At 61.0% G+C, this 45,010-nt stretch carries 29 protein-coding genes and 1 tRNA gene; 7 read left to right on the top strand and 23 right to left on the bottom strand.

Annotated elements, in window-relative coordinates; translation table 11 throughout:
* Window positions 1-407: 407 nt before the first annotated feature.
* Both AC559A_RS16330 and AC559A_RS16325 read right to left on the bottom strand, forming a co-directional pair.
* Complete coding sequence (locus tag AC559A_RS16330; protein ID WP_498818779.1) at window positions 408-1,595, bottom strand: tyrosine-type recombinase/integrase; 1,188 nt, start codon at window positions 1,593-1,595, stop codon at window positions 408-410.
* A gap of 285 nt (window positions 1,596-1,880) precedes the next feature.
* Window positions 1,881-1,970: transfer RNA gene (locus tag AC559A_RS16325), tRNA-Ser, on the bottom strand.
* Between the two features lie 335 nt (window positions 1,971-2,305).
* On the opposite strand from AC559A_RS16325, the gene AC559A_RS16320 reads away from it, so the two are divergent.
* The 5 genes from AC559A_RS16320 to AC559A_RS16300 are packed head-to-tail and all read left to right on the top strand — an operon-like array spanning window position 2,306 to window position 11,737.
* Window positions 2,306-3,799 carry an MFS transporter gene (locus AC559A_RS16320; protein WP_498818778.1) on the top strand — a complete coding sequence of 498 codons (1,494 nt, stop codon included), beginning with the start codon at window positions 2,306-2,308 and terminating at the stop codon, window positions 3,797-3,799.
* Complete coding sequence (locus AC559A_RS16315) at window positions 3,792-4,613, top strand: DUF362 domain-containing protein (RefSeq protein ID WP_498818777.1); 822 nt, start codon at window positions 3,792-3,794, stop codon at window positions 4,611-4,613. Before AC559A_RS16320 ends, AC559A_RS16315 begins: the two co-directional genes overlap by 8 nt.
* 19 nt (window positions 4,614-4,632) lie before the next feature.
* Entirely contained in the window at window positions 4,633-5,340 is a 708-nt protein-coding gene (locus tag AC559A_RS16310; RefSeq protein ID WP_498818775.1) for a hypothetical protein, read from the top strand.
* Window positions 5,341-5,369: 29 nt separating this feature from the next.
* Window positions 5,370-8,030 carry a UvrD-helicase domain-containing protein gene (locus AC559A_RS16305; RefSeq protein ID WP_498818774.1) on the top strand — a complete coding sequence of 887 codons (2,661 nt, stop codon included), beginning with the start codon at window positions 5,370-5,372 and terminating at the stop codon, window positions 8,028-8,030.
* Window positions 8,030-11,737 carry a PD-(D/E)XK nuclease family protein gene (locus AC559A_RS16300; RefSeq protein ID WP_498818773.1) on the top strand — a complete coding sequence of 1,236 codons (3,708 nt, stop codon included), beginning with the start codon at window positions 8,030-8,032 and terminating at the stop codon, window positions 11,735-11,737. Before AC559A_RS16305 ends, AC559A_RS16300 begins: the two co-directional genes overlap by 1 nt.
* A 236-nt stretch (window positions 11,738-11,973) precedes the next feature.
* On the opposite strand, the gene tsaA is transcribed toward AC559A_RS16300, so the two are convergent.
* The 4 genes from tsaA to AC559A_RS16280 all read right to left on the bottom strand — a co-directional run bounded on the left by tsaA (window position 11,974) and on the right by AC559A_RS16280 (window position 14,730).
* Window positions 11,974-12,450: a tRNA (N6-threonylcarbamoyladenosine(37)-N6)-methyltransferase TrmO gene (gene tsaA / locus AC559A_RS16295; RefSeq protein WP_028572029.1), complete on the bottom strand. Its 477-nt coding sequence runs from the start codon at window positions 12,448-12,450 to the stop codon at window positions 11,974-11,976.
* A gap of 41 nt (window positions 12,451-12,491) precedes the next feature.
* Window positions 12,492-12,998 carry a hypothetical protein gene (locus tag AC559A_RS16290; RefSeq protein WP_498818772.1) on the bottom strand — a complete coding sequence of 169 codons (507 nt, stop codon included), beginning with the start codon at window positions 12,996-12,998 and terminating at the stop codon, window positions 12,492-12,494.
* Window positions 12,999-13,129: 131 nt separating this feature from the next.
* Complete coding sequence (locus tag AC559A_RS16285) at window positions 13,130-14,269, bottom strand: SO_0444 family Cu/Zn efflux transporter (protein ID WP_498818771.1); 1,140 nt, start codon at window positions 14,267-14,269, stop codon at window positions 13,130-13,132.
* Window positions 14,270-14,370: 101 nt separating this feature from the next.
* Window positions 14,371-14,730, bottom strand: coding sequence for an ArsR/SmtB family transcription factor (locus AC559A_RS16280; protein ID WP_498818769.1), 360 nt, complete (start codon window positions 14,728-14,730; stop codon window positions 14,371-14,373).
* A 156-nt stretch (window positions 14,731-14,886) separates the two neighbouring features.
* Between AC559A_RS16280 and AC559A_RS16275 the strand changes: the two genes are divergently transcribed.
* Entirely contained in the window at window positions 14,887-15,129 is a 243-nt protein-coding gene (locus AC559A_RS16275) for an antitoxin (RefSeq protein WP_498818768.1), read from the top strand.
* Window positions 15,126-15,521, top strand: a complete 396-nt coding sequence (locus AC559A_RS16270; RefSeq protein ID WP_498818766.1) for a type II toxin-antitoxin system VapC family toxin — start codon at window positions 15,126-15,128, stop codon at window positions 15,519-15,521. The genes AC559A_RS16275 and AC559A_RS16270 overlap by 4 nt, the downstream gene beginning before the upstream one ends.
* A 57-nt stretch (window positions 15,522-15,578) precedes the next feature.
* Here AC559A_RS16270 and pabB read toward each other — a convergent pair whose 3' ends face one another.
* From pabB to AC559A_RS16185, 17 genes are all read right to left on the bottom strand, one after another.
* A complete protein-coding gene (gene pabB / locus AC559A_RS16265; protein ID WP_498818765.1) occupies window positions 15,579-17,384 on the bottom strand; it encodes an aminodeoxychorismate synthase component I in 1,806 nt (601 codons plus the stop codon).
* Between the two features lie 96 nt (window positions 17,385-17,480).
* Complete coding sequence (locus AC559A_RS16260) at window positions 17,481-18,731, bottom strand: hybrid sensor histidine kinase/response regulator (RefSeq protein ID WP_498818763.1); 1,251 nt, start codon at window positions 18,729-18,731, stop codon at window positions 17,481-17,483.
* Entirely contained in the window at window positions 18,731-20,005 is a 1,275-nt protein-coding gene (locus AC559A_RS16255) for a sensor histidine kinase (RefSeq protein WP_498818761.1), read from the bottom strand. Before AC559A_RS16255 ends, AC559A_RS16260 begins: the two co-directional genes overlap by 1 nt.
* Complete coding sequence (locus AC559A_RS16250; protein ID WP_498818760.1) at window positions 20,002-22,740, bottom strand: hybrid sensor histidine kinase/response regulator; 2,739 nt, start codon at window positions 22,738-22,740, stop codon at window positions 20,002-20,004. The genes AC559A_RS16255 and AC559A_RS16250 overlap by 4 nt, the downstream gene beginning before the upstream one ends.
* 19 nt (window positions 22,741-22,759) lie before the next feature.
* Window positions 22,760-25,207: a response regulator gene (locus tag AC559A_RS16245; protein WP_498818758.1), complete on the bottom strand. Its 2,448-nt coding sequence runs from the start codon at window positions 25,205-25,207 to the stop codon at window positions 22,760-22,762.
* A gap of 7 nt (window positions 25,208-25,214) precedes the next feature.
* Window positions 25,215-26,321: an ABC transporter substrate-binding protein gene (locus AC559A_RS16240; protein WP_498818756.1), complete on the bottom strand. Its 1,107-nt coding sequence runs from the start codon at window positions 26,319-26,321 to the stop codon at window positions 25,215-25,217.
* A gap of 240 nt (window positions 26,322-26,561) precedes the next feature.
* Complete coding sequence (locus AC559A_RS16235; protein ID WP_028572034.1) at window positions 26,562-26,957, bottom strand: response regulator; 396 nt, start codon at window positions 26,955-26,957, stop codon at window positions 26,562-26,564.
* Window positions 26,954-30,445, bottom strand: a complete 3,492-nt coding sequence (locus AC559A_RS16230) for a hybrid sensor histidine kinase/response regulator (protein ID WP_498818754.1) — start codon at window positions 30,443-30,445, stop codon at window positions 26,954-26,956. Before AC559A_RS16230 ends, AC559A_RS16235 begins: the two co-directional genes overlap by 4 nt.
* 8 nt (window positions 30,446-30,453) lie before the next feature.
* The gene (locus AC559A_RS16225; protein ID WP_498818752.1) at window positions 30,454-31,644 is read right to left on the bottom strand and encodes a response regulator; all 1,191 of its coding nucleotides are present in this window, start codon (window positions 31,642-31,644) and stop codon (window positions 30,454-30,456) included.
* Entirely contained in the window at window positions 31,641-33,794 is a 2,154-nt protein-coding gene (locus AC559A_RS16220; RefSeq protein WP_028572036.1) for a chemotaxis protein CheA, read from the bottom strand. Before AC559A_RS16220 ends, AC559A_RS16225 begins: the two co-directional genes overlap by 4 nt.
* A gap of 232 nt (window positions 33,795-34,026) precedes the next feature.
* The gene (locus AC559A_RS16215; RefSeq protein WP_028572037.1) at window positions 34,027-34,389 is read right to left on the bottom strand and encodes a response regulator; all 363 of its coding nucleotides are present in this window, start codon (window positions 34,387-34,389) and stop codon (window positions 34,027-34,029) included.
* Window positions 34,390-34,394: 5 nt separating this feature from the next.
* Window positions 34,395-34,724, bottom strand: a complete 330-nt coding sequence (locus AC559A_RS16210; protein WP_498818749.1) for an STAS domain-containing protein — start codon at window positions 34,722-34,724, stop codon at window positions 34,395-34,397.
* Window positions 34,725-34,929: 205 nt separating this feature from the next.
* Complete coding sequence (locus AC559A_RS16205; protein WP_498818747.1) at window positions 34,930-36,900, bottom strand: methyl-accepting chemotaxis protein; 1,971 nt, start codon at window positions 36,898-36,900, stop codon at window positions 34,930-34,932.
* Window positions 36,901-36,905: 5 nt separating this feature from the next.
* Complete coding sequence (locus tag AC559A_RS16200; protein WP_498818745.1) at window positions 36,906-39,011, bottom strand: methyl-accepting chemotaxis protein; 2,106 nt, start codon at window positions 39,009-39,011, stop codon at window positions 36,906-36,908.
* A 307-nt stretch (window positions 39,012-39,318) separates the two neighbouring features.
* Window positions 39,319-39,687: a PAS domain-containing protein gene (locus tag AC559A_RS16195; RefSeq protein ID WP_498818743.1), complete on the bottom strand. Its 369-nt coding sequence runs from the start codon at window positions 39,685-39,687 to the stop codon at window positions 39,319-39,321.
* Window positions 39,688-39,721: 34 nt separating this feature from the next.
* Window positions 39,722-42,256: a response regulator gene (locus AC559A_RS16190; RefSeq protein WP_498818741.1), complete on the bottom strand. Its 2,535-nt coding sequence runs from the start codon at window positions 42,254-42,256 to the stop codon at window positions 39,722-39,724.
* 18 nt (window positions 42,257-42,274) lie between these two features.
* Window positions 42,275-44,902 carry an ATP-binding protein gene (locus AC559A_RS16185; RefSeq protein WP_498818739.1) on the bottom strand — a complete coding sequence of 876 codons (2,628 nt, stop codon included), beginning with the start codon at window positions 44,900-44,902 and terminating at the stop codon, window positions 42,275-42,277.
* Window positions 44,903-45,010: the final 108 nt, after the last annotated feature.

The following is a 45,010-nucleotide window of genomic DNA, read 5'->3' as shown; positions in this document are numbered from 1 at the left end:
TGACTGTTTACCTGGAAGCCAAAATGTATCGTCCATAAGGCTTAGCCTATTTCTATTCTTATATCGCAACATAGCAGTGACCTCGTTTTTTAAATCTTAATATCACTACTATAGCATACAATGCAAGCAAAATATTTAGTTAAATCGAATGCCTGCCCGGACTTTTTGCAGGGAGATCTCACCTTTGAGCTTTGAGAAAAGTTGCAGTAAGTTTTCCACGCGAGACCTCCTGAGTGGTTTTGTTTGCTTGTGGAAAAACAAACATAGCACGAAGGGGTCTCGCTTTCAACTGCAAGCAACTGTTTTTTAATATTATTTTTGAAATCCTAGAGAAAATCGCTCAAAAAATGTCTAATCATTTCAGTATGTTATGCGAGCAAGGCTTACCCCCTAGACATCTGATATTGTTAGCTTTTTTCAAGACGCCGCACGAAGGCATGTTGGCGGACAGCCGCGCAGAATAAAAAACCACCCGTAGTGCTACTGTCAGTAGTCGTGAAAAAACCGTGAAACTTCAGTTGGTTCTTTTCGATGTGCGCAAGTTGTCGCTCAATGATGTCGCTGGAGTATCCTTTTTCGTGGAGCATGGTGGAAGCGCTTGCCCGGAAGCCATGACAGGTCATCATGTCCCCGGTGTAGCCCATGCGCCGCAAGGCCGCGGTGATCGCGTTTTCACTCATGGGGCGTTGCCGTGAGCGAGCAGATGGAAAAACATACTTGCTGGTTCCAGTCAGTTCCTGTGTCGCCTTCAGGATCTCCACGGCCTGTTTGGGCAGGGGCACGAAATGCGGACGCTTCATCTTCATCTTTTCCGCCGGGATGTTCCAGACGGCCTTTTCCAGATCCAGTTCCGTCCACTCCATGGTGCGCAACTCCCCAGGTCGGACGAACAGCAGAGGGGCCAGCCTGAGGGCCTGCTTGGTCACGAAATGGCCGTCGTAGTCTTCGATGGCCCGCAACAGCCCGCCGAAGGCGTTCGGGTCTGTAATGGCCGCGAAGTTGCCTCGCTTGACCGGGGCCAGTGCGCGGCGCAGACCGGCGGTCACGTCATACTCGGCCAGGCCGGAAGCGATGGCGAAACGGAGAACCTGGCCGCAGATCAGCCGGACGCGTTTTGCGGTTTCGCCGTGGCCCTGAAGTTCGATTTTGCGCAGCACGGACAAGACGTCCGGAGCACGGACCGAGCCCACGGGCATGTGGCCGATGTCGGGGAGGACGTACTTGTCCAGCCGGGCACGGATCGTCTCGGAATGGGTATCCGCCCAGACGGTTGAAAACTTCTCGAACCACTCTTCCGCGACTGCGGAAAAGGTGTTGCGCCGGGCTTCGGTTTCGTCCTTCTTGGCCTTTACGGGGTCGATTTTGTGCGCAACCTGCTTGCGAAGCTCTTCGCGCTTTTCTCGGGCCTCTGCCAGGGTGATTTCAGGATAACTGCCCAGGGAAACCCTGTTCTCCTTCTTGTCGAGCCAATACCGGAACCGCCAAAGCTTGCTTCCCTGAGGTGTGACTTGCAGATACAGCCCCCGGTCGTCTTTCAACCCATAGGGTTTTTCCCGAGGCTTCGCCGCTTCGATTTGCTTGACCGTCAGCGCCATGTTGGACCTCCGTTGGGCTGAAAAAAGGTGACTGGGGGTTCGATGGAAAAAAGTTCCATCACATCAACCGGATACGAAAAATCCGAAAATCCTTTTTCATTCCCGAGCATTAAACAAAAAACCGGATACGCGGCCTCCATCACGAGCCGCATATCCGGTTTGGTAGCCCTGTCGGGGGGCTGTTATCAACTAAGTTCAAAGAGGTTTAATCTAGTCTTTCCTTCCGTAATTTTAAGCTTTTTTTGACCATTTTTGAACCTCTTTGAACCTTAAAAAATGCACTTCTGGCGGAGGGAGAGGGATTTGAACCCCCGGACGAGTTTCCCCGTCAGCGGTTTTCAAGACCGCCGCCTTCAACCACTCGGCCATCCCTCCGTAAGGGGTTACGATGTAAACCGAGACATGGATTCTGTCCAGTATCAGGACAGCTTCGAAGGCAGGTTCGAAGACAGCTTTGAAGACAGCTTTAGGCAGGCAGATTTGTTCTCGATCCTCACGCGCTATCCAGGTCGGTATCGAAATCGAAATCGAAATCGTGATCGAAATCGAACAGGCCATATCCAAGAAGTTATTATAATAACGAGATGATATAAAGTATTTTTCGATTTCGATTTCGATCGCGATCAGATTTTTGATGAGAACAGATTCGCCCTGCCAGGGGGATAGACTCGCTGGAGGTTGCGCGGCATCTCTGGTAGAGACGCTCCTTTATGTCCAGCCCCCCAAAAACCACCATGGGCCAAGCCGCTCCCTTCGCCCCTTCCTTCCACGAACCGCCGAAGTATACGTTTTTGAGCATGATCGGGGTGAACATGATGGTGTTCATGGCCACCCTGGACATGAGCATCGTCAACGTGGCCCTGCCCAGTCTCGCCAAGCAGTTGGACACGGACTTCGCCACGGTGCAATGGGTCATCCTGAGCTACGTGCTGGTGGTGGCCTCCTTGCTGCTGCTGGTTTCCCGGCTGGGGGACATGCGCGGCAAAAAGGGTATTTTCAGCCTGGGGTTGGGGCTGTTCACCCTGGCCTCTTTGCTTTGCGGGCTGGCGCCCAGCGTGGGCTGGCTGATCTTTTTCCGGGCCCTGCAAGGCGTGGGTGCGGCCATGAGCCAGGCTCTGGGCATCGCCATCGTCACGGAACTCGCGCCACCCGCACGACGGGGCCGGGCCATCGGCCTGATCGGGGCCACGGTGGCCATGGGGTTGGCCCTGGGGCCGTCCCTGGGCGGACTGATCATCGAATTCATCGGCTGGCGCTGGATTTTTCTGATCAACGTGCCCCTGGGTATCGCGGCCCAGTGGATCATCGCCAAGTACATGCCCGCCCTCCCCCCCAGGCAAGGCGGACAGCGCTTCGACATCCCCGGCGCAATCATCGCGGCCCTCACCCTGGCCGCCTATTCCATGGGCATGACCCTGGGCCAGAAGACCGGCTTCTCCGCTCCGATGAGCATATCGCTGCTCGCCGTGGCGACCATTGGGCTGATGGCCTTCATCCTGGTGGAACGCCGCGTCCAGCAGCCCATGATCGACATGAAGCTGTTCCGCAACCCGTTGTTCAGCATAAACCTGGTCATGTCCCTGCTGGTCTTCATTTCCCTGTCCGCCGGGTTCATCATGCCGTTTTTCCTCCAGTACGCCCAAGGCCGTCCGCCCAGCGAGGTGGGCTTGTTGATGATGGCCATTCCCTTGAGCATGGGCCTGGTGGCCCCTTTCGCCGGTGCCCTTTCCGACCACTTCGGGCCACGGGGGTTGAGCCTCCTGGGCCTGCTGATCCTGATCAGCGGCTGCCTGGCCGTAAGCACACTCAGCCTGGATACGCCGTGGTGGGGCTTCGTGTTGCGGGTGCTGCCCGTGGGCCTGGGGGTCGGGCTGTTCCAGGCCCCGAACAACAGCGCGATCATGGGCGCGGTGCCCCTGGAACGGTTGGGCGTGGCCTCCGGGCTGCTGAACTATTCCCGGGTCTTTGGTCAGACCACCGGCCTACCGATGATCGGCTCCATCTTTACCCTCTCCGTGGTCTCCGCTACCCTGGAACCCGTGCGCACGGACTTCGCCGCGGTCCCGCCCGAAGCCTTGTCCGCGGGCATCGCCGGGGCCTACCAATTCCTGGCCCTGCTGCTCCTGGTGGCCGTGGGCCTGGGCATCGCGGCCTGGATCATCGACCATCGTCGAACCCGCAACAAAACGTCGCGCTATGCCTGAACCTCGCCACCTCCCCTGCCTCGTTCTCAAATTCCAGGACTACTCCACCACCCTGGCCACCCTGCTGGACAACCTGGGTGCACCCGACGTGCTCAAGCGTCGCAGGCGGGTGATCATCAAGCCCAATCTGGTCAACGCCTCGCCCTTTCCCGTGACCACCCATCCGGAGATGGTCCGAGCTTTGGTGGAGTATGTCCGCCGACACTCCAAGGCCAGAATCGTCCTGGCCGAGGGCTGCGGAGACGCCTGTCTGAATACCGGCCAAATCTTCGCCGACCTGGGCTATGCCGCCTTGGCCGAGGAACTGGACCTGGAGATGGTGGATCTGAACCAGGCCCGTCTGACCCGTCGATCCGACCCGGAATGCCGTTTTTTTCCGCAAATTTATCTGCCAAAGACGACGTTCAGCGGACTGCTGATCTCCGTGGCCGTACTTAAGCGGCACAGTCTGGCCCAGGTCACCCTGGCCATGAAAAACATGCTCGGCCTGCTCCCGCCCAGCCACTACCAGCGCGGCGGCTCCTGGAAAAAGTCGGCCCTGCACGCGGACATGCAGCGCTCCATTTACGAGTTGAACCGCTACCGCGCCCCGGACCTGGCGATCATCGACGCCAGCGTCGGCCTGGCCGAATATCACCTGGGCGGGGCCACCTGCTCCCCGCCCGTGAACAAGCTGGTGGCCGGGTTCGACCCCGTGGCCGTGGACGCTGTCGGAGCGGGCCTGTTGGGCCTGGATTGGCGCTCCATCGGGCATATCAGGATGGCCCACGGCCGGCTTGGCTCGGCCGAAGCTCCGGCTTCGTATTCACCATAACCGCGCCGAGAAAAAAAACGTGTCCCGCCCTTCACTACGCTTTGCCGCCCAGAGCCTTCTCCAGGCCGCTTTTCTCCTTGCCTTGCTGTTCTCGCCCCTTATTTCTCACGCAAGCATTGATAATCCAAGCCTGTTTGCGGACGAAAACGGCATCGAAGCCGAACCCACGCCACCCTCCCCTGCCTGGTATTCCTTCCCCGCCACGCCGGACTTCACGCATCGCATCAGCCTGTATGCCGGGAAATACACCACGCAAAGCATGGGGGATACGGCCACCTTTTGGTCCGTGGATTTTGAGGAAAACCATCTCGTGGCCCTGGCCTACGCCCGGGACATGCTCGACCTGGCCTACGACCTGCGCCTGGGTCCGGAGGTCGGGGTTGCCGCGCGGTTTGGGTGTCGCTGGTCCGCGGAAATCTGGGCCGGGGCGGCTCTGCGACACCGGGGCATCGTGCTGTTCAATCGCCTGCGCCTCGAACCGGCCTTCACCCTCGGCCTGAGCTGGATTCACAACTCCATCGGCATCGAACGGAACCGGGAAGAAACCCAAAACGGCGACGCGACCTGGCTGGTCTACCTCGGCCCGGAACTGGCATTCTCCCTGCCCCAGTACCCCCAGTGGGCGATCTTCTACCGGCTGCACCACCGCTCCGGGGCCTTCCGCACCTTCGGCAACCTCAAGGGCGGCCACAACGCCAACACCATCGGCCTGCGCTACAGCTTCTAAGCCGTCGTCGCCGCAAATCCAAACCAGCCATGACCGGAGACTCCGACATTCCCCTTCCCGAGACGTTTCCCCATGTCCTTGTGGTCCAGGCTTCGGCTGGGGCCGGGAAGACCTACAGCCTGGGGCTGCGGTTCCTGCAACTCCTGGCCAGGGCCGGCAAACCGTCCGTCGCGGGACTGGGGCACATCCTGGCCCTGACCTTCACCGTGGCCGCGGCCCAGGAAATGAAATCCCGGATCGTGGCCTTTCTCAAGGAAATCGCCCTCCAGACCCCGTCCGGCCAACTGCTCCGCGCCCAGAGCGGACTCGACCCGGAAGCCGCCGGGGCCTGGCTGGAACGAATCCTGGATCAATACCAGCGCTTTCAGGTCAAGACCATCGACAGCCTGAACTTTCAACTGGTCCAGACCCTGGCCCGGCGCATGGACCTCTGGCCGGAACTGGAAGCCGGGTTCAATTCCGAGGCCTGGGCCAAGGTGGTCCTGGAAGGCCTGCTGGCTCGAACGGACTGGGACCAAGCCGCGGTCCAACCCTCGGGCTCCACCGAAAATCCGGCCGAGGCGGCTGGTCACGACCCGGAAGCCGCTCAATCCCTCTCCGCGCTCTGGGAAGGCATCTTCCAGGTCTACCTGCGCCAGGAGATGCGCACGGGGCTGCGCTTCCTGCCCTGGCTGGAAGAGCAGGTCACCGGGGTGGTTCGTGACCTCAACCAGATATTTGAACCCTTGGCCGTCACCTCCCTGGACGATCTGCGCCTGGCCCGGGCCAACTTTCTGCAAGCCTGCCGGGAACTGGCCACCACCTTGGAGCGCGTCGGTTTGTCGAATCACGTCTCCCGGTTCAAAGCCCCAAAACTCGCGGAACTTTTGGACAATCCGTGCAGCAACCTGGAATGCGCCTTTTTCGAGAAGATCGCGCCCGAGGAGCTGTTCAACAAGCCCGCCTGGGCCAACCCGGACCTGTCCCAGGCCTGGGATGCCTACCAGGCGCTCCGCCGGACCAGGAACGCCTTTCTCCTGACCCGGGCCAGGCTGTCGGTCGCTCCCCTGGCCCGGCTGCACCACGTGGTCAACCTGGAACTGGACCGGCTGGGCCGTACCCAGGGGCTGTTGCCCGGAGGCTGGTGGACCCGATTGATCCGCCTGCATCTCGCCCAGGGCGACCTGCTCCAGGAGGCGGCCTTGATCCTCGGCCTGCGCTGGAATCATCTGCTCATCGACGAATTCCAGGACACCAGCCGGGAGCAATGGGACGTGCTCCGGGAACTGGCCCTGGAAGCCCTGGCCGAAGGCGGAAGCCTGTTCTGCGTCGGCGACGTGAAGCAGGCCATCTACCGCTGGCGCGGCGGGGACTGGCGGCTGTTCTTCGAGCCGCTGGATCCGGCGGTGCTGCCCAACGTGGCCCCGGAAAACCGCCTGCGCACGGTCCTGCCCTTTAATCGCCGCTCCTGCCCGGAGGTCGTGAACTGGATCAATGCCCGATTCGCGCCCCTGGAACAGCCGGAACCCAGCGCGAATCTGGCCCAGGCCATGATCCCGGCCACGGACAAGGACGAGTCCCGGGCCCTGCTGGCCGCCACGGCGGCGGCCCTTTACGCCGAAGCGGCCCAGACCCCCTGGAAGGACTGCGTCGGCGCGGTCCGGATCACCGACATCCCCACGGACGACCTGGAGGGCGGAACCGAGGCGTACACGGCCCTGGCCCTGGAAACCCTGACCGCCCAGGTCCTGGCTCTACGCGAGGACTCCACCGATCTGGGCGGGATCGCGGTTCTGGTCCGGACCAACAAGGAAGCCAAGTCTTGCGCCGCCGCCCTGCTGGCCGCGGATATCCCGACCATCACCGAGCAAAGCCTGGTCATCTCCGCGCATCCCGCGGTGCGCGGCCTGCTGGCCCTGCTGACCTGGCTGGACCACCCCGGCGACGACGCCGCGTTGTACGCCCTGTGTTGCAATCCTCTCCTCTTCCGGGAATGTGCCGATGACGTCCCAGACATAACCACGCTGCTCCGGACAAGCGACGACCAGCCCAAGGACACCGTGGCCGCCCGCCCCCTCTCCCTCCGACTCCAGAAAGAGCAGCCGGAGTTCTGGGCCGGACACCTTCAACCCTTCTGGGAACTGGCCGGCCTAGCCGGGGCCTATGAACTGCTGCTGACCGCCGTGGCCCATTTCCGGTTGCGCGAGCTGCCCCTGGGCCAGTGGGCCTGGGTGGAAAAACTGCTGGAAACGGCCTTCCAGGCCGAAACCCAGGGCCAGGCCACCCTGTCCGCCTTTCTGGCGTTCTGGGAGGAGAACGCCGGGTCCTGCGTGGTCGGGCTGCCCGAGGGCCTGGCCGCGGTGCGGGTGATGACGGTGCACAAGGCCAAGGGCCTGGAGTTTCCCCATGTCTTTCTGCCCCTGCTGGGCTATGGCGAAAAAAACCGTCCGGCGCATCTGCTTCTGCCCACCGAGGACGGCCGACCGGGACTGGTCTCCACGACCAAGCCCCGGGCCGACGAGGTGGCCCGGATCATGGACCGGGAGCAAGTCCACTCCATGGCCGAGGAGCTGAACCTGCTCTACGTGGCCCTGACCAGGGCCCGGGAGAGCCTTCGCCTGTTCCTGCCCGAGGGCAAAAGTTCCAAGGGCTCCCGAGCCGCGGACTGGCTGCGGGCTCTGACGGCCAACCATTCCACCCCATTCACGTAATGCCCAGACCCCTGTTTCCCCATCTGCTGCTGGCCCCTCCGGACGCCTCGTCCTGGACCGACCCGGCCGCGACCTCGCGCCGACTGCACGGCGACGTGGCCCATCAGGCCCTGGCCCTGTTCGGGCCCGGTGAGATCGCCCCCGGAAAAACCTGTCAGACCGCGGTGACCCGTCGCCTGCGTCAGGCCCGCGCCCTGCTGGGCGTGCATCCGGCCCGGTTGGACCTGGCCCCGCTGGCCTCGGCCATGGTCCGGACCCTGGCCCATCCCCTGATGGTCGAACTCTTCTCCGAAACGGCCCTGGCCCTGGCGGAACAGGAAATCGTGATTCCGGCCCAGGTTTTGGCCCAGGTTTCGGGCCACGTCCCAGCCCCGGCCCATCCCCACGGCTCGTCCGCCGCCGCGCCGCATACCGTGGTCCGGGTGGACCGATTGGTCCTGCTGCCGGACGGCACGGCCTGGGTGCTGGACTTCAAGCTGGGCGTCGGCGACCCGGACGCGGACCGGGCCCAGGTCCGCTCTTACCAACGCCTGCTGGCCGACCTGCTGGGCCGGGAATGCCACGGCGCCCTGGTCAACCTGGAGCAGGCCGAGGTGGTCACGCTCCCGCCCGTGCAACCACGACACGGCGAGACGTCGGCCCCTGAAGCGTCGGGATGCCCGACCTCCGCGTTGCCCGAAGCTCTGACTCTCGAGGCCCTGACTCCCGAGCCACCCGACGATCATGGCCCGCCCCCCATTCGCGTCCTGCCCCTGCGTGCCGACCCCATCGCCCTGCTTCATGACCACCTCAGGGCCCGCTGCGCCGACGCCCCCTTCTTGGCCATGGCCAAGATCCAGGTCATCTTCCCCCATCGTCGACCGCGCATCTATCTGCATCAGGCCCTGGCCCGATCCCTGGGCGCGCCCTTTCTGCCTCCGCGCTGCTCCAGTCTGGAAGACTGGATTTTGCGCCAAGCCTGCCTGGCCTCGGACGATCCTCCGGCCGTGGCCACCCCGTTGGACCAGGCCTGGCTGCTGCACGAAATCGACATCAATCTGAAAAACGGACGGGAGTCGACGCCCTGGCATCGGTTTCTCCCCTGGGGCCTGCGTTTGGCCCAGGTTCTGGACGAACTGGACCGGGAGCGGATCACGGCCCTGGCCCTGGACCATCCTCCGGACGACCTGCCGGAAACGGCCGCACGGCTGCTGGCCGACCTGGGAGCGGTCCAGACCGCGTTCCACGAACGTCTCGCGGACCGCAACCTGACGACTCCCGCGACCTTGGCCGCACGAATCCAACCAAGCCTCCTTCCAAAGGAGCAGTCCCGCCCGACCTACCTCTGCGGCCTGTTCGCCCTGACCCGGACCGAGGCCGACCTGGTCCAGTCCCTGCGCCAGGCCGGAGCGGAACTCTGGTGGCAGGCCGACCGGCCCCTGCCCGAACCCTTGCGGCGCTGGGCCGCGGCCTGGAAGGCCGATCTGGACTGGGATTTCGCGCCCGAGGCCCAGACTGAACCAGGCCAGACCCAGGATTTGGCCCAGGATTTGGCCCAGGGTTTGGCCCCCACCTTCATCCTGGCTCATGACCTGCACTCCGAGTTGCGCCGTCTGGCCGAGGATGCCGCGTCCTGGGACCAAAACGACCGGGTGGCCGTGATCCTGCCCGATCCTGCCCTGCTGCGGCCCGTGCTGGCCCATCTGCCCACGGACAAGGAGGTGAACATCACCCTGGGCCTGCCCCTGGAACGCTCGGCCCTGGGCCTGCTCCTGCACACCCTGACCCGCATGGCCCGGGACGGACGGCTCACCGGCGTGGGACCGGCCAGCCGGGACTACCTGGACCTCTGGCAGAATCCCTGGGTACGACGGCTGTTGCCCGGCGGAGGGTTGGCCCGTCTGCGCCGCCTGATCCAGGGACGAGGTCATGCCTTTCTGGATTCAGCGGCTCTGGCGGAACTGCTTGGGGAGTGCGTTGCAGTGGACGTCGAGGATGTGCATGAGGTCGTGGACGAAGACGGGGACGAAGACGGGGACAAATATGCGGGCAAGCTTGAAGGCGGGCAGCCGGAAACCGATTCCGCGGGCTTCGCGGCATCCAGTATGGCCGGATTCGCGGCCCTTTTTCACGAGGCCTTGGACCTGACCACCCTGGAGGAACTGCGCGCATTCCTGCTGCGCCTCCTGGAGGCCCTCCAGGTGCGGGAACGGGCTCCCTCGGTGCTGGAAATGCACGCGGTCCATGCGCTGTATTCCAAAGTTCTTCCGAACCTGGAGCAGACCCTGAGCCGGGACCGTCCACTTCCTCCGGCGGCCCTGTGGAGCGTGTTCTGGAATTGCCTCGGCCTGGAGCGCATCCCGTTCAGCGGGGAGCCGCTCACGCCCTGGCAGGTGATGGGACTCCTGGAAAGTCGGCTGTTGTGCTTCGACAGGGTGATCGTGCTGGAATGCGTGGAAGGGGTTCTGCCCCGGACCGCCGCGCCCAACCCCCTGCTGCCCGAGGCCCTGCGCCCGGCCCTGGGACTGCCGCCGGGCTATGCCGAGGAGCGGATCATCCACTTCCATTTGCGGCGTTTGATGGTCTCGGCCGGGGAGGTTCGCCTCTACAGCCGCCAGGGCATGTCCCCCAATCCGCTGGAAGGCCGGACCATGCCCAGCCGGTATTGGGAGCGGGAGCTCTGGGACTGGGAAAAGGCCGCGGGCAGGCTGCTGCAGGGAAGCGTTTCCCGAGTGGCCCTGGACCTGGACCTGAGCCTGTCGCCGGGTCGCCCGCCGGAAAAGGCGGCCCTGGCCGAACGTCTGGCCCGGCGTCTGGAACGGGGTCTGTCCCTGTCCGCGCTGCAAACCTACCTGCGTTGCCCGCTGCGCTTCTTCAAGGAAGAGGTGGCCGCCTTCCCGCCCCGGCCCGACCCGCGGAGCGACCCCGGTGCCGCGGTCATGGGCCGGCTGGCCCACGACATCCTGGAGCGGCTGTTCCGGCCCCATGTGGGAACCACCGTGGTCCCCGGAGATCTCCTGGCCGGGTTCGACGACCTCTGGGCCGAGCTGGCCCCCGCCCATTTGCGGGAGGCTCCCCTGACCCCGGCGGCCCGGTTCCTCCAGACCCGGCTGCTGCAAGAACTGCTGCGCAACTACCTGCGTCAATCCGACCAGCCGGTCCACCTCCTGGCCGTGGAACAACCGGTCCAACGTCCCCTGCCCGGAACCGCCGCGAAAATCGTGCTGCGCGGCAGGCTGGATCGGATCGACATGGACCCGTTGCTGAGCATTCCCATGATTCTGGACTACAAGACCGGCGGCGCTTCCCGGCGCAACCCGTTGAACATCCATCGCCTGGACGAACTGGCGGGCGAATTGACCGACCTTTCACCGGGCGACGAGGCCGCAGCCCACGAAGGACTGGTCCTGGTCAACACCCACCTCCCTGATCCGCAACTGCCCGGCTACCTCTTTCTTCACGCCGCGCCGGCCCTGTGCGGCTACGTGCATCTCGGAGAATGGCAGGCTCGAAAGCGCTTCGTTCCGCTGACCAAACCAGGCAGAAAAGACGAGGTCGAACACCTGCGGCACCGCTTCCTGGACTGGCAGGACCAAGGCCTTCCCACGATCCTGGAATGGGTTGGCCGCCACATCCTGGAAGCCCCCCTGTTCTCCCCCGCCACCCAACCTGGAACCTGCCCCTCCTGCCCCTGGCGGATTACCTGTCCCTGGGCTTTGGAGGAATAATACCAATTCTGCTTCGGCAATGCGTTTTTCGCTTGAGAAAATGCAGGTATCGGGGTCGGCGTCGGGATCGGGATCGATACTGTTTGTTCGCCAATAATCCTAATTCGACCCCGATGCCGATACCGATACCGACCCCGATACCGAAAGAGAAGCTTTGAATTAGAAATGGTATAAGGCTTTGTATAACGGATGGCGTGGCTCTGGCCATGCTGGCGCTTGAATACCCTCCCCCCCGTCTACTTGAACCGACCATCCGACCTTCGCTCGGCCACGGTCTTCCCCGGCGTTTCCAGCCAGCCGGCCCGGGCCTGGGGATGGGAGTCGAATTCCGGGACATACGGCTTGATGTCCAGAAGCGGGGTGCCGTCGAGGATGTCCACGTTCCGGATATGCAGCACGCCGTTTTCGATCCGGTCCAGTTCCACGATGGACAGACCGATGGAGTTGGGCCGCTTGGGCGCCCGGGTGGCGAACAGGCCGCGGGGGACGGTGTCCATGAACGGCACGACCTCCAGAGAAAACCCCTGGCTGCCATGAAAGCGGTACAGCAGAATAAGGTGGGAAAACCCGTCCAGGTCCTTCAACCCGGCTTGGTATTCCTCCGATATCTCCACCGTTCCCCGCACCCCCGCCGCTCCGGCGGGCTGAATCGGCATGCCGCTCAACTCCTTGAACGGACTGCGAATCAGTCCAATGGGATGTATTTCCGTCATTGTTTCAGCTCTCCCAAGAAAAAACATGGCGTACAAAAAGGCTACCTGGGCACGGGGCCCTGCTGAGCCGAAAAGACATCCACATCACTGGAAAACGAATCACCCCGGCGAGGGGCCGCTTGAAATTCGCCTTCCGTCAGGGTCATGCGGTATCCGAAGGTCAAGAACGTCTCTGTGTCCGCGGGAACGGCTTCGAGGGGGATGGCAAAGGAAAAGTCCACTCCCTCCGGGACCATCCGTCGCACCAGATAGGAATTGCGATCCCGGGCCAGCACGATTCCTTGCTCATCACTGATGTACGCGGAAAAATCCAAGTCCTGAAACCACTGAGCCAGTCCGGGCCAGACTCTGGTATTCGGCAGGGCCTTTCCGGTAACGCTATACCGATCGCCCTCCACCCGAGCCAGATAATGAAAATCCCAGAAGTCCAGCGAAATGACGTCGGTTTGGTTCGGGACAAGTTGATTCCGCGGCAGGTGCTTGACGCTCAAGTGGGAACATCCCGTCAACAGGATCAGGAAGCTCAATGAGATCAGACTTTTTTTCATTTCGTCTCTCCTGGAAAAGGTCAGCTGGGGAATTTCAAATTGAACAGAGTGATGCCAGGACTTCCGATAGCCTCATCCTCCTATGCGAATCAAGCACTGAACAGATTGCAAAAACGCGGCGCCTGGCGGAATCATCGTTCCCCTCGCGAAGACGCAGCTCCCGCCACCCATCTCCAGGCAAACAACGCCAAAAGAATCACGGCGGAGGCCACGCCCACGAGCCTCCCCTCCTCTTCCTCCGCGCCGATGCGCCAATGCCCCAGGACGCCGACCATAAAATCAGTTTGGCCGTAAACCCAGTCCACCAACAGTCCCAGACCCAAGGTGCAAAACATGATCCCGGCCACGTAGATCACCGTGGCCCGCCGACCCAGGATTTTACCGATCACGGTCAAGGCCGCGGCATTGACCGCCGGACCGGCCAGCAGGAAGACCAGGGCCGCTCCCGGGTTCAGGCCCTTGAGCACCAAGGCCGCGGCAATGGGCGTGGAAGCCGTGGCGCAGACATACAGCGGCACGGAAATCACCAGCATGGCCACCATGGCCAGCACGGGATTTCCCAGCCACCTGGAGACCATCTCCGGCGTGAGCCACACGGAGATCCCTCCGGCAACGAGCACTCCCAACAGAAACCACGGGGCAATGTCCCGGAACAGATCGCCGAAGGCAAAAGCCATGCCCGTGCGCAAGCGGTAAAGAGGGGAGACTTCAGCCGAAGGTTGGTTAAGAGTCCGACTTTGAGGCTGCATCGGAGAGCAACCGCATCCTGACCCGCCCAGGCACGAAGACGAGGACAAGGACGAGGTTGGAAACGAACTGAGAGAAGGAGCAACCGAAGGCAAGGCGGACGGTTCTCTGCTCCGATCCAAAGACTGAACCAGGGTCCCGGTTACCACGGCCGTGAAAAAGGCGGACAAAGGCCGGATAACGGTCATGAAAGGGTCCAGCAGGGCCCAGGTTACGGCCATGGAATCCACGCCCGTCTCGGGCGTGGAGATCAGAAAGGCCGCGGTAGGCCCCTTGGCAGCACCCTGACGACGCAGGCCCGCGGCAGTGGGCAATACCCCGCAACTGCACAGCGGGATGGGCACGCCCACAGCCGCGGCCTTGATCAGACCCCGGAACGACGAAGTTCCCAGATGCCTGGCCACCAGATCGTCCGGCAAAAAGGCCTTGAGCAACCCGGCGAAGAAAAACCCCAAAAGCATGTACGGCGCCGAGGCCACGAGCACGTCCCACCCGGCCTGCACCACTTGAAACACCCAGTCCATGTTCACCTCCAAAAACGCTTGAAATGAACATATGACAATATGTTCAGATGTTCAAGAGAAAAGTGCCCTCCCTTCAAAGGCTGGACCATTAATTCAACCCGCTATTCCGCCACATGCTCCTCGGCCTGCTTGAGCAAGCCCAGGATATGCGCGTCGTCCAGGCTGTAGATCACGTTCTTGCCATCCTTGCGATACTTGACGATGCGGGCCGTGCGCAGCACGCGCAGCTGGTGAGACACCGCCGATGAACTCATGGACAGCAGCTCGGCCAGGTCGCAGACGCACAATTCGGAAATGCTCAAGGCCTCCAGGATGCGCACCCGGGCGGGTTCGCCCATGGCCTTGAACAGCTCGGCCATCCGCAGGAGAGTCTCATCCGGAACCATCCGTCTCGTCACCCGCCGCACCGCGTCATCATGGACGCACACCTCGCCGCAAACGTCATCCAGCCGCTGATCCATGCCTACCTCGATAAGACGTTCTTAATCGTCAGTTTTCTCAGTTTTTTGGCCATAATCCTCATGACCTTCAGGTAAGCTCCGACTCACCCGTTTCCTGCTTGCATTACCAAAGGCCAAGATATATCTTTTTGCCATATATCAACTTGGAGACATACCATGGAAACGGCAAAAATCTTCTGGTCCGGTCGATCACAGGCAATTCGCTTGCCCAAGCAATATCGCTTCGAAGGTGGGGAAGTGCGTATCCGTCGAAGCGGCAACGCGGTCATCCTGGAACCTATTGCCGACGATTGGTCATGGCTGACGCAGGTTGTCGGCCCGGTGGATGCGGATTTCGAGGATGCTCTTGGAGAACAGCCCGAAGAGCAACCTCGGGATGAGTTGGAGTATTTCACATGAAATACCTTCTGGATACCAACTCGATTATCACTCTGTTCAAAGGCGAACCGATCTTTTTGGAACGTATGCGACGTCATCGCCCGACGGATTTTGGCGTACCAGCCATTGTCATCCATGAGTTGTATTACGGAGCGTACAAGAGCCGTCGCGTGACCGAGAACCGGGAAAGAGTCTCCTCCCTACGCTTCAATATCCTTTCTTTCGACACAGAAGACGCCCGGCGTGCGGGTGAAATCCGTGCAACGCTTTCGGCGCAAGGAACGCCCATCGGACCCTACGACGTACTCATCGCCGGACAAGCCATGGCTCGCGGACTGACGCTGATAACGAACAATCGCCGAGAGTTCGAAAGGGTGCATGGATTTCGGCTCGAAGACTGGCTGAACGAATAACCGCCTTGGCTTTTGTGCCCCCTCCTCACCCCATACTCTGAATATTTCGGTGTTGGTTCAATGCCCGCCCGAAACCACCACGTCATACACTCCCCGCACCGAATTAAGCAGCACGACCCGCTCGGCCCCGTGCAGGTCCTCCGGCCGAAGCACCCGTTCCTTCAGCTCGCCCCGCTCCAGCATTTCGGCCCGCAGCGTCCCGCCCAGGAGACCGCATCGGATCGGCGGGGTCCAGAGGACGCCGTCCAGGTTGACCGCCAGATTCGCCCGGGTGGATTCGGTGAGTTCGCCGCGCTCGTTTTGCAGCAGGACGTCGCCGAAGCCGGGGTTCGCGGCCAGGGCCTGGGCGTAAATATGGCGATGGGAGGTCTTGTGGTAAAGGAAGATGTCCGAGGAATCCACCGCCGACGAGGCCAGGGTCACGCGAAGGGGGACGGAGGACGGCGATGGCGGGGGGAGATGTTCCAGGGCAACGACCCCGTCCTTGTCCAGAAGCAGGCGGACCATTTGTGATTTTTGGCCAAATCCCGCGGACAGCACGTCCAGTCGATCACGGATCAGCTGCACGTCCAGGGGAAAATCAAAATACTCGGCCGAAGCGCCCAGCCGGGCCAAGTGCCGTTCCAACAGCACATACCCTTGCTCCGGGGTCCAGAGCATGGTTTCCAGGAGCCGGAATTCCGGCGTCCGCCGATGCAAAACCTCGGCCTTGGTCCGACACTCCGCGTACTCGCCCCGGGCGTCCGAATCCCAGACGATCCCTCCGCCGACACCGTATTCGGCCCGGTTCCGACGCTGGTCCACCAATACCGTGCGGATGGCCACGTTGAACGCGGCCCGGAGTTCCGGCTTGCTTCCAGAGGCTGAACGCGTCGCCTTCGGCCCCACGTATCCGATACAGCCGGTATAGAGCCCGCGAGGGTCGGATTCCAGGTCGGCGATGATGCCCATGCTGGCGGCCTTGGGTGCGCCGGTGATGGAGGCCGGAGGGAAAAGGGCCGCGAAGATATCCGTCAGCGAACGCTTTGTCCGCGCCCGGACCGTGGAGACCATCTGCCAGACCGTGGCGTGCTTCTCCACCCGGCACAGGTCGTCCACCTCGACGCTGCCGGTTTCGGCGATCCGGCCTAAATCATTGCGGACCATGTCCGTGATCATCACGTTCTCGGCCCGGTCCTTGGGCGACCGGCCCAGCTCCCCGGCCAGGGCCAGGTCGTCCTCCAGGGTCCGTCCCCGGGGCCGGGTGCCCTTCATCGGCTCGGAAACGATCTCCTCGCCGTCCAGAGCGAAGAATCGCTCCGGCGAGAAACTGCATGCCGCCCAGTTCGGCAGGCGGACAAAGGCGGCGTGGGCCGGGGGCTGATCCCGGCAGACGGTTCGAAAATAATCCCAGGGATCCACGGAAAAGTCGGTTCGCAATCGAAAAGTGAAGTTGACCTGGTAGCAGTCCCCCACCCGCAAATGCTCCCTGATGCTCCCGAGGGCCTCCCGATAGCCGGATTCGGAAATGGACGGCGACCAGTCCGACGAAGCAAACCCAGGACCTTCGCCCCCCAGGACATCACGGGACGCGACCCGCTCAACCCGCTCGTAGATCCCAAACCAGAGCAGCGGCGGACCGTCCTTGGTTCGAGGGCAAACCCGCAGCGCGGAATCAAAGGCCGGGGCGGCCTCGTAGGTCACGAACCCGGCGGCGTACAGGCCTTTTTCGATCGTCAGGCGCTGAATCCGTTCCAAAGAAGACCGAACCTGAAGGAAATCCGTGACCCGGATCACTTCCAGGGGCCGTCGAAAGCCCAACCAGGAGCGGGATGAAGCGTCCCACAACAGGACGACGTTTTGTTCCCGCCATGAGGAGGACATGATTTCAGAAGTCGGGAAAGGAAACGGTTCGTTGTGATGTCGCCGAGGATTGCCGACGGGCCAGTCTTGGTTTGGGGCTTGTTTCCGGGGCCTGCTTCAGGGTCGAACATTCCGAGGAGAACAGGAGGAGCATTGAATGTGCAAAGCGCCCGCCCCCTCATCCCGGTCCATGTCCTGTTCTTCGAGCTGTCTCTCGGAAATCTGAAACGACAGGACCACGTCAACGGTCGTTCCCTGGTCCACGACGCTTCGGATGGCGATCTCCCCGCCCAGCAGGCGGACCAAACGGTGCACGATGGTCAGCCCCAGGCCGGCTCCCTGATGTTTCCGGGAATAGGACCCATCCACCTGACGAAAGGGTTCCAGGACGTCTTGAAGCTTGTTTTCCGGAATACCGACGCCCGTGTCAGCGATGGTGAACCGAACCCGGCACCGCTTGTCGTCCTCCCGCTCGTCCAGGGCGATCTCCAGTCGCACTTCGCCCTGCTCCGTATATTTCAAGGCGTTGCCCACCAGGTTGAACAGGATCTGACGCACCCGGATCTCGTCGCCGATCAAAAACAGCGGCAGAACGGAATCCAGGGCCGACGTCAGGGCAAGCCCCTTTTCCTTGGCCGCCAGCCCAAACAGACCGTCCATGGATTCCAGAAGCTTTTGGGCCCGGAACTCCCTGGAGTGGACAACCAGCTGACCGGCTTCCATGTCGCAGAGAGTCAGGATGTCGGAAAGCAGGTTCGTCAGCCGGTCCGCGCTGTTTCCAGCCAGGACCACGAACTGCTGCTGGCGCTCATCCAGATTGGTGTCCAGCAATATCTGCATGGCCCCGATAACGCCGTTCAGCGGCGTGCGGATTTCATGGCTCATGTTGGCCAGAAACTCGCCCTTGGCTTGATTGGCCAGTTCCGCGACCTCCTTGGCCCGGCGCAAATCCACCAGGAGTTGCTCGTTGCGCTCGCGCAAGAGCATGATCTCCAGCCCCTTTTGGATCCGTTCCAAAAACTCCGGCGGGTTCAGCGGCTTGTTGAAATATCCCTGGACCCTGCCCTTATTGATGGCGTCCACCAGCGGGTCGTAGTCGCTGTAACCCGTGAGCATGTAGCGCAACACGTTGGGAAATTCACCAGCCACCTGCTCCAACAGGACCGTCCCGGACATTTCCGGCATTCGCTGGTCGGTCACCAGGACGTGAACCTCCTCTTTGCGCAGGATATTCAGGGCTTCCTGGGCCGACTCGGCCAGACGGATGTCGTAGTCGCGCCGAAACAACGCCTTGAAACTGCGCAGATTTTCGGACTCGTCGTCCACGTAGAGGACGATCGGCTTTTCGGAATCGCTCAAGGCCAGCATCAGTTTTCCTCCGGAGTTATCGGCAAATACAGCATAAACGCGGCACCTTCGGCGACCTCTTCGTCGACCTCTTCGTCGACCTCCAGGAAGCCGTGATGTTCCCGTGCCAGATTGGCGCAGATGTACAGCCCGAGCCCGGTCCCCTTGCCCACCGACTTGGTGGTGAAAAAGGGATCAAAAATCCGACCCCGGATGTCCGGATGAATCCCCGGACCGGCGTCGGCGACACGCAGCACGGCATAACTCTTGCCCGCGCGGTCACGGACTTCGGTAGTCAGGGTGACCCGTCGCCGGGCCCGGTCCTCCAGAGATTCCACGGCGTCGATAGCGTTGTTCAGCAGATTGACCACCACTTGGCTGAGCTGACCGTAATTGCCTGGAATCGATGGCAATGGATGAAAATCCCTGCATACGTCGACCTGCGTCTTGTAGCGATTGTGCAGCATGACCAACGCGGAATCAACCAGTTCGTTGAGATCGATATCCAGGGTCCGGGCGTCGTCTGAACGGGAAAAGACGCGCAGGCAGCGCACGATGTCCTCGGCCCGCCACAATCCTTCAAAAATATGGGCCAGCAGTTCGGGAATCTCCTCCCTCAAGGTGGAATAGTCCATCCGCTTTTCGAAATCCGCCAACGCGGCCTGCTGTTCCCCGGTCATGACCCGGCGGCAATGATCCACCAGGGCGATCAGATCGGCGATATCTTTTTCCAGCCCATGGCAACTGTTTTTCACGAAATTCAACGGATTGTTAATTTCATGCGCCACCCCCGCGGCCAAAACCCCCAGCGCGGCCATCTTCTCCGACAAAACAAGCTGGTTCTGGGCCTTTTTGAGCTGATCCAAGGTCTTTTGCAGGGTCTTGTTCCGCTGCGTCAGATCATGTTGGACGTGGCGCAGGGCCAGATGAGTGCGGACCCTGGCCAGCACCTCCTCCACGTGAAAAGGCTTGGTGATGTAGTCCCGACCTCCCGCTTCGAAAGCCCGGACCTTGTCCGCCGCGTCTTCCAGGGCGCTGATGAACAACACCGGGATGTCCGCCAAGGCTTGGTCCGCCTTCAACCGTCGGCAGACCTCGAAGCCGTCCATGCCCGGCATGTTGATGTCCAAAAGGACCAGGTCCGGCGGCAGACGCCGGGCCGCCTCCAGGGCCATGGCTCCGGATGTGGCCGGCCGGACCTTGAACCCTTGGTCCTTGAGCATCCCGGACAACAGATGCAGGTTGGCCGCGACATCGTCCACGATCAGGATGGATGAGGCTGCGGATTCGTTCACGACGCTTTCTCCGGCTCAAAAAGACGTTGCAGTTCATCGAATAGATAGTTATCCACCAAATAGAGTATCCCCGCGACCAAATCCGGATGCTCCTGGTCGATCCGGGTGCAAATCTCCCGCAAAGCGTCCATGTCCAGACTCCAGGCCGCCTCGGTCAGGACCTCCAGCAAATCCGGCGGCAAACCGGCAAGTTGCTCCGCATTCACGGAAGGGCGCTCCGCCGTTTGCGTCCCCGGACCGCTTCCCGGCCCGACTGTGTCAGCGTCCGGGCTCTGGTCGTCCTCCTCAAATTCCACGTCCAGATGTTCCCGCAGCAGGCCGAACAGTTCATCGACCTTGAACGGCTTTTTCAGGAACGCCACGGCCCCGGCGGCCAGAACCCGTTCCTTTTCGGCCATCAGCACGCTGGCCGTGACCGCGATGACCGGGGGCGAATCCTGACCGTCCCGGTCCTGAATATGCCGCAGAACCCCGAACCCGTCCATCACCGGCATGATCATGTCCAGCAGGACGAGAGCCGGTCGCCATTGATCGTAGACCCGGCTGGCCTGCTCGCCGTCCGCGGCCTCATGCACGGTGAATCCGGCCTGTTCCAGCATGCGCACCAGGATTTCCCGGTTGGCCTGGTTGTCGTCCACCACCAGAACGCGCACCTCGCCCTGGCCGGGCTTCAGCACGGCCACCCGGCCCTGGCGCTCCCGAGCCCGGCTCGCGCCCGGTATTCCCGGGCCGACCCGGACAGTAAGCCGAAACGTGCAGCCCCGGCCGACCCGGCTTTGCACGTCGATATCCCCGCCCATCAGTTCCACGTAGGCCTTGGCGATGGCCAGACCGAGGCCGGTGCCGCCCTTCATGCCGCTGCCCGACACAAGCTGCTCGAAGTGGGAAAAGATAGATCGTTGCGCTGCTTCCGGAATGCCCGGCCCGGTGTCCTCCACTTCCACGGCCAACAATAAGGCGTCCGGGGCAATCGCCTCGGCCCCTGCATCCTTTGCGGACTCCGAGGCACGGCTTGTTATCCGGAGCACCACCCCGCCTTGATCCGTAAACTTGACCGCATTGCCCAACAGATTGTTCAGCACCTGGTGCAGCTTCTGTTCGTCGCCCCGAACCCAGCGCGGCAGCTCCGGGTCCGGAACGACCTCCAGGGACAACCCTTTTTTCCGGGCCAGGACTCCAAACATCGCTTCCAGGTCCTCCACCAGGGCATACAGATCAAAATCCTCCTCGCTGAGGACGATCTTCCCGGCTTCGATCTTGGACATTTCCAGAATGTCGTTGAGCAACAGCAACAAATGCTCGCCGCTTCGATACACGGTCCGCACCGAGCGCCGCTGGTCCGGCCCGAGCTGCGGATCCCGCAGCAGCAACTGGGTGAAGCCCAGGATGGCGTTCAACGGCGTGCGGATCTCGTGGCTCATGTTGGCCAGAAACAGACTTTTTGCCGTATTGGCCTCGGCAGCGGCCTCCTCGGCACGCATCCGCACGTCGACCTCCCGCACCAGACTCTGATTCAACTCTTCCAACTCACGGGTCCGCGCCTTGACCCGCTCGTCCAGCAGGTTGCGCTCGCGTTCCAGGGCCTCCCTGGACCCTTCGAGCTGAGCTTCGGCTGCCTGCACGGCCTCGAGCAATTGATTAAAGGCCTCGGCCAGTTCCCGAATCTCGTCCCGACTGTGGACGGAGAACCGGTACCGCAGGTCCCCGCTTTCCCGGACATGCTGGGTGCCGCGGGTCAGGGTCCGCAACGGAGAGAGAATGGAGGCGTACAGGCCGACAAGAGTAGCCAGGCTCAGCAGGCCGATGGCCGCGCCCAGGAACCACAGGTTGACGGTCACGGCATCCCGGATGTCCTTCTGGATTTTTCGATCATCAAGCAGGGCCACCAGAGTCCAACCAGTGGCCGGAGAGGGATGGACGTAGGCGTGCAGCCGGTCCTGGAGTCGATCCTCCGCATTCAGCACCAGATGCGCTCCGGGCTCGGCCAATGCCAGCCGTTCACCGTCCGCGAACAACTCGCGCACGTTGGCGAAAAGCATTTCCCGGTCCGGGGCGGCCAGCACCATGCCCATCTCGTCCAGGAGCAGGGTTTGTCCTTCGTGGCTCAGGGAAAAGGCAGTCACGTAATCCGTGAGGTCGGCCAGGGTGAGGTCCGCGCCGACCACGCCGAAAAATCTCCCGAACTCGTCCAAAAGCGGCGTGACCACCCCGATGTTCACGTCCGGAGTGGTCACGGAGCGGTACGGCGGAGTGCGCATCACCGCGTCCGGATGCCCTTTGGCCAGCATGTACCAAAGCCGGTCCCGGGGATCGTAGCGGGTGGGCCGCTCCCGTGGATGGGAACGGACGAAACTGCCGTTCTCGCGGCCCATGTACACGGAGTTGACGTGGGGGTGGTAATGGCGGAACGTCTGGAAGAGGTCGATGATCTCCTGCTCCCGCCAACCGATCCGGTACTCAAAGGTCGCTTCATCCGCGTCGAGAAAGCTGGTGAACTCCGCGTCGTGGGGCGTGCGTACCCGAGCGTCCACGGCCAGAATCAGCAGGTCGTTCTCCACGTCCTTGACGAACCGGGTCAAGGCGAAGTCCAGATGCTCCAACTGCTTGCCCATCTGGTACTCGATGGCCGCGAAGGTCCGCTCCTTGAGGGCCATGAACTGGACCACGCCCACGATCAGCAGGATTATCGCGCCGGAGGCGACGAACAAGGCGAGGGTTTTGGATTGGAGTCGCATACTGTTCAAGTTTATCCGGTTACCGACTGGTGTCAGGCGAGGCCGTTTTGTCCGATTGCCGAGCAGCCTCTTCATGCTTCTCCTCCAGCAGTCCCCGCACCATTCCCAGCAATTCCTCCAGTTTGTACGGCTTGGTGAGCATCCCCGAGGCTTTTCGCAGTTCTCCGTTGTCCCGGACACCGACATAGCCGCTGGATATGATGACCTTGACCTTCGGGTCCCGTTCCCGCAACGCCAGCAGCAGGGCCTCGCCGCCCATGCCCGGCATGCCCACGTCCGTGATCACCAGATCGATCCTCTCCCGGGCATGCACCTCCAGGGCTTCCAGGCCGTCCGCGGCCTGGAAGACCTCGTAGCCGTGGGCGGTCAGCAGTTCCGCGGTCACTTCCCGGATCATCTCCTCGTCGTCCACCATCAGGATCTTCACCCCCGCGGAGGACGTGCGGAACGCCTCGGACCCGGCCTGCGGATCCGCTTCGGCACCTCCCAAGGATTCCTCCGGACTATCCGGGGCGGCGTCCCGAACCGGCTCCAGGGCCGGCAGCAGCATGGTGAAAGTCGTCCCCTTGCCCGTTTGGCTGGCGCAGGCAATCATGCCCTCGTGATCCCGCACGATCCCGTAGACCATGGACAATCCCAGACCGGTGCCTTTGCCCACTTCCTTGGTGGTGAAAAAAGGTTCGAAAATGTGTCGCAGCGTCGTTGCATCCATTCCGGCCCCGGTGTCGGACACGGCCAACCGGACATGCGGTCCCGGCGACAGCCCCAGGTATGCGGCGGCCTGTTCCGGGCTCAACTCCACGTTCCGGGTTTCCAGCCGCAGGTCCCCCCCCTCGGGCATGGCGTCCCGGGCGTTGTTGGCCAGATTGACCAGGACCTGCTCCATCTGCACCGGGTCCGCGGAAACGTCGGCCAGATTCGGATCGGCATCGATCTCGATCCGGATCGTGTGCGGCAGGGTGCGCCCGAGCAGCGCCACCACGTCCCGGGTATCGTCGTTCAGATTGTGCCGTATCCGCCGCGACTCTCCTCTCCGACTGAAGGTCAGCAACCGCTGCACCAGTTCCGTGGCCCTGTTCACGGTCTGAGCGATGCGATTCAACCCCGTTCGGACGGACTCCCGGCAATTGGTTGGACAAACGTCGCCGCAGGACATTCGCAGCAGTTGGACATGGCTGGAAATGGCTTGGAGCATGTTGTTGAAGTCGTGGGCAATGCCTCCGGCCAGGGTGCCCACGGCCTCCATTTTCTGGGATTGGCGCAACTGCTCTCCCAGCCGCTCCCGTTCCTCCTCGACCCGACGCCGTTCCTCCACTTCCCGTCGCAAGTACTCGTTGGCTGCCTGAAAATCAGCGGTCCGGCTGTCCACCAGCTCCTGCAGGTGGGCTTGATAATGCTTGATTTCCTGGTCCGAAGCGGCCAGAGCGTCCGCGGTTCGGTTCAAGGCCCGGCCCAGTTCGCCAATCTCATCGCGGCCCAGGTCGGGCAACGGAACGTCGAACACCCCTTGGCCCAGCCCGCGGGTGGCCTGGACCAGGGTGGATATCCGACGCTTGACATGCCCGCTGAGTAACGCGGCCAGCATGACGACCATGACCAGGGAGAGCAACGCGCTCATGCCCAATCCCATGCGCAACCGGGCCAGGGCGGGATAGGCCAGGGCCGTCGGCTGGGTCAGCACGATGCTCCAGCCGGTCTGGATCAACCCCTGGGAAACGACGTCCACGGGCGAGACCACGGCCACCTTCTCCAGGTCCGTGACAATATGCCCCACCCAGCTTTCCTTTTCAGCCAGAGGACCGACCAAATCCATCAGGGGCGACAGCCGCAGCACTTCATCGTCCGAGAAGCTGGAAGCCACCACCACCCCCCGGTGGTCCACCAGCCGGGTCCGCCCTTCCGAACCAAAGGATACCTGGCTCACGATCTCCCCGATCCGCTCCATGGCGATCTGGCCGACCAAAACGCCCTGAACGGGACCGTCTTCGAACACCTTTACCGGAACCGCCACGGTCATCACCACCTGGTAGGGATGGAGCTGGGCATGGACGTTGGAAACCAAGCGGTCCCCTTCACGTGCTCCCTGAAACCACGACGTGGCGGCCCAGGCGCCCCGATACGAATGGTGAACCGAGGCCCGCACCTCGCCGTTCAGGTCCAGCAGCGTCAGATCCAGGATCATGGGATAAAACCGATCCGCCTTGCCCAACTCCGCCGCCAGTTCGTCCATGGTCGCCCGTTCCGAGACGAGCACGGGATTTTCCGCCAGCAGATAAATGGCGTTGCAGGCCTCGTTCACGGCCCGCTGGATCTCCCGCCCCACTTCCGTGGCCAGGGACGCCAACTGCATTTGGGTGGACGAACGGACCGCGTCGTCCACCCGCAGCAGGGAGAAGCCGCCCAGAATTCCCAGGGGCGTCAGGCCGACCAGCAAAAAAAGGAGCAGAACCTTGGTGCGCAGTGCCATCTTGTTCTCACATCCCGGACAGCAGCTCGGCCCAGAGCTTCATCCGCGAACTCACCGACTCCGATGAGCCGAAGTCACCGAAATACGTGCAACGCTCCCGAACACTTCGCGGCGGATGGACCACCGGGGATTCCAGAACCTCGGGGTCGATGAATTCACGGGCCGCCAGATTGGGTGTGGCGGACCAGAGTTCACTGGCGATCTCGGCCATGATTTCCGGGGTGTGCACGAAATTGATGAAGGCATGGGCCGCCTCCGCGTTACGGGCCAACACGGGCACCACGAACACGTCCACCCAGGCCGCGCAGCCTTCCAGGGGAAATCCGAAGGCCAGGTCCGGGTTTTCCTCCAGGGCCATCAGGGCGTCGTTGCTGTAGCTCTGCGCGGCCCAAAGCTCTCCGGAGGCCATTTTGTTCAGAATCTCCGTGTCGTGCAGATAGCCCGCCAGCAGGGGGCGCTGCTCCAGCAGCGCGTCGCGGACCTCGTCCAGATGCTCGGGTTCGGGGTTGAGCGGATACCCCAGCAACAGACTGGCCGCGCCGATGACCTCGAAGGGATTGTTGAGCATGGCCACCCGGCCGGCAAGGCTCGGCTCCCAGAGCACGGACCAGGAATCAGGAGACCGGTCGAAGTGGCGGGTGTTGACCACCACCCCGGTGTAGCCCATCAGATACGGGGCCTTGTAGCCTTCCCCTCCGACATGCAGCTTGGCGAGGGCTTCAGGCTCGACATGCCGCAGATTGGGCAGGAGTTCCCTGTTCAACGGCGCGAGAACCCGGCCTCTGACCAGTTCACTGGCCACGCTTTCGCTGAGAATGATCAAATCCGCCTCCAGCGAACCGGACAACATCGCGCCGATCATCTCCTCTTCATCTTCATAGGTGCGCAGTTCCACCTCAATGCCCGTGGCCCGCTGAAACTGGTCCAACGTATCCCGGCCCAGGTAGTCCTCCCAGTTGTAGAGCACCAGCCGGGTCGGCCCGTCCCCGGGCTGAACCGCCACTTCCCGCTCCGGGGACTCGGTGCAACCGCCAAGGCCCAGGCCCAAAAACCAGCATGCGGCCAGGGCCAGCATGCGCCAAACACCGCCGAAGATTGCTGAACGATCCTTCATTCTCTCCTCCTCACTTGCCCGGCCAGTCGCTTATTCCTTTTTGCTTCCAAAATGCACTATCAGGTCGACTTCACATTTGGAGTCAGATCGAAATCGGTATCGAAATCGAGAAAAACAAGTACGTCATTGAATAACGGCAATTCCGATCTCGATCTCGATTTCGATTTCGATTTCGATTCCGATCTCGATTTCGATACCAAGCACGCCCTGGATATTTGTATCGTGATGAAGAACGGCGGACTATTCCAGGTTCAACGAGCGCAGCGCCGTGTGCACGGATTCGCGGTTCACCGGCTTGGTTACGTAAACGCTGGCCAGCCCTTTGAAAAAGGCCTGACAGACATTTTTCTGATCCTCCAGGCTGGAAACCACGATCACCCGCGCCTCCTTTCCCGGCTCGACCCGTCGTTCCTGCTCAATGGCCCGAATCCGCTTCAGAGCCTCGTGGCCGTCCATGACCGGCATCATCAGGTCCATCAGGATCACATCGTAGGGCTCCCCCAGATTCAAGGCCTTGATCACGGTCAACACGGCTTGATCCCCGTCTTCAACCGCATCGCAGGGGCCAAAGGATTCCATGATTTTTTTCAGTTTGCTCCGACTTACCAGTTCATCATCCACCACCAGGCTTTTCATTTCATCCTCCTCTCCGCGTACGCCAAGAGCCGGCGATATGCCTCTCGCAACCGCTCCAGGACCGCTTGACCGTCCGCACGTTCTTTCGCCGGTTCTTCGGCCAGTTCTTCCCTTCTACCGATCCGTTCCATATCCCTGGCCGCCCCGGCCAGCTCCTTCGCCAGCAGATTGGCGGCTCCACCTTTGATGGCATGGGCCTGCTCGACCAGGCTTCCGTGATCCCCCGAGACCAGAGCCTCTTCCATCACCGGTATCTGCCGGGCCACATTGTCCAGAAACCCTTGCAGGACCTCCTCCAGCAGTTCAGCATCCCCTTCGAATTCCTCCACGGCCCGTTGATAATCCATGGGCTCGCCGCCGGGATCGGCCGTTTCAGGCTGGGTCGTGTTAGGCAGGGTCGTCTTAGGTTGAACGGAAACCAAGACAGCCTTTGCCTCCACCTCCGGCGACCCGGGCGTCCCGATCCACTTGGCCACCATGGCCAACAACTCCTCCCGCCGCATGGGCTTGGTCAAATAATCGTCCATCCCCGCGGCCAGGCACTTCTCCCGATATCCCACCACCGCATGGGCGGTCATGGCGATGATCGGAATTCTGGGATGCTGGAATACTGGAATGCTGGAATACTGGGATGTTGGGGTGCTGGGATGCTGGGATACAGTTTGTGCGGAATTCGTCTCCCTGGAATCATGGCCGGAGAAATATGAAATGCCAAGATCGCTCTTCTGATCAATTCCAGCATTCCAGGATTCCAGCATCCCAGCATTTTCTTCTTCCAACTTCCTGATCTCCCTCGTCGCGTCCCAGCCGTCCATGATCGGCATTTGCACGTCCATCAGGATCAGATCGTACGGCTTCTTTTGAAAGGCCCGGACGGCCTGGAGGCCGTTTTCAGCCACGTCCACGACGTAGCCCGCTCCGTACAGGTGGTGCAGAGCCACTTGCCGATTGGTGGGGTAGTCCTCCACCAGGAGAATCCGGCCCTGGGACGTGCTGGACGTTGGAACGGTCATGACGCCGGGCGGAGATTCCGTGTCCTTTCGTGGCGTAGGTGCGTCCAATTCGAAAGGCTTTTGGAGCTCCAGGACAAAGCTGAAGGTGCTGCCCTGGTTCTCCACGCTTTCCAGGAAGATAATTCCGCCCATCAGTTCCACGAATCGCTTGCAAATGGCCAACCCCAGGCCCGTTCCGCCGTATTCCCGTGTCGTGGAGCCGTCCACCTGAGTGAAGCTTTCGAAAATATGGGCGTGTTTGTGCTCCGGAATTCCGATGCCCGTGTCCCGGACCTCAAATCGAACCCGAGCCGTGTCGTCGCGAATCTCCAACAAGTCCGCGGAAATCGACACTTCCCCGGCATGGGTGAACTTGATCGCGTTCCCGCCAAGATTCAGCAATACTTGGCGCAACCGGCCCGCGTCTCCCAACAGGGACGAGGGGATTTCCGGGGTGACGCGAGAGGTGAACCGCAGCCCTTTGCGCCGGGCCAGCACGGCCAGGGACTCCTCCACCTGACGGAAGACGGCCCGCAAATCAAAGACCGTCGATTCCAACTCAAGATGCCCGGCTTCGATCTTGGAGAAGTCCAGAATGTCATTGATGATGCCCATCAAGGCTTCGACCTCTCCGGAGATGGTCCGCAGGGCCAGTTGCGGAGGAACCGTGCTCCCCTTGCCCCGCGCAAGCTCGGCCATGCCCATGATCGCGTTCAGCGGGGTCCGGATTTCATGGCTCATATTGGCTAGAAACTGACTCTTGGCCCGTGTCGCTTCCTCGGCCTGGGCCAGAGCGGCATCCAACTCAAGGTTCTTACGGGTCAGCTTCCGGGCCGAATCCAACATTTTCTCTTCGGCTTTTCGACGATCCGTGACATCCAGAATGAATCCATCCAGAAAAACGGTCCGCCCTTGCGCGTCCCGAACCTCACCGCCTTTTTCGTAGACCCAACGTTCGCCCCCGTCACGATGCAGCACCCGGTACTCCACTTCCCACGGAACGCCGTCGGCGACGGCCTGGGCCACGGACCGGACGACATATTCCAGGTCGTCGGGATGGATGACGTCCCGATGGTTCAGAGCGGGACTCGGACCTAAAAAATCTCGCGCCGAAAAGCCGATGATCGCCTCGACGGGATCGCTGACGAACAGCAAGGCGCGTCCCTTTCCGGCATCCCGACGGTAGGTGGCGCCGGGAATATTGTCGACCAGGGACTGGAACTGGTTGCGACTGTCCCGCAAGGCTTGGGTCCGCTCGGTGATCAGTCGCTGGAGCTGTTCGCGGCGATGGACCATTACGCCCACCACCAACCCGACGGCCCCGGTCATCATCAAACCGGACAGGGCCGCCAGCCAGCCGACCATGACCGGATTGAGCCTCTCAAAGACCCGGGTCGGACGGACCTCCAGGGCGTAAGTCTTGTCAAAGGCCATCACCGGCCTGGTCAGGGCGAAAGAGGCGTACCGTCGCGAACCGCCGTGCTCCGCGGTGGTTCCCAACAATATTTTGCCCTGGTCCGGATGCAGTTGATAAAAGTTGATGAACGTCAGGGACTCGCCGCCGGCCCCGGAATCCGCGTCCAACGCGCCTTGAACCAGGGACTCCGCGTCGACGAGTTCAAGCAGGGAGGCCAAGCCGGGACTTTCGCTTTCGGTAAGATACTGGAAATTCTCGAGAATATTGGCCGACTTGACGTCGGCCAGCAAGGAAAAAGTCTTGAAATGGTTTCGATATTCGGCTCGGTGCAGGGTCCGGGAGACGGTCACGGTCAGGATGAGTCCGACGAGTACGGTCAGCACGGCTTCCAGAGGGAGCCCGGCTTTCCGGGCTTCGGCCTCCCGCTCCCGACGAGCGGCCAGCAGCATATATCCGATCATCAACACGGCGGCCAGAACCAGGGTCATCACAGCCGGAAAAATTCCGGCCCGCATCGCCGACCACCGCCAGTCCCCGGCCTCCACGTCGATGCCCGTCACGGCCAGCAACGTGCCGTCAGCCGGATCAATCAGGGGAACCAGAGCGCTGACCCAAGTCCCCCAGCGGTCGGTTTCCGGTCCCTCCACCAAAGCTCGGCCCGTGTCAAACATGCTCAGGAGTTCGTCCGTGGCTTCCTCGTAGACCTGCCCGGGCAGGGAGGGCTCCCAGTCCGTGTCCGGTTCGGAATCCACAAAAAAAAAGGCCGCTCCGTCATCGTGGCGGCCCATCAGGTAGAGCCATTCCCAACGGTGGTCGACCAACTTGGTCAGCCACAGGTGCTCTTTGAGCCGGGCGTACTCGGTCGTTTCCAGGTCGGACCGATCCCCGGAGAGGCTTCTCACCCAGTCCGGCTTCACAGCCTGGGTCACCAACCGGGCCTGGCGCAACAAGTCCTCGCGCATCATCCGGTCGGCAGTGCGCACGGACCACCAACTGAACAACAAACCGACCGTCAGAACAAGAGCCAGGACGACCATCGGACGCGGCCCCGGAAGAACACGCCAGGAGGTTCTCTTCATAAGTGGAATCAGGGCCGTCGAACTGCCAGGACCTCGTGCATCACCTCTCCCAGCTTCGTCGTCTCCACCGGCTTGGTCACGAAGGCGTCCATGCCCGCGGCCAGGCAGCGCTTGCGATCATCGGGCATGACCATGGCGGTCAGGGCGATGATGGGGATATCCTTGTTGATGTCGGGCCTTTCGCCGGAACGGATGATCTTGGTCGCTTCCAGACCATCCAGCACGGGCATGGAGATGTCCATCAGCACCAGGTCGAAGGTCGCCCCGGCCAGGGCTTCCAGGGCTTGCTCGCCGTCCTCCACGGCGACCACCCGGTGGCCGTGCTTGCTCAGGAGTTGTTCGGTCATGAACCTGTTGACGGGCTCGTCCTCAACCAGGAGGATCGAGAACGGACCGCCAAGCGTGTCCGAAGCCGTCGGTCGAACCGCATGCCTCGGCAGGGGCAGGGAAACGGAAAAGGTGCTTCCCAGGTACAGATCACTGTCCACGACGATGTCGCCGCCCATTTTCTCCACAAGTTCACGGGCCACGGCCAGTCCCATGCCCAAGCCGCCAAAGCGCCTGGAATGCGGCCCGGTGACCAGCTTGTTGAAGATCACCTCCTGGCTCTCCCTGGGCACCCCGATACCGGTGTCCGTGACATTGATGCACAGGACCGGCTTCCCGATCTTCCCTCGGCCGCAGTCGAAATGCACCAGCACCTCGCCGTAGTCCGTGAACTTGACCGCGTTGTCCACCAGCGCACTCACCACCTGGGCGATCCAGTCCGGAACGCCGTGCAGGGTCCCGGAGACGTCCTGGGCAACGTGCATGAAAAAATGCAGTCCTTTATCAAGGGCTTTCTTTTTCTGGGCATGCAACCGGGGCAGGATATCCTGTACAATGGTAAAGTCGACGTGGTCTTCGTCCTCCGTCTCGGACCGCAACTGGGAAAAATCCAGGATCTCGTTGACCAATCGAAGCAACTGGGACGTGGATTGGTCGATCATGGACAGGTAGTTGGCTTGGGTCGCGTCCAGTCCGGTGCCGGACAGCAGTTCGGTCATCCCCATGATCGCGTTCAACGGGGTCCGCAACTCGTGACTGATCCGCCCCAGAAACTCATCCCGCACCTTGGAGCTCTCCTCGGCTCCCCGCCGAGCCTGCTCAAGCATCCGCTCCAGTTTGGCCAATCTGGCGGAAATTTCTTCGCTGTTCATATTGGTTGGGTCCCCTCACACTGCACGGCATTCCGCACCGCGGCGCCGATCAAGGCTTGGACGTCCAGGATCAGGGCCATGGTGCCGTCTCCGTTGATGGTCGCTCCGGAGATGCCGTCCAGTTCGCGGTATACGCGGCCCAGGCTTTTGATCACGGTCTGATGCTGGCCGATGACCTTGTCCACCACCAGCCCGACGCGCTGTTCCTGAACATTGACGACCACCACTTGCTCGATGGCCTGCAACGCTCCCTGTTGGTCGAACCAGTTGCGCAGGCGGATGAACGGGACGGCTTCTCCGCGCAGATTGATCATTTCCCCGTTCTCGCCGAAATTCGACTTGAAGCGGTCCAACTCGACGCATTCCTCCACCGAGGACAACGGAATGACGTACTGTTCCTGGGCCACCTCCACCTGCAACCCGTCGATGATCGCCAGGGTCAGCGGGAGCTTGATCAGGACGCTGGTGCCTTTGTTCGGGACGCTCTCCAGCTTGATCACCCCGCGCAGGGCGTCGATGCCGCGCTTGACCACATCCATGCCCACGCCGCGCCCGGACACGTTGCTGACCTGCTCGGCGGTGGAAAACCCAGGCAGGAAAACCAGTTGCAACACCTCGTCGTCCGAAAGGGCGGAATCCGCGGTGATGAGCCCTTTTTCCAGGGCCTTGGCCCGGATCCTGGCCGGTTCGATGCCCGCGCCGTCGTCCATGATCCGGATCAGGACCTCGCCGCTGGCATGCTCGGCGGAAAGGGTGATCCGGCCTTTGCGCGACTTGCCCTTGGCCTGCCGCGCTTGCGGCGACTCCACCCCGTGGTCGATGGAATTGCGCAAGAGATGGACCATGGGATCGTTGAGCTTCTCGATCACGTTCTTGTCCAGCTCGGTTTCCCCGCCTTGGGTGACCAGTTCGATTTCCTTGCCCAGTTCCTTGGAAAGGTCCCGGACCAACCGTAAAAATTTGTTGAAGGTGCTGCCGATGGGCAGCATCCGGATGCCCAGGGTGTTGTCCCGCAACTCGTCGCTGAGCCGCTCCAGTTCCTCGGCCAGGCTGGCCAGGGCCGGGTCGTGGCGCTGGGTCACGAGTTGGGTCAGCCGGGCCTGGACGATAACCAGCTCGCCCACCAGGTCCCCCAGCTTGTCCAGCTTGGCGGCCTCCACTCGGATGCTGGTCACCGCCTCCTTGTGCTCCATCCGAGGTGCCCGAACATCCCGCATCACTTCCTGCTCGGTCAGGGCCGCCTCCAGCCCTTGGGAGCTGACCAGTCCGGCCTGGGTCAACAATTCGCCCAAGGGCCGCTGCTGCTTGAGAATCGCTTTGAGGTCCTGGATATTCACGTCTCCGCGCTCGACCAAAATCTCACCCAGCCGCTTGCCTACATGGGTCACGTCGTCCGGGTTGACCGTCTCCACCTCCTGGATGGTCAGTTCGCAGTCGTCCTCCACGAAAATGAACACGTCGTGAATGGCTTCCCTGCCCCGCGACGTCACCAGAATCATATCCCACCACGTGTAGCAGGACACCGGGTCCATTTCCTCCAGCCTGGGGATGTTTTCGGTCCGGGCCACGATCTTGCAGTTGCCCAGCTCGGCCAATTCTTCCAACAAGGCCAAGGGGTTGGTTCCGGTCAAAAAAATGCGGGCATCCGGCTTGAAGCTAATCCGGTACACTGTGGAAAGCTCATCGGTCGAACCGCTCGCCTCCGGCCCTTCAACGTCCGTCTCGTCGGCGGTCGACCCGGTCGGCCCTTTTCCGGCTTGCGTCAGGAACCCTCGCAACCGCGCGACGATCCGCTCGGACTCGCCTTGACAGGTAGACGCGTGGCATCCGTCCTGGTGCAGCATCTCCAGAATCAAGTCCCGGGATTTGAGGGTCAAATCCAGCAATTCCGAAGTGACGCGCAATTCGTCGTTGCGGACCAGATCGAACACGGTTTCCAGTTCGTGGGTGAACATGGCGATGTCGTCGAAACCGAACATCGCACCGGAACCCTTGATCGTGTGCATGGACCGGAATACCCGGTTGATCAGTTCGCGATCCTCGGGGTCGGACTCCAATTCCAACAGGGCGTCTTCCAGGTCTCCCAGCAGTTCCCGAGCCTCTTCCAAATAGGCTTCTTTGGCCTGCTGCATCTGCTCATCACGACTCATGGCGTCATCTCCCTTCCGTCTTCACACCCGGACTCCAACCTTTCCCCGTGCAACAAATCGGGATGGTTCAGAATTGGTTGACAAATCGCAACGCCTTCTTTCCGGCATTCGTTCGGTGTAGGGGCGACCGGCCGGTCGCCCCTACGGCCTGAACATGGACAACCGTACACGAATGTGCCAACCGATTTTCCTGACAAAACGAACCATCCCAACCAATCCATGGCAAAAAAGACTACCTGACGACCTTCTTCACCACGGCCAGCAATTGCTCCGGCTTGAACGGCTTGACGATCCACCCCGTGGCCCCGGCTTCCTTGCCGACCTGCTTCTTTTCAACCTGGGACTCCGTGGTCAGCATCACGATGGGGACGAACTTGTAGTTGGGCAGGGCCCGGACTTGGCGGATCAACTCGATGCCGTCCATGTTCGGCATGTTCAAGTCCGTGATGATCATGTCCACGGGCCCGGACAGCTTGGTCAGTGCGTCTTTTCCATCCACGGCCTCGACGACCTCGTAGCCGGCGTCCTTCAGAGTAAAGCCGACCATCTGACGAACGCTGCTGGAATCATCCACGGTCATAATTCGCTTGGACATACTCATTAAGCTCCTTTCCTAAAAATCCCGACGACATGCCGGGGAGCAAAGCCTATCCACTCCGCTTTCGTCATGACGTGCTCCGGGATGTTCACGAAATGCAGTTCATTCGACCCCATCGATTTAGTCGCTGAACCGAGGACCTGAAAAAAAGCCAAATCCACGTCTTCCAGGCCTTCCAAGTCGACATGGAGCGCGACTCCGATATCCGTCGCCTGTTCGAGAAGTTGCGTAAATGCCTGGTGCAACTCCTCGGCTCCTTCCACCCCCCAGCGCCCGGAAAGCTTCAGCAGCCGGGTCGTAGGTTCCGGAATGGATATCTCCCATTCTCCCATAGCTTGGCTCCTTCTGATACGTCCGCTTTGCATTCGACATCACACAGATAATCAGATCATGTTCGGTATCGAAATCGAAATCGAGATAGGAATCGCTCTCGACGTCCTTCAATAATGTATTGTTTTTTCTCGATTTCGATACCGATTTTGATTTCGATTTCGAGCCTGACACCAATGCGTAGTTGATCCGGTCACTACAAAATCGTCAAAACAATTCCACGTTGTCGCCGAAATCTTCCTTGCGACGTTTGTCGTCCTTGCTCTCGGATTCAAGATCGTCGAACAACTCCACGCCGTCGTCGCTTTCAAACAACTCCACGTAGTTGTCACCGAACAGTTCAACGGCATCGTCGTCGCCGAACAGCTCGACACCATCATCATCGCCGAACAACTCCACATCGTCGCTTTCCGCCGCGGCGGCCTCGCCGTGCTCTCCCCCCAGATGGACCATGCGCTCGGCTTCCATGGTATATCGGGCCAACAGTTCCTTCAAACGCTCGGGTCGCCTGGACGGATCACAGTCCGCCGAGGATTGGACCAAGGCCTGGTCCGCGAGCTGCTCAAAGGTCCCCCTGGCCCGGGTCAAGTCCTGAAGCACGTCATGGTGAAAAGTGATCCCTTCAATCTGGGCTTGAAGGTCTTGACACAAAACGTCTCCATCGGCCCGAATCCCATCGAACATGTCCATGGTTTGCCGGTTCAGGTTGCGCAAGCTGTTGATCATTTCCTCCAGCCGCCCCATCATTTGCTCCATCCGCCGGGCGTCCGCGGAAACGTCGGACAGCTTTTGCAGTTCCAGGGCATGGTCGGCTATGGCCCGCAATTCCCCGGCCACCTCGTCGGTCACGGTCCTGGCGTCCATGGACAGGCGCTGAATGGCCCCGGCCAGAACGCCCAGGGCCAGCCCCTCGTCGCCGGTGTGGGCCGCCTGGACGCTGGCGTTCAGGGCGATCAGCTCGATCTCCGAGCCCACTTCCTCGATGTTCCCGACAAACCCGGCCATCTGGGCCACGGTCTCGGCCACCCGGACCATGATCGCGCCCAGTTCCTCGCTCTTGGCCCCGAACCCGCGCATGAAGTCGATTAAATGGTGGACATTGGCCCCGATCTGGTCCAGCACATTCCGGCTGGAATCCCCTTCGGAACGCAGCATTCCGCCCAGGTCCCGGTTCAGGCCGTTCACGGTCTCGGCAATGCTGGACAAGTCGGCGATCAGGGTGTCGATGGCCTGTTCAAAGGCCTTGCTGCAATGGCTTAGCTGGGAGGCCTGCAAGGAACAGACATCCGCGATCCAGCACGCCGTCTCCTGCATTCTCTGGTGATCGGCCTCACTGGTTCCGTTCTCCGCTTCCTCGCCGAGCATCCGGACCATGTCTTCCACGGCCTCGCAGACGTGCTCCACCTGCTGCCGGGTGATGTCGTGAAACTGGAGGGAGGCGACAATGGAGCCGACATGGCGGCTGACCTCTCCGGTCCGCCTGGACAACGTCCGCGAAGCGTCGGCGGAATGCTCGGACAGGCGGCCCAGGGTCGCCAAGTTGGCCTGGCCGCTGCTCAGGGCCTCCTCGGTCACGGCCTGTTGTTCCCGGACCAGGGTGTCGGTCCGGACCAGGGCCGAGGAAACCTGTTCGCCCAGGTGCTTGGCGTCGGCCTGGATCTTGGCCCAGTGATCGATGATGTTCCGGCCCAGGCTGTCCACTTGCCCGGCCAGATTCATGAACCCCCGGCCCTTCTCCCCCAGGCGGGCGCTTTCGATCCGCGTGGTTACGCCGAGCATTTGCAAAGTGCGGACGATCTTGCGGAAACTGCCGGTGCGTCGCTCCAGGGAACCGATCAGCTCCACCACCTGCTCCAGCCGATGCAGATCGTCCCTTCGGCAGGACAGGCCGCAAACCGCATTGATCTGGTCCAGCTCGCCGCCCAGGGTCTCGACGATCTGGACGATCTCTTGGCCGGCGGTCAGTTCGGTCAGGGCCGAGGCTTGCTTGGCCATGGCCTTGGACTTGGACGAAAAGGCCTGGATGTCCGCGCCCAAGGCCAAAAACGCCTCTTCCCGATCCGGAATGACCCGGGCCACATCGCGGCCCAGAGCCTCCAGGATCTGGGCCCACTCCCGGGCATGTTCCGGAAACCGTTCCGGATTAAAGCCGGAATGCGTCGTCGATTCGGCAGCCATGGCGGTTACTTGTGGAACCGGATTTCCGCCCTGGCCGTGTGCTCGTCCAGCGGCTTGACCGTCACGTCCACCCGTTCCTTCATGAACTGGGCCGCGCTTTTCAAAATGCCCTCGAAGTAGTCGAACAGCCCGCGCTTGGAGCGGTAGTTCATGAACAGTACGTCGCCCTTGTCCTCATAGGTGAAGTTGGGCGGCTTGATGCCCGGATGATCCTTGGTCAGCTGGGCGTGGATGTCGTTCATTTTCAGATAGAAATCCTTGAGATTCTTGGCGTTGAAATAGCGCCCGTACATCTTGTGAAACTGAGGCACGGTGTACATCCCCAGGCCCATGAGCACATCCCGCTTGCTCTTCTTGGTGATCCGGCTGACGATCCCGGCCATTTGCTGCAAGACCTGATCCGGATAGCTGGCCGTGGGCAGGAAGACCGGACTGCCCAGTTCTTCTTGCAGCTTTTTGTAAACGTCCTGGCCGAATTTCTCCTTGACGAATTCCTGCATCAGCTTGGGCAGCACCCCTTTCATCTGCCCTTCCGAAGCCGCCAGTTTGCTCATGTCCGACCCGGCTCCGCTGAATTTCTGAGAGGCGGAAAGCAATTCCTGAGCCAATTGAGCCAAGTCCCGGGTGGCCGCGGCGGTCTGGCCCGCGCCCTCGTCGGCTTCATGGGCGATCTGGGCGATGCCCTCGATGCTGTGGTTGATTTCTTCCGCGGCGGCGGACTGCTCTTCCGCGGCGGCGGCGATCTGGGAGACCTGGGAAACCACCTCCTCTACCCGCTGCATGATCAGGCGCAGGGATTCGCCGGCCTTATTGGAGAGTTCGGTGCTTTCCCGGACCTGGCGCTCGGTCTGTTCCATGGAGGCCACCGCGTCCTTGGACCGACCCTGGATGGTCAGGACGGCGTGCTCCACTTCCTTGGTCGCGGTCATGGTCTTCTCGGCCAGCTTGCGCACCTCGTCGGCCACCACGGCGAACCCTCGCCCGGCGTCTCCGGCCCGAGCCGCTTCGATGGCCGCGTTCAAGGCCAAGAGATTGGTCTGGTCCGCGATGTCGTTGATCACGTTGATGATCTTGCCGATGGCCCCGGCCTGTTCATTGAGCTGGGTCAGCACCTGGGCCAACTCACGGGCCGAACCGGCCACGCCGTTGATCCCGGCCACAGCCTTTTCCACCAGCACCACCCCCTCACTGGCTGAAGCCTTGGCTTCTTCGGCCGCCTGGGAAGCATTGGACGAATTCTTGGCCACCTCCAGAACCGTGGCCGCCATTTCCTCCATGGCCGTGGCCACGGAATCGGTCTGCCCCTTTTGCTGCATGGCTCCTCGGGCCTGCTCGTCGGCCGAGGCCGAAAGCTCCTCCGAGGCCGAGGCCACGCGCTGGGACAATTCGTTGATATCCTCGCCCAAAACCCGGCGCTTGCGGTTCTCATCCTCCAGGCGATCCCGTTGCTCCTTCATGGCGCCCATGTCCATGCACAGCAACACAAAACCGCTCAGCGGCTCCGCGCCGTCCCGCACCGGAGCCAGCACGCAGCGCACGGACCAGGCTTTCCCATTGGCCAGCTTCAGGGAAAGCTCCGCGTCCAGCGCCCGTCCTTCGGCCAACGCCGTTTCCAGCTCTACCGCCGAGGCAGCTCCGCCGGAAGAGCCGAACAGGACATCCTTCAGCGGCCTAGTCCGGACCTGATCCTCGGTTTTGCCCAGGACCGCGCAAAAGGCCGCGTTGGCGGAGACGATCCGCCGCTGGGCATCACAGAGCAGCACCGGGGCTTTCAGGTCGGCCAGTCCTTGACGCAGAAACCGGGCGTCACGCCGATTGTCCTGGACCGCCCGGACCAACCCGCCGAGCAACCCGTCCACGCCGCCGGATTGCTCCAGGGCTTCCAGGTCAACAGGCTTGCCGTCCGCCACGGCCTCGGCGGCCTGCACGGCCAGAGGTGAGGGCTTGCCCGCGGACGAGGTCGCAAAAAAGGCCGCCCAGCCCAGCGCCACCGCGCCGAAACCGAACAGCCACCAAAATTCCGACCACTGCGCCGCGGCGAAAAAACCCAGCGCGACAATGCTCAGACCCCAGACCACGACTCGCGGATTCACCTGATTCGTTCCCGCCATATTGTTGCTCCTTTTGATCCCGTCGACATCAGTGCAGCCTGCATCAACAGCCACTGTATCTTTTCTTGTCCGATACGCTGAATTTCACAAAAAACCAAGAGACAGGAAGGACAAAAGCACGGCAAATCTGTTCTCATCAACAATCCAAATCGTGATGGAAATCGGAATAGGAACGTTCGATATCGATCACGATTTCGATTTCGATCCGATAGCGCGGAGAATCGAGAACGAATCTGTCCTGAGACGGCACTGCCCGACTCCTTTTTTCAAGGGGAGCATACAAGTTTTTTGGAAACGTCCCTTTCATTTAGGTCGCCCCTTCAGGGCCCTTGCCGTGCTCCATGACTTGCCGAAACAGCCGCACTCCGGCCCGACGGGACTGCCTGGATACCAGTTCCAGAATCTTCATGCCCAGCAGTTCATGCTCTTCGTAACCCGAAAGCTCGCAGGCCGACGGGTTGACGAACTGGAAGCGGCCCTGCTCATCAGCGACAAACATGCCATACGGCATGTTGTTGATGTAGCTTCGATAGCGTTGCTCACTTTCTTCCAAAGCGATCCCAGCCTCTTTGCGCGAAGTGAAATCCCTGGTGTTGAACGGAGTTTCTCCGGGCTTGCCTTGCCCATCCGGGCCGAGGGTTTCAAAGCCGGGGACGTTGTCGTTGTTGTGCTTCATGGGTTTTGCTTTGAATATCACGATTGCATAGTGCTCAGACTGCCTGCCGTGCGTACCTCTCCAACACCTTTTCCAAATCCTTGATCCCCACCGGCTTGCCCAGATAGTCGTCCATGCCCGCGGCCAGGAATCCTTCCCTGTCGCCGGGCTGGGTGTGGGCGGTCACGGCGATAATCGGGATTCTGGGTTCACGATCGTGTGGTTCACGGTTCACAGTTTTGGAGGGTTCACGGTTCAAGGGTTCACGGTTCACGGTTGGGGAGGGGGTGTTGTCGGGAGATGGTGCATTTGGCGCGACCCCGTCGGGCGCACCGCGGTGCGCCCCTACACCAATACCGTAAACCGCTATCTCGCCAACCGTTGAACCGTTGAACCGTGAACCGTGAACCTCCATGGCGCGAATGCGCTGCGTCGCCTCCACCCCGGTCATCACCGGCATCTGGATGTCCATCAGGATGCAGTCGAACACGCTCTGCCTCCAGAACTCCATGGCCTCCTGGCCATTCTGGGCCAAGGTCACTGAGTGCCCGAGTTTTTTCAGGATCGAGCGCATAAACAACTGGTTCAGGGGGTCGTCTTCAGCCACAAGGATGTTCAGGCGCATCTTTGCCTCTCCGGAGCCTGCCATCGCATGGGCCGGTTCGGGAACGTCCCGTCCCGGCAGGGCAAACGGAAGGACCACATGCACGGTGGTCCCTTGGCCGACCACGCTCTCCACGTCGATGTTTCCGCCCATCAAGGCAACAAGCCGACGGACGATGACCAAGCCGAGTCCCGCGCCCTGGTGCGCTCGGGTATAGGAGCCGTCCACCTGGGAGAAAGGCTGGAATAAATCCTTGAATTTGTCCTCTGGAATGCCGATGCCGGTATCGGCAATGGACACCATGATCCGTGTGTCTCCGCCTTTGGCGGCGGAAAGCGCGCTCAGGTGAATCTGGACGGTCCCCTCCTCCGTGAACTTCAGGGCGTTGCCCACCAGATTGAACAGGATCTGCTTGACCCGAATCGCATCGCCCATGACCTGCCTGGGCACGTCATTATCCATGGAACATTCCAGGGCGATTTCTTTTTGCCGGGCGCCGATGGCGAACAGGCCGGATATGGACTCCAGCAATTCTCCAAGGTCGAATTGCGCGGGACAAATGACCATTTTGCCCGACTCGATGCTGGAGAGGTCGAGGATGTCCGAGAGCAGGCGGGTGAACCGTTCGGATGATGTGATGGCCAGGGAGACGAACTCGCGCTGCTCCTCATCCAGGGACGTGGCCTGCAAAAGCTGCATCATGCCCATGATCCCGTTGAAGGGCGTGCGCAGTTCATGACTCATATTGGCCAGGAATTCGGACTTGGCGATATTCGCGGCCTCGGCCTGCTCCTTGGCCTTGACCAGGGACTGTTCAGCTGCCTTGCGCTCCGTGATGTCCTGACCCTGGGCGATGGTGGCGATGATTTGACCTGCCTGTCCCTGGATGTTCGCGGAGTTCCACAGCACGGTATGGATGTTGCCATTGCGGTGTTGGATGGGAATCTCCACCACTTCCCAATGATCTCCATGAAGGGCCTGCCGGATCAGGGCCAGGGAAGAGTCCTTCAGTTCTTCTGGAAAAAGAATGGAGATATGCCGACCCACGGCTTCAGACCGGGTCAGGCCGGTAATCTGCTCGAAAGCCTTGTTGAATTCCGTAATGCGCAGATCGGTATTCCAGACAATAATCGGCGCGTTCGCATACCTGATCAGCTTGCTCAGGTAGTCGTTCGCCTCGCGAAGCGACTCTTCAGCCCGTTTCTGTTCCGTGATGTCCCGGAATTCCACAACCCTAACGTCTTTGCCCTTGTAAGGGATGTTGCGCGCTTCCAGTCGGAGTGGGTACTCTTTCCCGTTCTTCCGGACGCCGACGGCCTCGTAGGACTGTTCGTATCCGGCTTGGATGTTGCGCACCACGGTGTCGCGGGTCTTCTCGGATATCAGCAGCAGGCCGTTCATCCCGATCAATTCTTCGTATGAGAATCCCGTCAAATCAGACAGGCCGCGATTGCACTCCAGGATGACGCCCTTTTCGTGGATGGTAATTCCCCCAAAGGAGGCATTGTGCAGGGCCCTGAATCGGGCCTCGCTCTCGCGCAGCTCCGCGGTCCTCGCCAGAACGATTTCTTCCAGGCAGTCACGTTCCCTGCGCAGGGCATCCTCCGCGGCCTTGATCCGCAGGGCCACCTTGACCTGGGAAACCAGCTCCTGCTCGTCAATGGGCTTGGAAAGAAAAGCGTCGGCACCGATCTCCAGGCCCTTGATCCTGCTTTGCGCCTCGGTCCTGATGGCCGTGATCATGATCACCGGAATGGACTTGGTCTTCTCTTCAGCCTTCAAACCGCGGCAGGTTTCAAAACCGTCCATACCGGGCATCTGCACATCCAGCAGGATGACATCCGGCGATTCCCGTACCGCCTTTTCAATCCCTTCATAGCCGGACTCAGCGGTGATCACGGTGCATTCGGGCATCAGATTCCTGAGCAATGCGCCGAGGCTGACCAGATTGTCTTTCTTGTCGTCAATGGCGAGTATCTTCGGCATGATTCCCTCTGCTCGACTTTATGCCTGGTTTTTCGACGTTCCGGGCATCCCCCCAACCATGGCCGATACCTTGTTCAGCAGGCTCTCCCGGTCCACATCTCCCTTTTGCACCAGTTGCTGGATGTTGTTGGCGGAAAGGCGCTTGAGGTCATCGGGCGTCAGGTCCTTGGCCGTGAGCACCAGAACCGGGATGTTCGCCGTGGCCGACGTGCTCCTGGTTTTTTCCAGCACGGCGAACCCGTCCACCTGGGGCATCATCAGGTCCAGGACGATCCCGTCCGGGATGACTTGGGTCACGAAATCGAGGGCTTCCCGGCCGTCTCTGGCCACGTCCACCGCATACCCGGCGGATTCCAGCACGGACCGGACCTGGATAATCGCCGCCTCGTTATCCTCCACCAGTAAAATTTGGGGCTGATGGGACCGCTCGCCCATGGAGACGAAAGCATGGGAGCGCATTATGCCATCCTCAGAAAGCGGCTTAATACTCACCGGCTCAGGGATTAGCGCCGCCCCCCGCCATGTCAACGGAAGGGTAAGGGTAAAAGTCGATCCCTTGCCCGGAGCGCTCTCCACCGAAATGTCGCCGCCAAGCAGTCTGGCTGCCTTTCGGGCAATAGTCAGACCGAGACCGGTCCCTTCATGCCTTCTGGACGACGAGCCGTCTGCCTGACGAAATTCATCAAAGATATGCGGCAGATCGCTTTTCGCGATGCCGATGCCCGTATCCGTGACCCGCAGGAAGACCTTTTCCTGTTCAGCACGAACGGAAACGCTGACGCCGCCCGTATCCGTAAACTTGACGGCATTGCCGAGCAGGTTTTGCAGAACCTGGGTGACCCGAAACTCGTCGCTTTCAATGGTCGGGAGGTCCACGGGGATGTCGTGGTGGAGGTCAATCCGCTTTTCCCTGGCCAGGGGCATGATGCTTTCTAGGACGTTTTCCAGTGTCTGGCCAAGAGCGAACGGCTTTGGGTGGACGTCCATCCTGCCGGCCTCGATCTTGGAAAGATCCAGAATATCGTTGATCAAGGCCAGCAGATTCTTTCCGTTGCGCTCGATGATTTCCAGGTAGCCCGTCTCTTCCTCACTGAGCTTGGACCCGGCCTGCATCATCAGCACGCGGGACAGGGCCATCACGGAGTTCAGAGGCGTGCGTAATTCGTGGCTCATGTTGGAAAGGAACTGGCTTTTGAGGCGGGTGGCCTCTTCCACGGCCTGTCGCTGGCGCTCCAGTTCCTCGGCCTGGGCATGCAGTTCCTCGTTCTGAGCTTGCAGTTCCTCGGCCTGGGCAAGCAATTCCTCCTGCTGAACCTGAAGTTCCTGATTGTTCTCCAGCAACTCTTCGGACAACCGCCGGGTCCTGTCATTGGCCACGAGGTTGGCAAAGACCGTATGCACGAGAGTGGCCCACGGCAGGTTCAGGATATCGAGAGATTTCTGGGCATACCCCTTGACGCTGGCCAGGGAAATGACCCCCCTGACGCCGTCGTCGAGAATGATGGGAAAACTGATCATCTCCTTGGGCGGCAGAGACCCCGCAAAGGTTCTGAAGTGAAAAACCGAATCGCCGGGAATGTCCCGCAGGTGGACCATTTTCCCGGTGGCCAGGACTTTTCCGATTTCCCCTTCCAATGTGGATGCGTCAAACGGCCTCAACCGATCCCGGTCGACCCCGATGGAGGCGAACGGCTCAAAGACGTCTTCCGCGGAGTTGCGTTTGAAATACGCCCCCATCTGGGAATCGGTCGCTTCCATCAGCGTGTTCAGGAGTTCTTTTCTGAAAACAGGGAGGTCGTTGGCGCTCAACAGGGCTTCCGAAATATGGTCGTTGATATTCCGGAATTCCATCTGCGAGGATATGGATTCCGCCATCTGGTTGAACGTATCCGCAAGCGTTCCGAATTCATTGGCTGGTGCGTCGAGGCCGCGGACGCCGAAATCTCCTTCCCGAAACCGTCTTGCCAGGACCGTCAGTTCCCTCAGGGGCCTGCTGATCCAGGCATAAAGGAAATAACCGATGGTTGCCGTCAATAAAATGATGGCGGTCACGGAGAGCGCCATCTTGGCAAACATGGTCCGGTGGTGGGTCGATGCGGATTGAAAATACCGTTCCGCGTAATTGCGGGAAGTAGCGTCCACCTTCTGAAGCAGGCCCATCACCTCCCGCAAATGGGGGGCATCCGGTCCGACATCCTTGTGGATATTCACGGCCCGGGCCGTTTCGGCATCCCCGGCCCGCAACAGCCGGAGAACCTCCTGCCGGTTCGTCCGACATGCCTCCACGGCCTGGAACAAGACCTGGATATCCGCTTGATCCCCGGAATAGCGGTCGAACAGAATCTCGAACTGTGCTCTGGCATTGGCCTCGCGAGCCGTGATCAGTGAATGGAGGTGTTCCACGTCTCGGGGAGTGTCGTGCTCGAAAAATTCATCCATGGCCCAATGTATGGTCAGGACGTCGGCTTTCAGTTCCCCGATGGCCCTGCGTACTTCCAGGGGATGGTCGTAAAGCACCCTGGTTTGCTGCCAGAGCTGATCCGTCTGAAACCAGGCCAGGGCCGCAAGCATGGCTACCAGCAGCAGGATCGCGCCCATGCCGATCTTGATTTGCGTCCCGATGCGCATGTCTTTGAGCTGCTTCATATCCGCCTTTTTGGGTTCTTCGACGTTTGATGTGGAATTCATGATGTTATTAATATCTGAATCGGAGCCGCGATTAGGTAGACTATCATGATGAAATTCTCCACGTTT

This window comes from Desulfonatronum zhilinae (assembly GCF_900182865.1).
Lineage (GTDB): Bacteria > Desulfobacterota > Desulfovibrionia > Desulfovibrionales > Desulfonatronaceae > Desulfonatronum > Desulfonatronum lacustre.
Note: the sequence above shows the minus strand (reverse complement) of the source record. Positions and strands in the feature narration are given on the sequence as shown.

What these genes read in the sequence shown, in the direction of transcription:
- AC559A_RS16215 (WP_028572037.1), bottom strand. Translation starts at nt 34,389, where the DNA reads ATGTCCAAGCGAATTATGACCGTGGATGATTCCAGCAGCGTTCGTCAG.
- AC559A_RS16275 (WP_498818768.1), top strand. Translation starts at nt 14,887, where the DNA reads ATGGAAACGGCAAAAATCTTCTGGTCCGGTCGATCACAGGCAATTCGC.
- AC559A_RS16330 (WP_498818779.1), bottom strand. Translation starts at nt 1,595, where the DNA reads ATGGCGCTGACGGTCAAGCAAATCGAAGCGGCGAAGCCTCGGGAAAAA.
- AC559A_RS16250 (WP_498818760.1), bottom strand. Translation starts at nt 22,740, where the DNA reads ATGCGACTCCAATCCAAAACCCTCGCCTTGTTCGTCGCCTCCGGCGCG.
- AC559A_RS16245 (WP_498818758.1), bottom strand. Translation starts at nt 25,207, where the DNA reads ATGGCACTGCGCACCAAGGTTCTGCTCCTTTTTTTGCTGGTCGGCCTG.
- AC559A_RS16320 (WP_498818778.1), top strand. Translation starts at nt 2,306, where the DNA reads ATGTCCAGCCCCCCAAAAACCACCATGGGCCAAGCCGCTCCCTTCGCC.
- AC559A_RS16220 (WP_028572036.1), bottom strand. Translation starts at nt 33,794, where the DNA reads ATGAGTCGTGATGAGCAGATGCAGCAGGCCAAAGAAGCCTATTTGGAA.
- AC559A_RS16230 (WP_498818754.1), bottom strand. Translation starts at nt 30,445, where the DNA reads ATGAAGAGAACCTCCTGGCGTGTTCTTCCGGGGCCGCGTCCGATGGTC.
- AC559A_RS16315 (WP_498818777.1), top strand. Translation starts at nt 3,792, where the DNA reads ATGCCTGAACCTCGCCACCTCCCCTGCCTCGTTCTCAAATTCCAGGAC.
- AC559A_RS16305 (WP_498818774.1), top strand. Translation starts at nt 5,370, where the DNA reads ATGACCGGAGACTCCGACATTCCCCTTCCCGAGACGTTTCCCCATGTC.
- AC559A_RS16300 (WP_498818773.1), top strand. Translation starts at nt 8,030, where the DNA reads ATGCCCAGACCCCTGTTTCCCCATCTGCTGCTGGCCCCTCCGGACGCC.
- AC559A_RS16190 (WP_498818741.1), bottom strand. Translation starts at nt 42,256, where the DNA reads ATGCCGAAGATACTCGCCATTGACGACAAGAAAGACAATCTGGTCAGC.
- AC559A_RS16240 (WP_498818756.1), bottom strand. Translation starts at nt 26,321, where the DNA reads ATGAAGGATCGTTCAGCAATCTTCGGCGGTGTTTGGCGCATGCTGGCC.
- AC559A_RS16210 (WP_498818749.1), bottom strand. Translation starts at nt 34,724, where the DNA reads ATGGGAGAATGGGAGATATCCATTCCGGAACCTACGACCCGGCTGCTG.
- AC559A_RS16260 (WP_498818763.1), bottom strand. Translation starts at nt 18,731, where the DNA reads ATGCTGGCCTTGAGCGATTCCGAAAAGCCGATCGTCCTCTACGTGGAC.
- AC559A_RS16225 (WP_498818752.1), bottom strand. Translation starts at nt 31,644, where the DNA reads ATGAACAGCGAAGAAATTTCCGCCAGATTGGCCAAACTGGAGCGGATG.
- AC559A_RS16200 (WP_498818745.1), bottom strand. Translation starts at nt 39,011, where the DNA reads ATGGCGGGAACGAATCAGGTGAATCCGCGAGTCGTGGTCTGGGGTCTG.
- AC559A_RS16195 (WP_498818743.1), bottom strand. Translation starts at nt 39,687, where the DNA reads ATGAAGCACAACAACGACAACGTCCCCGGCTTTGAAACCCTCGGCCCG.
- AC559A_RS16270 (WP_498818766.1), top strand. Translation starts at nt 15,126, where the DNA reads ATGAAATACCTTCTGGATACCAACTCGATTATCACTCTGTTCAAAGGC.
- AC559A_RS16290 (WP_498818772.1), bottom strand. Translation starts at nt 12,998, where the DNA reads ATGAAAAAAAGTCTGATCTCATTGAGCTTCCTGATCCTGTTGACGGGA.
- AC559A_RS16235 (WP_028572034.1), bottom strand. Translation starts at nt 26,957, where the DNA reads ATGAAAAGCCTGGTGGTGGATGATGAACTGGTAAGTCGGAGCAAACTG.
- AC559A_RS16205 (WP_498818747.1), bottom strand. Translation starts at nt 36,900, where the DNA reads ATGGCTGCCGAATCGACGACGCATTCCGGCTTTAATCCGGAACGGTTT.
- pabB (WP_498818765.1), bottom strand. Translation starts at nt 17,384, where the DNA reads ATGTCCTCCTCATGGCGGGAACAAAACGTCGTCCTGTTGTGGGACGCT.
- AC559A_RS16285 (WP_498818771.1), bottom strand. Translation starts at nt 14,269, where the DNA reads ATGGACTGGGTGTTTCAAGTGGTGCAGGCCGGGTGGGACGTGCTCGTG.
- AC559A_RS16280 (WP_498818769.1), bottom strand. Translation starts at nt 14,730, where the DNA reads ATGGATCAGCGGCTGGATGACGTTTGCGGCGAGGTGTGCGTCCATGAT.
- tsaA (WP_028572029.1), bottom strand. Translation starts at nt 12,450, where the DNA reads ATGACGGAAATACATCCCATTGGACTGATTCGCAGTCCGTTCAAGGAG.
- AC559A_RS16185 (WP_498818739.1), bottom strand. Translation starts at nt 44,902, where the DNA reads ATGAAGCAGCTCAAAGACATGCGCATCGGGACGCAAATCAAGATCGGC.